At 57.6% G+C, this 55,972-nt stretch carries 57 protein-coding genes and 2 tRNA genes (1 of these 59 cut by a window edge); 39 read left to right on the forward strand and 20 right to left on the reverse strand.

Going from position 1 to position 55,972, the window contains the following annotated elements; genetic code table 11:
* Positions 1-245 precede the first annotated feature (245 nt).
* On the forward strand, positions 246-983 hold the full coding sequence (locus HMPREF3158_RS07855; RefSeq protein ID WP_062037365.1) for an ABC transporter ATP-binding protein: 738 nt from the start codon (positions 246-248) through the stop codon (positions 981-983).
* Positions 983-3,526 (forward strand): ABC transporter permease, encoded by a 2,544-nt coding sequence (locus HMPREF3158_RS07860; protein ID WP_062037369.1) that lies wholly within the window; start codon positions 983-985, stop codon positions 3,524-3,526. The genes HMPREF3158_RS07855 and HMPREF3158_RS07860 overlap by 1 nt, the downstream gene beginning before the upstream one ends.
* Here HMPREF3158_RS07860 and HMPREF3158_RS07865 read toward each other — a convergent pair.
* From HMPREF3158_RS07865 to HMPREF3158_RS12970, 3 genes are read right to left on the reverse strand one after another with little or no spacing between them, the layout of a single operon-like run.
* Positions 3,523-3,891 carry a fluoride efflux transporter FluC gene (locus HMPREF3158_RS07865; RefSeq protein ID WP_082787668.1) on the reverse strand — a complete coding sequence of 123 codons (369 nt, stop codon included), beginning with the start codon at positions 3,889-3,891 and terminating at the stop codon, positions 3,523-3,525. The two genes, HMPREF3158_RS07860 and HMPREF3158_RS07865, sit on opposite strands and share 4 nt — an antisense overlap.
* On the reverse strand, positions 3,888-4,196 hold the full coding sequence (locus HMPREF3158_RS07870; RefSeq protein WP_062037374.1) for a fluoride efflux transporter family protein: 309 nt from the start codon (positions 4,194-4,196) through the stop codon (positions 3,888-3,890). The genes HMPREF3158_RS07865 and HMPREF3158_RS07870 overlap by 4 nt, the downstream gene beginning before the upstream one ends.
* Before the next feature lie 10 nt (positions 4,197-4,206).
* Positions 4,207-4,365: a hypothetical protein gene (locus tag HMPREF3158_RS12970; protein ID WP_158510270.1), complete on the reverse strand. Its 159-nt coding sequence runs from the start codon at positions 4,363-4,365 to the stop codon at positions 4,207-4,209.
* Between the two features lie 172 nt (positions 4,366-4,537).
* Here HMPREF3158_RS12970 and pgm point away from each other — a divergent pair, with 172 nt between their 5' ends.
* From pgm to HMPREF3158_RS07895, 5 genes are all read left to right on the forward strand, one after another.
* Positions 4,538-6,154, forward strand: coding sequence for a phosphoglucomutase (alpha-D-glucose-1,6-bisphosphate-dependent) (gene pgm, locus HMPREF3158_RS07875; RefSeq protein WP_062037377.1), 1,617 nt, complete (start codon positions 4,538-4,540; stop codon positions 6,152-6,154).
* A 16-nt stretch (positions 6,155-6,170) separates the two neighbouring features.
* Positions 6,171-6,635, forward strand: a complete 465-nt coding sequence (locus tag HMPREF3158_RS07880) for a MauE/DoxX family redox-associated membrane protein (RefSeq protein ID WP_062037380.1) — start codon at positions 6,171-6,173, stop codon at positions 6,633-6,635.
* 29 nt (positions 6,636-6,664) lie between these two features.
* Entirely contained in the window at positions 6,665-7,441 is a 777-nt protein-coding gene (locus HMPREF3158_RS07885) for a DsbA family protein (protein WP_070497994.1), read from the forward strand.
* Positions 7,442-7,582: 141 nt separating this feature from the next.
* Positions 7,583-7,655, forward strand: a tRNA-Ala gene (locus HMPREF3158_RS07890).
* A 74-nt stretch (positions 7,656-7,729) separates the two neighbouring features.
* Positions 7,730-8,464, forward strand: coding sequence for a fructosamine kinase family protein (locus HMPREF3158_RS07895; RefSeq protein ID WP_062037387.1), 735 nt, complete (start codon positions 7,730-7,732; stop codon positions 8,462-8,464).
* A gap of 27 nt (positions 8,465-8,491) precedes the next feature.
* Here the strand turns inward: HMPREF3158_RS07895 and nadE are convergent, their stop codons facing one another.
* The gene (gene nadE / locus HMPREF3158_RS07900; RefSeq protein WP_062037391.1) at positions 8,492-9,316 is read right to left on the reverse strand and encodes an ammonia-dependent NAD(+) synthetase; all 825 of its coding nucleotides are present in this window, start codon (positions 9,314-9,316) and stop codon (positions 8,492-8,494) included.
* On the opposite strand from nadE, the gene HMPREF3158_RS07905 reads away from it, so the two are divergent.
* The 5 genes from HMPREF3158_RS07905 to nrdE all read left to right on the forward strand — a co-directional run bounded on the left by HMPREF3158_RS07905 (position 9,315) and on the right by nrdE (position 14,346).
* Positions 9,315-10,685, forward strand: coding sequence for a sugar porter family MFS transporter (locus tag HMPREF3158_RS07905; protein ID WP_062039351.1), 1,371 nt, complete (start codon positions 9,315-9,317; stop codon positions 10,683-10,685). The genes nadE and HMPREF3158_RS07905 overlap by 2 nt on opposite strands.
* Positions 10,686-10,811: 126 nt before the next feature.
* On the forward strand, positions 10,812-10,934 hold the full coding sequence (gene ykgO / locus HMPREF3158_RS07910) for a type B 50S ribosomal protein L36 (RefSeq protein WP_003847162.1): 123 nt from the start codon (positions 10,812-10,814) through the stop codon (positions 10,932-10,934).
* A gap of 443 nt (positions 10,935-11,377) precedes the next feature.
* Complete coding sequence (nrdH, locus tag HMPREF3158_RS07915) at positions 11,378-11,617, forward strand: glutaredoxin-like protein NrdH (RefSeq protein WP_061924430.1); 240 nt, start codon at positions 11,378-11,380, stop codon at positions 11,615-11,617.
* 20 nt (positions 11,618-11,637) lie between these two features.
* Positions 11,638-12,069 carry a class Ib ribonucleoside-diphosphate reductase assembly flavoprotein NrdI gene (gene nrdI, locus HMPREF3158_RS07920; RefSeq protein ID WP_062037394.1) on the forward strand — a complete coding sequence of 144 codons (432 nt, stop codon included), beginning with the start codon at positions 11,638-11,640 and terminating at the stop codon, positions 12,067-12,069.
* Between the two features lie 114 nt (positions 12,070-12,183).
* Complete coding sequence (nrdE, locus tag HMPREF3158_RS07925) at positions 12,184-14,346, forward strand: class 1b ribonucleoside-diphosphate reductase subunit alpha (protein WP_070497998.1); 2,163 nt, start codon at positions 12,184-12,186, stop codon at positions 14,344-14,346.
* A gap of 115 nt (positions 14,347-14,461) precedes the next feature.
* Here the strand turns inward: nrdE and HMPREF3158_RS07930 are convergent, their stop codons facing one another.
* On the reverse strand, positions 14,462-15,178 hold the full coding sequence (locus tag HMPREF3158_RS07930) for a FadR/GntR family transcriptional regulator (RefSeq protein WP_062037402.1): 717 nt from the start codon (positions 15,176-15,178) through the stop codon (positions 14,462-14,464).
* 412 nt (positions 15,179-15,590) lie between these two features.
* On the opposite strand from HMPREF3158_RS07930, the gene nrdF reads away from it, so the two are divergent.
* The 4 genes from nrdF to HMPREF3158_RS07950 all read left to right on the forward strand — a co-directional run bounded on the left by nrdF (position 15,591) and on the right by HMPREF3158_RS07950 (position 20,777).
* Complete coding sequence (gene nrdF, locus HMPREF3158_RS07935; RefSeq protein ID WP_061924418.1) at positions 15,591-16,580, forward strand: class 1b ribonucleoside-diphosphate reductase subunit beta; 990 nt, start codon at positions 15,591-15,593, stop codon at positions 16,578-16,580.
* A 404-nt stretch (positions 16,581-16,984) separates the two neighbouring features.
* Positions 16,985-18,679, forward strand: coding sequence for an aa3-type cytochrome oxidase subunit I (gene ctaD, locus HMPREF3158_RS07940; protein WP_062037405.1), 1,695 nt, complete (start codon positions 16,985-16,987; stop codon positions 18,677-18,679).
* A 171-nt stretch (positions 18,680-18,850) separates the two neighbouring features.
* Entirely contained in the window at positions 18,851-20,056 is a 1,206-nt protein-coding gene (gene serB, locus HMPREF3158_RS07945; RefSeq protein ID WP_062039360.1) for a phosphoserine phosphatase SerB, read from the forward strand.
* Positions 20,057-20,090: 34 nt separating this feature from the next.
* On the forward strand, positions 20,091-20,777 hold the full coding sequence (locus HMPREF3158_RS07950) for a peptidyl-tRNA hydrolase (RefSeq protein WP_062039357.1): 687 nt from the start codon (positions 20,091-20,093) through the stop codon (positions 20,775-20,777).
* Here HMPREF3158_RS07950 and HMPREF3158_RS07955 read toward each other — a convergent pair.
* From HMPREF3158_RS07955 to HMPREF3158_RS07965, 4 genes are all read right to left on the reverse strand, one after another.
* Positions 20,746-22,728, reverse strand: coding sequence for an ATP-dependent DNA helicase (locus HMPREF3158_RS07955; RefSeq protein WP_371326203.1), 1,983 nt, complete (start codon positions 22,726-22,728; stop codon positions 20,746-20,748). The two genes, HMPREF3158_RS07950 and HMPREF3158_RS07955, sit on opposite strands and share 32 nt — an antisense overlap.
* Before the next feature lie 145 nt (positions 22,729-22,873).
* Positions 22,874-23,038, reverse strand: a complete 165-nt coding sequence (locus HMPREF3158_RS13395; protein WP_371326205.1) for an HNH endonuclease signature motif containing protein — start codon at positions 23,036-23,038, stop codon at positions 22,874-22,876.
* Complete coding sequence (locus tag HMPREF3158_RS13190; protein WP_070498000.1) at positions 22,963-23,892, reverse strand: hypothetical protein; 930 nt, start codon at positions 23,890-23,892, stop codon at positions 22,963-22,965. Before HMPREF3158_RS13190 ends, HMPREF3158_RS13395 begins: the two co-directional genes overlap by 76 nt.
* Before the next feature lie 188 nt (positions 23,893-24,080).
* Positions 24,081-25,421, reverse strand: a complete 1,341-nt coding sequence (locus HMPREF3158_RS07965) for a nicotinate phosphoribosyltransferase (protein WP_141741031.1) — start codon at positions 25,419-25,421, stop codon at positions 24,081-24,083.
* A 101-nt stretch (positions 25,422-25,522) separates the two neighbouring features.
* Here HMPREF3158_RS07965 and clpS point away from each other — a divergent pair, with 101 nt between their 5' ends.
* The 8 genes from clpS (at position 25,523) to rdgB (ending at position 30,969) form a co-directional block, all read left to right on the forward strand.
* The gene (gene clpS, locus HMPREF3158_RS07970) at positions 25,523-25,861 is read left to right on the forward strand and encodes an ATP-dependent Clp protease adapter ClpS (protein WP_201057369.1); all 339 of its coding nucleotides are present in this window, start codon (positions 25,523-25,525) and stop codon (positions 25,859-25,861) included.
* A gap of 14 nt (positions 25,862-25,875) precedes the next feature.
* Positions 25,876-26,412, forward strand: coding sequence for a DUF2017 domain-containing protein (locus HMPREF3158_RS07975; protein ID WP_070498003.1), 537 nt, complete (start codon positions 25,876-25,878; stop codon positions 26,410-26,412).
* Between the two features lie 3 nt (positions 26,413-26,415).
* Complete coding sequence (locus tag HMPREF3158_RS07980; RefSeq protein ID WP_201057371.1) at positions 26,416-27,351, forward strand: P1 family peptidase; 936 nt, start codon at positions 26,416-26,418, stop codon at positions 27,349-27,351.
* A gap of 13 nt (positions 27,352-27,364) precedes the next feature.
* A complete protein-coding gene (locus HMPREF3158_RS07985; protein ID WP_062037420.1) occupies positions 27,365-28,006 on the forward strand; it encodes a rhomboid family intramembrane serine protease in 642 nt (213 codons plus the stop codon).
* Complete coding sequence (gene murI, locus HMPREF3158_RS07990; protein WP_062037423.1) at positions 28,007-28,783, forward strand: glutamate racemase; 777 nt, start codon at positions 28,007-28,009, stop codon at positions 28,781-28,783.
* A gap of 80 nt (positions 28,784-28,863) precedes the next feature.
* Positions 28,864-29,631, forward strand: a complete 768-nt coding sequence (locus HMPREF3158_RS07995) for an MBL fold metallo-hydrolase (RefSeq protein WP_070498005.1) — start codon at positions 28,864-28,866, stop codon at positions 29,629-29,631.
* 13 nt (positions 29,632-29,644) lie between these two features.
* A complete protein-coding gene (rph, locus tag HMPREF3158_RS08000; protein WP_061924392.1) occupies positions 29,645-30,373 on the forward strand; it encodes a ribonuclease PH in 729 nt (242 codons plus the stop codon).
* Positions 30,367-30,969, forward strand: a complete 603-nt coding sequence (rdgB, locus tag HMPREF3158_RS08005) for an RdgB/HAM1 family non-canonical purine NTP pyrophosphatase (RefSeq protein ID WP_062037428.1) — start codon at positions 30,367-30,369, stop codon at positions 30,967-30,969. Before rph ends, rdgB begins: the two co-directional genes overlap by 7 nt.
* 50 nt (positions 30,970-31,019) lie before the next feature.
* Here rdgB and HMPREF3158_RS08010 read toward each other — a convergent pair whose 3' ends face one another.
* Together HMPREF3158_RS08010 and HMPREF3158_RS08015 are read right to left on the reverse strand one after the other, a co-directional pair.
* Positions 31,020-31,364 (reverse strand): DUF3817 domain-containing protein, encoded by a 345-nt coding sequence (locus HMPREF3158_RS08010; RefSeq protein ID WP_062037431.1) that lies wholly within the window; start codon positions 31,362-31,364, stop codon positions 31,020-31,022.
* Positions 31,365-31,375: 11 nt separating this feature from the next.
* On the reverse strand, positions 31,376-31,789 hold the full coding sequence (locus HMPREF3158_RS08015) for a hypothetical protein (RefSeq protein ID WP_061924384.1): 414 nt from the start codon (positions 31,787-31,789) through the stop codon (positions 31,376-31,378).
* 94 nt (positions 31,790-31,883) lie between these two features.
* Between HMPREF3158_RS08015 and HMPREF3158_RS08020 the strand changes: the two genes are divergently transcribed.
* The 7 genes from HMPREF3158_RS08020 to HMPREF3158_RS08050 all read left to right on the forward strand — a co-directional run bounded on the left by HMPREF3158_RS08020 (position 31,884) and on the right by HMPREF3158_RS08050 (position 40,726).
* Positions 31,884-31,965 (forward strand) — tRNA-Leu (locus HMPREF3158_RS08020).
* A gap of 147 nt (positions 31,966-32,112) precedes the next feature.
* The gene (locus HMPREF3158_RS08025) at positions 32,113-34,263 is read left to right on the forward strand and encodes a LamG-like jellyroll fold domain-containing protein (protein ID WP_062037434.1); all 2,151 of its coding nucleotides are present in this window, start codon (positions 32,113-32,115) and stop codon (positions 34,261-34,263) included.
* Between the two features lie 501 nt (positions 34,264-34,764).
* The gene (gene pflB, locus HMPREF3158_RS08030; protein ID WP_062037437.1) at positions 34,765-36,855 is read left to right on the forward strand and encodes a formate C-acetyltransferase; all 2,091 of its coding nucleotides are present in this window, start codon (positions 34,765-34,767) and stop codon (positions 36,853-36,855) included.
* A gap of 59 nt (positions 36,856-36,914) precedes the next feature.
* Positions 36,915-37,166: an autonomous glycyl radical cofactor GrcA2 gene (grcA2, locus tag HMPREF3158_RS13275; RefSeq protein WP_061924374.1), complete on the forward strand. Its 252-nt coding sequence runs from the start codon at positions 36,915-36,917 to the stop codon at positions 37,164-37,166.
* A 3-nt stretch (positions 37,167-37,169) separates the two neighbouring features.
* The gene (gene pflA / locus HMPREF3158_RS08040) at positions 37,170-38,039 is read left to right on the forward strand and encodes a pyruvate formate-lyase-activating protein (RefSeq protein ID WP_061924371.1); all 870 of its coding nucleotides are present in this window, start codon (positions 37,170-37,172) and stop codon (positions 38,037-38,039) included.
* 68 nt (positions 38,040-38,107) lie between these two features.
* Entirely contained in the window at positions 38,108-39,352 is a 1,245-nt protein-coding gene (locus tag HMPREF3158_RS08045) for an alpha/beta fold hydrolase (protein ID WP_061924368.1), read from the forward strand.
* 252 nt (positions 39,353-39,604) lie between these two features.
* Positions 39,605-40,726 carry an SPFH domain-containing protein gene (locus HMPREF3158_RS08050; protein WP_061924365.1) on the forward strand — a complete coding sequence of 374 codons (1,122 nt, stop codon included), beginning with the start codon at positions 39,605-39,607 and terminating at the stop codon, positions 40,724-40,726.
* A gap of 82 nt (positions 40,727-40,808) precedes the next feature.
* On the opposite strand, the gene HMPREF3158_RS08055 is transcribed toward HMPREF3158_RS08050, so the two are convergent.
* From HMPREF3158_RS08055 to HMPREF3158_RS08075, 5 genes are all read right to left on the reverse strand, one after another.
* On the reverse strand, positions 40,809-42,482 hold the full coding sequence (locus HMPREF3158_RS08055; RefSeq protein WP_061924361.1) for an ABC transporter family substrate-binding protein: 1,674 nt from the start codon (positions 42,480-42,482) through the stop codon (positions 40,809-40,811).
* Positions 42,483-42,559: 77 nt separating this feature from the next.
* Positions 42,560-44,464, reverse strand: a complete 1,905-nt coding sequence (locus HMPREF3158_RS08060; protein WP_070498006.1) for an ABC transporter ATP-binding protein — start codon at positions 44,462-44,464, stop codon at positions 42,560-42,562.
* Entirely contained in the window at positions 44,461-45,567 is a 1,107-nt protein-coding gene (locus HMPREF3158_RS08065) for an ABC transporter permease (RefSeq protein WP_061924355.1), read from the reverse strand. Before HMPREF3158_RS08065 ends, HMPREF3158_RS08060 begins: the two co-directional genes overlap by 4 nt.
* Positions 45,568-46,551 (reverse strand): ABC transporter permease, encoded by a 984-nt coding sequence (locus tag HMPREF3158_RS08070; protein WP_061924351.1) that lies wholly within the window; start codon positions 46,549-46,551, stop codon positions 45,568-45,570.
* A 339-nt stretch (positions 46,552-46,890) separates the two neighbouring features.
* Positions 46,891-47,703 (reverse strand): HNH endonuclease family protein, encoded by an 813-nt coding sequence (locus HMPREF3158_RS08075; RefSeq protein ID WP_061924348.1) that lies wholly within the window; start codon positions 47,701-47,703, stop codon positions 46,891-46,893.
* A gap of 37 nt (positions 47,704-47,740) precedes the next feature.
* Here HMPREF3158_RS08075 and HMPREF3158_RS08080 point away from each other — a divergent pair, with 37 nt between their 5' ends.
* The 6 genes from HMPREF3158_RS08080 to HMPREF3158_RS08100 all read left to right on the forward strand — a co-directional run bounded on the left by HMPREF3158_RS08080 (position 47,741) and on the right by HMPREF3158_RS08100 (position 51,607).
* The gene (locus HMPREF3158_RS08080; protein ID WP_141741026.1) at positions 47,741-47,944 is read left to right on the forward strand and encodes a hypothetical protein; all 204 of its coding nucleotides are present in this window, start codon (positions 47,741-47,743) and stop codon (positions 47,942-47,944) included.
* 21 nt (positions 47,945-47,965) lie between these two features.
* Positions 47,966-48,121, forward strand: a complete 156-nt coding sequence (locus HMPREF3158_RS12975) for a hypothetical protein (RefSeq protein ID WP_158510293.1) — start codon at positions 47,966-47,968, stop codon at positions 48,119-48,121.
* 210 nt (positions 48,122-48,331) lie between these two features.
* Positions 48,332-49,297, forward strand: coding sequence for a substrate-binding domain-containing protein (locus HMPREF3158_RS08085; protein ID WP_371326206.1), 966 nt, complete (start codon positions 48,332-48,334; stop codon positions 49,295-49,297).
* Entirely contained in the window at positions 49,294-50,388 is a 1,095-nt protein-coding gene (locus HMPREF3158_RS08090) for an ABC transporter permease (protein ID WP_070498007.1), read from the forward strand. The genes HMPREF3158_RS08085 and HMPREF3158_RS08090 overlap by 4 nt, the downstream gene beginning before the upstream one ends.
* Positions 50,389-50,399: 11 nt before the next feature.
* Positions 50,400-51,164 carry an ATP-binding cassette domain-containing protein gene (locus tag HMPREF3158_RS08095; RefSeq protein ID WP_062037462.1) on the forward strand — a complete coding sequence of 255 codons (765 nt, stop codon included), beginning with the start codon at positions 50,400-50,402 and terminating at the stop codon, positions 51,162-51,164.
* A gap of 11 nt (positions 51,165-51,175) precedes the next feature.
* On the forward strand, positions 51,176-51,607 hold the full coding sequence (locus HMPREF3158_RS08100; RefSeq protein ID WP_062037465.1) for a holo-ACP synthase AcpS: 432 nt from the start codon (positions 51,176-51,178) through the stop codon (positions 51,605-51,607).
* Here the strand turns inward: HMPREF3158_RS08100 and HMPREF3158_RS08105 are convergent.
* Positions 51,604-52,236, reverse strand: a complete 633-nt coding sequence (locus tag HMPREF3158_RS08105; RefSeq protein ID WP_070498009.1) for a TetR/AcrR family transcriptional regulator — start codon at positions 52,234-52,236, stop codon at positions 51,604-51,606. The genes HMPREF3158_RS08100 and HMPREF3158_RS08105 overlap by 4 nt on opposite strands.
* Positions 52,237-52,244: 8 nt before the next feature.
* Complete coding sequence (gene bcp / locus HMPREF3158_RS08110; RefSeq protein WP_062039372.1) at positions 52,245-52,715, reverse strand: thioredoxin-dependent thiol peroxidase; 471 nt, start codon at positions 52,713-52,715, stop codon at positions 52,245-52,247.
* A 118-nt stretch (positions 52,716-52,833) separates the two neighbouring features.
* On the opposite strand from bcp, the gene HMPREF3158_RS08115 reads away from it, so the two are divergent.
* Entirely contained in the window at positions 52,834-53,112 is a 279-nt protein-coding gene (locus HMPREF3158_RS08115; protein ID WP_062037472.1) for a DUF3618 domain-containing protein, read from the forward strand.
* Between the two features lie 22 nt (positions 53,113-53,134).
* On the opposite strand, the gene HMPREF3158_RS08120 is transcribed toward HMPREF3158_RS08115, so the two are convergent.
* Entirely contained in the window at positions 53,135-53,698 is a 564-nt protein-coding gene (locus tag HMPREF3158_RS08120; protein WP_062039375.1) for an isochorismatase family protein, read from the reverse strand.
* A gap of 35 nt (positions 53,699-53,733) precedes the next feature.
* On the opposite strand from HMPREF3158_RS08120, the gene HMPREF3158_RS08125 reads away from it, so the two are divergent.
* Positions 53,734-55,011 carry a glutaminase gene (locus HMPREF3158_RS08125; protein WP_070498010.1) on the forward strand — a complete coding sequence of 426 codons (1,278 nt, stop codon included), beginning with the start codon at positions 53,734-53,736 and terminating at the stop codon, positions 55,009-55,011.
* A 248-nt stretch (positions 55,012-55,259) separates the two neighbouring features.
* Here HMPREF3158_RS08125 and HMPREF3158_RS08130 read toward each other — a convergent pair whose 3' ends face one another.
* On the reverse strand, positions 55,260-55,972 hold the 3' portion of the coding sequence (locus HMPREF3158_RS08130) for an IS1249 family transposase (RefSeq protein ID WP_070498012.1). 466 nt of this gene lie beyond the right edge of the window; 713 of the gene's 1,179 nt are visible here — the last part of the coding sequence; the start codon falls outside the window, past its right edge; it ends in the stop codon at positions 55,260-55,262.

The following is a 55,972-nucleotide window of genomic DNA, read 5'->3' on the forward strand; positions in this document are numbered from 1 at the left end:
CAACCCGCCCACAACGCCCGGTTACAGCGGCTTCAATGGGTCGAATGCAGCTTAATTCAGCACGGAAACTATTAACCGGCATCTCCGGTCTGCGCGCAGCGGGGAAAGCGGAGTAGTTCAACGTAGCGTTGATGAACCTTGGAGAAGAATAGGAATCTTCTTAGCAGTCATACGTCGGTCGAATGTGGCAGCTAGACTAGGACGGATAGCTTTAAAATCACCATTAACCAGAGGAGATTTCCTGCATGTGTCCACCGGAGAGGGCAGCGGCGCGCGCCGTCGAACTGTTTAAGCAATACGGACAAGGCGATACCGCTGTTACCGCATTGGACCATGTCAACGTGGTCTTCGAGCGCAATAAATTTACTGCCATCATGGGACCGTCGGGCTCAGGTAAGTCCACGCTGATGCACACCATGGCCGGTCTTGATTCAGCTACTAGTGGCTCAGCCTTCATCGGTGACACGGATATGTCGCAGCTAAATGACAAGTCCATCACCGCACTGCGCCGTGACCGCCTAGGGTTCATCTTCCAGTCTTTCAACTTGGTACCAACCCTAACTGCGGCGGAGAACATTACCTTGCCAATGAACATCGCTGGCAAAGAAGTAGATAAGTCCTGGTTCGATGAGGTGACTACCCGCCTGGGATTGGCACAGCGCCTGAGCCACCGTCCAGCAGAGCTTTCCGGCGGCCAGCAGCAGCGCGTGGCGTGTGCGCGTGCGCTTGTATCCCGCCCAGAGATCATCTTCGGCGATGAGCCCACCGGCAACCTTGATTCCAATTCTTCCGCGGAGGTTTTGGCTATTCTGCGCACCGCAGTAGATCAAGATGACCAGACCGTCGTCATTGTCACCCACGATGCCAAGGCTGCTTCCTATGCGGATCGCGTCGTATTCTTGGCCGACGGCAAGCTTGTCAACGAGCTACAGAACCCAACCATGGAATCCATCCATAAGGTCATGGCGGAGATCGAAAGCTAATGGCAAGGAATACCACCATGCGCAAGGTTTCCTTGCGCAACATCGTCGCCCATAAGCTCCGCCTTGCGTTGACGCTGCTCGCAGTGGTCCTTGGCACCGCCTTCATCGCGGGCTCTTTCATGTTCACCAATTCCCTGTCGAATACTTTCGATGCGGCGGTTACCAATGCTTTTACTGGCGTTGACGCCGCCGTCAGTAAGAAGGATTCTGGCCCGGACCTGGATGAGAAGATGCGCCAGGACCTAGCCAACGATGACAAGGTTGGCAAGGTCAACATCGAGAGTGCCCAAAATGTCGTCGTAGCCAACGACAAGGCCGAGGCATTCCAGACCACCGGCGGTGGGGCGAGCGTTAGGCCCTACTACAAGGCCGAAGAGTCGGTAGGTGAGCCCGGCGAGATTATAGAGGGCGAGGCGCCCCAAGGCACTGGCGAGGTCACCATCAACGATGCCGCAGCAGAAAAGTACGGCGTCACCGTTGGCCAAAAGCTGCTCGTTGTCCACCCCGACAAACGTGATGAGGTCACTGTCGCCGGCATCGAGAAGCCAGCCGTGGATGCAGGTCCAAGTATTACCCTGCAGATGGATAACAAGGCCTTCGTTGAACGTTACGGAAACTCTCAGCAGCTGAAGGTCTCTGCCGCTGAGGGTGTAAGCCCAGAGCAGCTCGTCGATCATCTCAACGCCACCTACGACGTTGAGGCGGAGTCCGGCGAAAAGCTTGCAGAGGAAATGTCGGATGCTATTTCTTCGGCGCTGAAGTTCGTCAATTACTTCCTCATTGCCTTCGGCCTTATCGCGCTGTTGGTAGGCACCTTCATCATTGCGAACACCTTCTCCATGATCGTCGCACAGCGCACCAAAGAGTTCGCGCTGTTGCGTGCGCTGGGCGCATCGCGCCGACAAATTACCCGCTCGGTCGTCGTTGAGTCCTTCATCGTGGGCTTTTTGGGCTCCGCGGTGGGCGTCGTCGCCGGCATGGGCCTGGTGGCGATCATCAAGGCTGTGCTTGCATCCCGTGGCATGCCTGCAGATAGCGGCCTCGGATTGAGCCCGCTTGCGGTCATCGTGCCCATCATTCTGGGCACCGTGGTTACGGTGGTTTCCGCATGGGCACCAGCCCGCCGTGCGGGTGCAGTCGAGCCGGTTGAGGCCATGCGCACCACGGAGTCCGCAGCGGCGAGCTCGCTGAAGGTGCGCACGATCGTCGGCGGCTTGCTCATGGGCTTGGGCGTCATCTTCGTCATCGCCGGCGTGCTTGTCGACGCCGCGACTGGCATCCGCGCCGGCCTCGTCGGCCTGGGCGCGCTTAACTTGCTCGTCGGCTTCAGCCTCGCAGGCCCCGCACTTTCACTACCCATCGTTCCTACCTTGGGCCGAGTTATCGGAGCGCCTTTCGGGGCCATCGGCAAGCTGGCGTCTACCAACTCCAAGCGCAACCCGCGCCGTACCGCTGCAACCGCCTTCGCGCTTACCCTTGGCGTTGCCCTCGTGACTGCCATCGGCATGCTGGGCGCCACTATGAAGTCCTCCGTTGCGGAGACGATGGAGAAGGACATCAGTGCCGATTACCTGCTCTCCGGGCCTTCTCAGGGCAGTTTCCCCACTCCGGTAGAGACTGGCGAGCGCGCCGCCAAGGCCGAGGGCGCTGGCGAAGTCGTTACCGTTGGCACCGCGCCGGTGAAGGTCGAAGACCAAGCCTCGTTGAACTATGGCCCTGAATACACCATGTCGGAGACGGTTGATTCCAACCCACAAAACATCTTCATGCTCAATATGGTGGAAGGCGATAGCGACATCGCCGAGGGCGGTTTCATCGCCGATGCCACCACCGCAGGCGAGCAAGGCTGGAAGGTCGGCGAGAGCTACGAGCTTTCTGGCATGGTTCCGGGTAAGACTACAAAGGTCGAGCTGAAGGGCATTTACGAGGACTTCCAGATGCTGCCCAAGCTGGCGGTTTCCCAAAAGGACGTCGAGAAGCTACTGCCTGGCGACGCCCTGACCGTAGCGATGGTTGGAGTCAATGCGGCAGAGGGCGTCGACTTGGAGCAACTGCGCACCAACCTGGAGGAATCTGTCAAGGACCTCGTGGTGGTGCAGGTGGCTTCCGGTGAAGAATACGCCGGCGAGGCCGCAAGCATGATTAACCAGATGCTGACCATTCTCTACGCGCTGTTGGCGCTTGCGGTCATCATCGCGGTGCTTGGCATCGTCAATACGCTGACCCTGGGCGTTATCGAACGCCGTCAGGAAATTGGCATGCTGCGCGCCGTTGGTACCCAGCGCCGTCAGATCCGCACGATGATCACCCTGGAGTCCGTCCAGATTGCAGTATTCGGCGCAGTGGTGGGCATGATTCTGGGCCTGGGCCTGGGCTGGGCCTTTATCAAGGTACTGTCCGAAGAGGGGCTTGGTGGCGCCGTTATTCCGTGGGGCATGCTGACCATCTTGCTGGCAGGCTCTGCCGTGGTTGGCGTGCTGGCCGCGCTATGGCCAGCACATGGTGCATCCAAGACTCCGCCTTTGGATGCAATCGCGGACTAGAAGTTCTGATAGATAATCGGAGCCCACATCGCCCCGCGCCAAGCTAGAACGATGCCCAGCGCGAGGGTGAAGAAGAGGTACTGGATACACTTCCAGTACCTCTTTTCTTTAAGCATTTCTCCGAGCTCCTTGGCAAGGGTCGACCACGTGGAAAGCCCGCCGGCGAATCCGACGATGGCTAGGGGATAGAGGACCTCGCTAAGCGCGCCGCTTACTTGCTCAATAAAGCCGTAGGCCAAACCGATAGCGAGCGCGCCACACATATTTGCGGCGAAGGTGCTAACCGGAGAGGGCAGTACCTTGGTGAAACCGTAGCGGGCCATGCCGCCGAGGAAGGCGCCGGAGAGGATGTAGAGAACAATCACTTGGCGCCTACCTTGTCACCCAGGAGATAGGCCATAACGCAACCAACCACTGTTGCCAGCACGTAGCAGCCAGCCTGCGTGGCAGTAACGGAGGCGGTTAGGAAAGCGAACGTGGCGAAGCTGGTAAAGCCGCCGAGTACGCCCGTGCCCCAGAAGGGTCCCGGCTTGAAATAACCCATCAGGGCGCTGCCCAAGATATTTATTAAAAGCAGCGGAATCAGTCCTCCGCCCAGCAGGGATGACAAAAAATAGCGGGCCACGGCGCCTAACGCGGCACCGGACCCGACTACTAGTGCTTGAGGCATGGCCTACATATTACTTCCACTCCATCTGCTGGGAACGGACGAACGCCTCAACTTCCTCAACTGGCTTGTTGAGCTTGGGATCAAACTTCAAATAGGCCTTGGTCTCGCGGGCGATGAGAACGAATGGACCCCAAATCACCCCGGCGATGCTTTCGAGAATATTTGTCACTGATTCCATGCTGAAAAACTACTACGTGACAGAAAATAAACGAGGGGATTTGTGGATCTGGTTCACATTTTCCCCCTTGTGGGGGTTAAAAGTCCTGCAAAACTCCACGTGGCTTGGCAAGCTTAGGCCACACCTTTATCACGCTTTTATATCCCCCTATAAGGAGCAGTCCATGGCACATGAACGAGCTGGCCAGCTTGCGCAACCAAGTGACCTCATCGATATCGCGGAACTTGTCACCGCCTACTACACCCGTGTTCCCGATGTAGAAAACCCGGATCAGCAGGTGGTCTTCGGTACCTCTGGTCACCGCGGTTCGGCCTTGGACGCTGCTTTCAATGAACAGCACATTCTGGCGATTACCCAGGCCATCGTGGATTACCGTAAAGAGCAGGGCACCCGGGGCGCAATCTTTGTCGGCCGCGATACCCATGCGCTTTCGGAGCCAGCCATGGTCTCTGCACTGGAGGTCCTGCTTGCAAATGAGGTTGAGGTGCGTGTCGACGACCGTGGCCGCTACACCCCGACCCCTGCTATCTCGCATGCCATCCTGACGCACCCGGGTACTGACGGCATCGTCATTACGCCTTCGCATAACCCGCCACGCGATGGCGGCTTCAAGTACAACCCACCAACGGGCGGGCCCGCCGATACTGTTGCCACGGATTGGATTGCGGCGCGCGCCAATGACTATCTGCGAGAAGGTCTTGCCGGTGTTGCCCGTGTAAACGTTTCCGGCGTGTTGGACGAGCGCTGCGTAAAGCACAATTACGTCGATTCTTACGTGGCCGATCTGCGAAACGTCGTGGACATGGATGCCATCAAGAAGGCCGGCCTGCGCATCGGCGCTGACCCGATGGGCGGTGCCTCGGTGGACTATTGGGCGGCCATTGCCGAGCATTACGATCTGGACCTTACGGTGGTAAATCCGGCGGTGGATGGAACCTTCCGCTTCATGACGCTCGATACCGATGGCTTGATTCGCATGGATTGCTCCTCGCCGAACGCTATGGCCTCGCTCATCGCAAACCGCGAAAAGTTCGACCTGGCCACCGGCAACGACGCGGATGCGGACCGCCATGGCATCGTCACCCCGGATGCCGGGCTGATGAATCCAAACCACTACCTCGCAGTGGCCATTGACTACCTGTTTAGTCACCGCCCACAGTGGGGCAATGCTGGCGTGGGCAAGACGTTGGTTTCTTCCTCCATGGTGGACCGTGTCGTCGCCAAGCTCGGGCGCGAGCTGGTTGAGGTGCCTGTCGGCTTCAAGTGGTTTGTGCCTGGCCTTCTAGATGGCAGCATCGGCTTCGGCGGGGAGGAATCTGCTGGTGCTTCCTTCCTGCGTTTCGATGGCTCCGTGTGGTCTACCGATAAAGATGGCATCATCATGGATTTGCTCGCTGCTGAAATCACTGCGGTAACCGGCAAGAGCCCGTCGCAGCGCTACGCGGAGCTGGCTGAAGAATTCGGCGCCCCAGCTTATGCGCGCACCGATGCACCCGCTGACCGCGCGCAAAAAGCCATCCTGAAAAAGCTTTCCCCGCAGCAGGTAGAGGCCACAGAGCTAGCCGGCGAGGAAATCACCGCTAAGCTCACCGAGGCGCCCGGAAATGGGGCTGCCATCGGTGGCCTTAAGGTGACAACCCGCAATGCTTGGTTTGCCGCGCGCCCATCCGGCACGGAAGATAAATACAAGATTTACGCGGAGTCTTTCCTGGGTGAGGGACATCTCAGGAAAGTGCAAGAAGAAGCACAGGCACTTGTTACCCAAGTACTAGAAGTTTAGGGCTAAACTATCTCGGGTGACTAAGAAAATCGACAAGAAGCTGATCCTGGACGTCATCAGTGCGTTCGCTCGCTTCTACATGGCTTATATCTGGATTAAAGCCGGTTACGCCAAGTTGGGTGAAAATCTTTCAGTAACCCAATCTATTAGTGCTTATGAAATCTTCACACCCGAGTGGTCTGAATATCTTGCGCATCTAATCGCCCCATTGGAAATCTGTGGTGGCGTCCTGCTGCTTCTAGGTCTTTTCTTGCGTCCGTCCTCTAAGGTTGCCACTTTTGTTCTTTTGCTGTTCATGATCGGCATCGGGCAAGCTTGGGGCCGCGGTTTGGGAATTGATTGCGGATGCTTCACAGTCAATCCTGACGAAGATGCGCAAGTGATGAACTATATGCAGACTCTTGCTCGTGATACGTTCTACCTCATCTTGACGGTGTGGACGATTAAGCGTCCGTTCAACAAATTTGCGTTGCACCCTTAGACTCTTAGAACAAGCCATTTAAAAGGAGAATGCCAGTGGCAAAAGTAACTAACCCGAATAGCAAGGGTAACTCGGGCTTTATCTGGGCAGTTGGAGTTCTGCTCGTTATCGCGGCCGTCGTTATTGGATACATCGTTATCAGCGGCAAGGACGCAAAGTCCGACAAGATTGCAGAAAACGCAGTCGACGTCACCATGGAAACCTCTGTTGATGACAACGGAGTTGTGACGTTGAAGAGCGCAAAGACCAAGGAAAGCACCCCAGAAGTAGACCTCTACGAGGACTTTTCTTGCCCTCACTGCGCTGAGCTCGCTGAAGGTAGCGACAAGCCGATGAAGGAAGCCGTAGAAAACGGCGAGCTCGTGGTCAACATTCATACGTTGAACTTCTTGGATCTGCGCGGTGTCGACCTTGAGAAGTTCATGTCTGATGAAAGCATCAAGCTCGAGGGACATTCCTCGAAGGCTGCATCCGTGATGGACATTATTGCTCGCTCCGGTGATGCGAAAACCTACTGGAATATGCGCGCCTACCTTCTTGAGAACCAGCAGTCTGTCGGCTCCTGGGACTTTGACGACTTTGCAGAAGCGGCAAAGGGCTTTGGTGCGGACGACGATGTTACCAAGAAGGTCAAGAACACCAACGTGGATGCCGGCAACGAAAATGGTCGCGCTAACGCCAAGAAGCTGAAGGATACGACTGGTTCTGTGTCTTCGCCGCGTGTACTGAAGAACGGCAAGGATATCGATCCTCCTAAGGGTACGCCGGTGTCTCAGTGGAACTTCGTTGAGCAGGTTGTTAAGTAAGACAGCCTGATACTTAACCAGAATTCAATGGGCAGCCCGTTCCGGCTGCCCATTTTGCTGTCCAACAGGCGATTTGGTTTAGCTCGATGGCCTTTGGTACCTTTATCTCAGTTGCTAGCGCGAGTGCTTCGCGTTAGGAATGGGGCTATGGCGCAGCTGGTAGCGCATCACACTGGCAGTGTGGGGGTCACGGGTTCGAATCCCGTTAGCTCCACAGATGAGGGCCGTCACTTTTTGTGGCGGCCCTTCTTGTGTTTTCGCGTGTCAGTAACGCGTACCGTGGTTGGTATGGAGACTTTTAATAAGCGCGTTCGCACTGCCGACCAAGCTGGCGCCGAGGCAGCGGGGCTGCGGTGGCTGGCGCAGGCGCGGTCTGACGTTGTTGTTGAGGTAGTAGGGGTGGGGGAGCGCTCGATTAGCACCCGTCGCGTTGCCGAGGCGCGGCCGACGGCTAATGCCGCGCAGGCTTTCGGGCGGGCGCTGCGGGAGGTGCACGCTTCTGGTGCGGATGCTTTCGGTGCGGCCCCGGAGGGGTGGACGGGCCGCAATTATATTGGCCGTGTTGAGCAGGAATGCCGGCCGGTCGAGCACTGGGGCGATTTTTATGTGCACCAGCGGGTGCTGCCCTTCGTGGAGGCTAATGGTGCGCTGGATGAGGGCTACCGGGACGTCGTCAAGCGCACCTGCGATGCGGTGCTAAAGCGGCATTGGGATGGGTGTCCCGCGCGCATCCATGGCGATTTATGGGCTGGCAACGTGCTTTTTACTGCCGATAGCGCGGTCATGATTGACCCGGCCGCCCACGGCGGGCACCCGCTGACAGATCTGGCCATGCTTGATCTTTTTGGCGTGCCCTACCTGGACGATATCTACCGCGGATATGGGCTGGCGCCCGATGAAAAGCGTTGGTTCCCGCTCCATCAGCTACATCCCCTTGCGGTACACGCGCTGACCCATGGCGTGGCCTATCATCGCGCGCTTGGCGACGCCGCGCATGCCGCCCTGGAGCTTTTAGAAGGGTAGGCAGGCCGAGTTAAACCCAGTGCGCGTTTATAGGGAGTGCGGGCCCGGCGGCATGATGCGCTTGTGCGCGCCGCGATGCCAGAGCTCTTCGATACGGGTACGGGCAGAGTCCGGGACCTCTTTGCCCTCAAGGTAGTCATCGATATGAGCGTAACTTACCCCGAGAGCTTCCTCGTCGGGCAGCTGCGGGCGGTCTTCCTCTAAATCTGCCGTGGGGATTTTCTTCCACGTCGACTCCGGCGCACCCAGGTGGCGCAGCAGCTGGGCACCCTGGCGCTTGTTGAGCCCTTCCAGCGGCACGAGGTCGGCCGCACCATCGCCCCACTTGGTGAAGAAGGCCGCGAGGTTCTCAGCAGCGTGATCGGTGCCGATGACCAGCGCGCCGACCTCACCGGCGATGGCGTACTGTGCTGTCATGCGCAGACGGGCCTTGACGTTTCCGCGGTTGAAATCCCCTAAGCCCGGCTTGTCCAGGCTCTTCGCCACGGCGTCGTCAATGCCCTGCGTGGCTGGGGCAATATCCACCGTTAGACGATGATCCGGCTGGATGAAATCAAGGGCAATCTGTGCGTCCGCTTCATCGACCTGCACGCCGTGCGGCAGACGTACAGCCCAGAACTGCGTGCCTTCCACCTTCTCCACCGCCATTTGTGCCAAGCGGCCGGCGAGGGTGGAATCTTGCCCGCCTGAAATGCCCAGGACGAAACCTTTGGCGCCAGTGTTGCGCAGATAATCCGCAAGGAAGTTAACGCGCGATTCCACTTCTTGTTCTGGATCGATTAAGGGTTTAACACCCAGGGCTTTTATGATGCTTTCTTGCAACGGAAGTCCAGTTTGCGACATGACGCCCATGGTAGCGGGCTGCAAGGATGAACGAGTGAGAATTAAAACCTATGTCAAAGTCGTCGCCGCAGTCGCCGCACTAGGTGGCCTCCTCTTTGGCTACGACACCGGCGTTATGTCCGGTGCGCTGCTATTCATCGGTCCCGAATTCGACATGAATGCCAACCAGGAGGGCTGGGTTACCTCCATGCTCTTAGTTGGCGCCGCCGTCGGCGCGCTCGTTGCCGGCCGCGTCGCGGATGCAATCGGCCGCCGCAAGACCCTGATTCTCGGTGGCGCAGTATTCGTCGCTGGTTCGGTGTGGTGTGCGCTTGCCGGTTCTGTTGTGGCACTAGCTGCCGCCCGCACCTTCCTGGGGGTTGCGGTAGGCGCAGTATCCATTGTTTCGCCGATGTATATCTCCGAAATTTCCCCAGCGCGTGCCCGCGGGCGCCTGGTTTCGCTGAATACCTTGATGATCGTTGTCGGTCAGCTGGTGGCCTACCTGGTCAACTCCGCGCTCGCCGGCACCGGCTCATGGCGGTGGATGCTAGGTCTTGCCGCCGTTCCTGGCGCCATGCTCGCCGTGGGCATGACCTTCCTGCCTGATACACCGGCCTGGCTGCTAAAGAAGCATCGCATCGACGAGGCCTGGAAGCTTGCCGCGCGCGTCGGTATCTCTGGAACCGAGCTCGGAACCGCTGGGGCGGCGGGAGCTTCCGGAGCCGCAAAACGCGGCGAATGGGCGCGCCTAAAGGAAGAACGCTGGCTGCAAGTGACCGTGCTGCTTGCCATGCTGATGGGGCTTACTCAGCAGATAACCGGCGTTAATGCCATCGTGTACTTTGCCCCGACCATGATGAGTCAGGTGGGTATTTCTACAGCGAACGCCGTGTATACCTCCATCCTCATCGGCACCGTCTCCGTAGTCGCCTGCTGGTTGGGCCTGAAAGTCGTCGACCGCATCGGGCGCAAGCGCCTGCTCAGCATCGGCCTGACCGGAAACGTCATTTCCTTGGTCGTTCTTTCCATCGCGTACCGCTTTGCCGAGGGCTCAACACCTATGGCGTTGTTGTCGCTGGCGTTTATGGCCCTTTTCATTGCTTTCCAGCAGGCCGCTGTATCGCCGACCACCTGGCTGCTCATCTCCGAGCTCGTTCCCCCTGAGGTCCGCGGCATCGGCATGGGTATCGCCGGGCTTTCCCTGTGGGTAACCAACTGGGCGGTCGCGCAGTTCTTCCTGCCAATGGTCGAGTGGTTGACTGGTCCCGTTGCCTTTATGATCTTTGCTTTCTTAGGCTTTGCGGCGATCGCTTATACCAAGCTGTTGGTGCCGGAGACGATGGGCCGTAGTCTGGAAGAAGTAGGCGATGAGATGCAGGAGCGCTACGCTAATTAATCAGTGTTTTGGTTATGGCGCGCGCGTGGGGTAAGATTTTTCCTCGTGTCATGGCCGTAACTTTGATGGCTGTGCTTTAAAAGTATTCAACCGCATGAAGTTTGCGCATAACGAAAGGAGCGCCCGATGAAGGTTCGTAAGTCTCTTCGGTCGCTGAAGAAGAAGCCGGGCGCCCAGGTTATTCGCCGCCACGGTAAGGTCTTCGTGATCAACAAGAAGGATCCGCGCTTCAAGGCTCGCCAGGGCTAGAAGCATCGGCTTTCTTGATTAGAAGCACCCTCCTAGGACTTCGGTTCTAGGCGGGTGCTTTTCTTTTACGCTTGCCGACGTCGCCTTGGCTGCCCGATCCGCATCTCCTGTTGCGGGTGTTTTTAAAACGATCGGTGGGCAAAGAATTGGTGACAATAGTGTTCTTTGTCACAACTTTAGGTTGCCGGCAGGTAAACTTGCAGGAGTCTCATCGGTGTAATTTCATGGCCGAGCGTCGGGCGGGTCAACATGTGGGGTCTGGGTAGATAACATGCTGGGAATATCACGAATGTAACTACTATATGTAGTATGGGTTGCAGCTTTTTGCCACAAAGTATAGTGTCGTTCGTGTCGTTCCGGTGGGCTGGATAAAGCGCTAAAGGCGCACCTAGTTAGGCCGGATAACCCTTAAAAACTTGAACTAGCGTCAAAGGACTTTCATCATGAGCATCACTCTCTACACCAAGCCAGCTTGCGTCCAGTGCAACGCTACTAAGAAGGCCCTCGACCGTGCTGGCCTTGAATACACCTCTGTAGACGTCACCCTTGATGATGATGCTCGTGACTACGTCATGGCACTGGGGTATGTGCAGGCGCCGGTCGTTGAGGCTAATGGTGAGCACTGGTCTGGCTTCCGCCCAGAGCGCATCAAGGAGCTGGCCGCTCTAAGCGCCACCGCTTAAACGGGGCAGGGCTTATAGCAATGTTGGTTGTGTATTTTTCCTCCGCAACGGAAAATACCCGCCGTTTCGTTGACAAGCTGGGCCTGCCAAGCGCCCGCATCCCGCTGCGCAAGAATGATGAACCGCTCATTGTGAGTGAGCCTTATGTTCTTGTCTGCCCCACCTACGGGGGAGGGGCCTCTATTAGCCGCGAGAACTCTCGCCCTGTTCCGGGGCAAGTCATTCGCTTTCTCAACAATGAGCACAACCGCGGCCTCATCCGCGCGGTTATCTCCGGCGGAAACAGTAACTTCGGCGCAGACTTTGGCAAGGCCGGAGACGTAATCTCCGCCAAGTGCAAGGTGCCCTACGTTTATCGCTTCGAGTTACTTGGTACCGATGAAGACGTTAAGATTTGTAGGGAAGGCCTGCTGGCGAACGCAACGGCCCTAGGGCTGGAAGCCGCTGCCTAAACTTATAAAAAATAGGTAACTGTGCAATGCGCAGTTACCTTACATATTTTTCTAAACCGTTTCTCACCGCGGCGTAAGACATGCGCTGCCAAGCAAAGGAAGGCTCCAAAAGCCGTGACAACGCAATTGGGCAAGACCGTAGCCGAACCCGTGAAGCCAGAAGAACAGCTTGATTACCACGCTCTGAATGCCCTGCTGAACCTTTACGACGAAGAGGGCAAGATTCAGTTCGATAAGGACCACGAGGCTGCCAACCAGTTCTTCCTGCAGCATGTCAACCAGAACACGGTCTACTTCCACGACTTGGAAGAAAAGATGCGTTACTTGGTGGAAAACAAGTACTACGAGCCAGCTCTGCTCGAGCAGTACGACTTTGACTTCATCAAGTCCCTTTTCAAGCGCGCTTATTCCTATAAATTCCGCTTCAAGTCCTTCTTGGGTGCGTACAAGTATTACACCTCTTATACGCTCAAGACTTTTGACGGCCGCCGTTACCTCGAGCGCTTCGAGGACCGCGTTTCTATGACTGCTCTGTTCTTGGCAGACGGTGACACCACCATCGCTGAGCACCTAGTCGACGAAATCATGACCGGCCGCTTCCAGCCGGCAACCCCGACCTTCCTCAACGCTGGCAAGGCGCAGCGCGGCGAGCTCGTTTCCTGCTTCCTCCTGCGTATCGAGGACAACATGGAGTCCATCGGCCGTTCCATTAACTCTGCGCTGCAGCTTTCCAAGCGCGGCGGCGGCGTGGCACTCTTACTGTCCAACATCCGCGAGGCCGGCGCTCCGATCAAGCACATCGAGAGCCAGTCCTCCGGCGTTATCCCAGTCATGAAGCTGTTGGAGGATTCCTTCTCCTACGCAAACCAGTTGGGTGCGCGTCAGGGCGCAGGTGCTGTTTACCTCAACGCACACCACCCGGACATCATGAACTTCCTCGACACTAAGCGTGAGAATGCTGACGAGAAGATTCGTATCAAGACTCTCTCTCTGGGCGTTGTCATCCCTGATATCACCTTCGAGCTGGCCAAGAATAATGACGACATGTACCTGTTCTCGCCATACGACGTTGAGCGCGTCTACGGCAAGGCCTTCGGTGACATCTCCATCACCGAGCACTACGAAGAGATGGTCGAGGACCCACGCATCCGCAAGAAGAAGGTCAATGCTCGTCACTTCTTCCAGACCATCGCCGAGCTGCAGTTCGAATCCGGTTACCCGTACATCATGTTCGAGGACACCGTGAATAACGCGAACCCGGTCAAGACCGGTCGCATCAACATGTCCAACCTCTGCTCGGAAATCCTGCAGGTCAACTCTCCGTCCGTATTTGCCGACGATCTCAGCTACGAGACCATGGGCTCCGATATCTCCTGCAACCTCGGTTCGCTGAATATCGCCACCACCATGGATTCCCCAGACTTCGCTCTGACCGTCGAGACCGCCATCCGTGGTCTAACCGCAGTGGCTGATAAGACCGCTATCAACTCCGTACCTTCCGTGCGCAAGGGCAACGATGATTCTCACGCCATCGGCCTTGGCCAGATGAACCTCCACGGTTTCCTAGGGCGCGAGCACATCGAGTACGGCTCCGAGGAAGCACTGGACTTCACCAACGCCTACTTCGCCGCGGTTCTCTACGCTGCTCTGCGCGCTTCCAACAAGATTGCCCGCGAGCGCGGCGAGTACTTCTCCGAGTTCCCGCAGTCTGAGTACGCCTCCGGTGAGTTCTTCGATCGTTATGACCCAGCCGAGTTTGCCCCACGTACTGCACGTGTGCAGGAGCTTTTCGACGCCTCGTCTATCCACACCCCAACTGCGGAAGACTGGGCTGCGCTGAAGGCGGACGTCGCCAAGCATGGCCTCTACAACCGCAACCTACAGGCAGTGCCGCCGACAGGCTCCATTTCTTACATCAACAACTCGACCTCTTCGATTCACCCAATTGCGTCGAAGATCGAAATCCGTAAGGAAGGCAAGATCGGCCGCGTCTACTACCCGGCGCCGCACATGGACAACGACAATCTGGAGTACTTCAAGGACTCCTACGAGATTGGCTACGAAAAGATCATCGATACCTACGCTGCCGCCACCAAGTACGTGGATCAGGGCTTGTCGCTGACCTTGTTCTTCAAGGACACTGCCACCACCCGCGATATCAACAGGGCGCAGATTTACGCATGGCGCAAGGGCATCAAGACCTTGTATTACATCCGCCTGCGTCAGATGGCGCTTGAAGGAACCGAAGTCGAAGGCTGCGTTTCCTGCATGCTCTAACGGTAAAGAGTCCTCACCTTAACGGGTGAGGACTCTACTTTAGTTCTTTTGCTTGTTTCGCTCTTTTCGCTTTGCTTGTTTGCTTCTTTCCCCTTGCTTGTCGCAAAGGAGCCTTTTAAGCCTTCGCTCCGGCGCTTGCGCGGGCCTCGTCCAGGATGGAGCGCGCGATAGTCTCCGCCTCGTCTGGGCGTTGCTCCGCGATGGCGCGTGCCAACTCTTGATGCAAGTGCGCGGTGCCGGCGATGGGGTTGCGCTTTTCCGAACCGAAAACTGACTTTCCTTTGAGCATTGAGAGTAGGGAAGGGGTAAGTGCCGCGAACATCTCGTTGCCCGAAGCGTGCAGCACCATACTGTGGAAGCGCAGATCCGTAGCTAGCTCTTCGCCAACTCGGCGGGAAGGCTTCATCTCCAACTCGTGGAGACGCTCTGCGAGCTCCAGGATCTCTTCTCTTTCCTCTTCTGTTGATTCCGTGGCGGCCATCCTTGCGGCGATCGGTTCGATGGCAAGGCGGAGCTGATTGAGAGAATTGAGCTGCTTTTTCTGGGAAGCCTCGCAAGCTAGGCGCCAGTTAATAATCGATTGATCGAATACGGACCACTCGCTCAACGGCAGAACCGTAATACCGACGCGCCGTGAGGAAGAAACCATGCCTAGCTGCTCCAGAGCGCGCATAGCCTCGCGGGCAACGGTGCGCGAAATGTCGAAACGAACGCAGATATCCTGCAAGGTGAAGCGCTGGCCGGTTTCAATGGCGCCGCTTACTATTTCTGCGCCGATTTCGTCTAGAACCGTATTGAGCAGGGGAGTAGGAGACTCGCTGGTGCTGGTCACTGTAGGGGATCCTCCTTTTGTGAGACCGCAGTTTGAGAGTGCACGAGGCAAAGCGGAAAGAGAATAATTTCCGGCATTCATAAGCCAATCTTGAAACGTAAATACATCTTAAGCGATTGCCGAATCGATCGCTTTCAATGCGTGCAATAGTTTTTGAATTGCGTTCAACCTCTAAACTTTCGGGGTGCGCTCCAAAGTTGTATTTCCCGGCTTTTCTAAGGCCCAGATTAGGCAGCCTTTGATTCCGCCCTTGAGACCACGTTTAGGCCGCATTTGAGACCGCCGTTTAGACCGCTTTCTAAAGCTGCAGCGCTCATTGTTGGCAGGGCCTAGGATGGTATGCTCGTCGGAGAATGGTTAACCGCAGTTAGCCCAAGATGAATTCCGTTTAAGAAGAAGGTGGAGTCTGACCGTGTCGCACGAGTATGACGAGTACATCGCTAGCCACGCAGAGCCTGTGAAGGCTATTAACTGGAACACCGTTCCAGACGATAAAGATTCCGAGGTCTGGGACCGCCTTACCGGCAACTTCTGGTTGCCAGAGAAGGTGCCTGTTTCCAACGACTTGCAGTCTTGGAAGACCTTGACCGAGCACGAGCAGCAGACCACCATGCGTGTCTTCGCGGGTCTTACCCTCCTCGACACCATTCAGGGCACCGTTGGTGCTGTCTCTTTGCTGCCGGATGCAAAGACTCCGCACGAGGAAGCCGTCTACACCAACATCGCTTTCATGGAGTCCGTTCACGCGAAGTCCTACTCAAACATCTTTATGACGCTGGCTTCTACTCCGATGATCAACGATGCATTCCGCTGGTCGGAGGAAAACGAGAATCTTCAGCGCAAGGCAAAGATCGTCATGTCCTACTACAAGGGCGCCGATCCGCTGAAGAAGAAGGTCGCCTCCACTTTGCTTGAGTCCTTCCTCTTCTACTCCGGCTTCTATCTGCCGATGTACTTCTCTTCCCGCGCTAAGCTCACCAACACCGCGGACATCATCCGCCTGATTATCCGCGATGAAGCAGTTCACGGCTACTACATCGGCTACAAGTTCCAGAATGGCTACAACGAGCTTTCTGAAGCGGAGCAGGCAGAAATTAAGGAATACACTTTCGATCTTCTCTACGATCTCTACGACAACGAGATTGACTACACCGAAGATCTTTACGACGAGCTCGGTTGGACCGAAGACGTCAAGCGCTTCCTGCGATACAACGCCAACAAGGCGCTGAACAACCTTGGCTTTGAGGGGCTGTTCCCGGCAGACGAGACCCGGGTTTCCCCGGCCATCTTGTCTTCGTTGTCTCCGAACGCGGACGAGAACCATGACTTCTTCTCTGGCTCTGGTTCCTCTTACGTCATTGGTAAGGCAGAAGACACCACCGATGAGGACTGGGACTTCTAACTCGCCCCGCCTTTTTACCTGGCTCCCTTGAGTCGCATGTTTAACAGTGTCTCTTGAGCGTTGGGAGCCACGCGCACTTCCAAGGATTAATCAATCTTCCGGTTGATTACCTTAGGGGGTGCGTTTCGTCGTTTTAACGCCAGGCAACCGCAAAAACTTGTGGCGAGAATCACGCGGAAGCGCAATGGTTTTGGGGCAGGTTTTCGGCCGGCGGCCGTCGTGCTGGGAATTTTCGAAAAATACTGCCTAAAAACGGGGTTAACTAGCTTCTATGGCCATTGGGGAAAGCTGGAAATTTCACAGCGAAGTCCCCTAATATAAGTCGAGTAAACCTAGGTGTTGTGGCGCTAGGTCCTATTTTTGGGCTTTGGCGTGAACGACACTTGTTCTTCAGGAGGAAATTAATGACCGCTGTGGCGCCAAGGCTCGACGATTACGTCGCGCCAACTCGTCCGGAGCCTACTGGCAATGCCAAGACCGGCTCTAAGGCTTGGGTAATGCTCACCACCACCGACCACAAGCAGCTGGGCATCATGTACTTGATTATGTCCTTCAGCTTCTTCTTCCTCGGTGGCTTCATGGCCCTGTTGATTCGTGCTGAGCTTTTCAGCCCGGGTCTGCAGTTCCTGTCCAACGAGCAGTTCAACCAGCTGTTCACCATGCACGGCACTGTGATGCTGCTGCTGTTCGCAACTCCCGTTGTGTGGGGTTTCGGTAACTACATCCTGCCGCTGCAGATTGGCGCGCCGGACGTTGCCTTCCCACGTCTGAACGCATTTGGCTTCTGGATCACCCTGACTGGCGGCATCGTTATGCTGCTGGGCTTTGTCACCCCGGGCGGTGCAGCTGACTTCGGCTGGACCATGTACGTCCCGCTTGCCGACGCCGTCCACACCCCAGGCATCGGTGCCGACATGTGGATTGTCGGTGTTGGCGCTACCGGTGTTGGCACCATTGCTTCCGCAGTCAACATGATCACCACCATCCTCACCCTGCGTGCGCCTGGCATGACCATGTTCCGCCTGCCGGTATTCACCTGGTGTATCTTCACTGCTTCCGTCATCGTTCTGATGATCTTCCCGCTGCTGACCTCTGCAGCACTGGGCATCCTGTATGACCGCAAGCTCGGCGGCCACATCTACGACTCCGCTAACGGCGGCGCCATCCTGTGGCAGCACCTCTTCTGGTTCTTCGGCCACCCTGAGGTTTACGTCCTGGCACTTCCGTTCTTCGGCGTTATCTCCGAGGTCGTTCCGGTCTTCTCCCGTAAGCCAGTCTTTGGCTACATCGGCCTGGTGTTCGCGGTTCTGGCCATCGGCTCCCTGTCCATGGCTGTGTGGGCGCACCACATGTTCGTTACCGGCGCTATCCTGCTGCCGTTCTTCTCCTTCATGACCTTCCTCATCGCGGTTCCGACCGGCGTTAAGTTCTTCAACTGGGTAGGCACCATGTGGAAGGGCCACATCACCTGGGATACCCCGATGATCTTCGCTATGGGCTTCATGTCCACCTTCCTCTTCGGCGGTATGACCGGCGTTATGCTCGCTTCCCCGGCACTGGACTTCCACCTTGCTGAGTCCTACTTCCTGATTGCGCACTTCCACTACACCCTGTTCGGTACGGTTGTGTTCTCCGCGTTCGCAGGTCTGTACTTCTGGTTCCCGAAGATGACCGGCCGCATGCTCGACGAGCGCCTCGGCAAGATTCACTTCTGGCTGACCTTCATCGGCTTCCACGGCACCTTCCTTATCCAGCACTGGGTGGGCAACATGGGTATGCCACGTCGTTACGCTGACTACCTCGAGTCTGATGGCTTCACCGTCTACAACCAGATCTCCACGATCTTCTCCTTCGTTCTCGGCGCATCCGTTATCCCGCTGGTTTGGAACGTCTTCAAGTCCTGGCGCTACGGCGAGATCGTTACCGTTGATGACCCTTGGGGCTACGGTAACTCCCTCGAGTGGGCTACCTCCTGCCCGCCGCCGCGCCACAACTTCGTTTCCCTGCCGCGTATCCGCTCTGAGCGTCCTGCCTTCGAGCTGCACTACCCGCACATGGTTAAGCGCATGCGCGAGGAAGCACACGTCGGCCACCACTAGAGCTTTTAGCACCGACTGTTAAGCACTAGAGCTAGCCGCTTTACTCCTGACAACCGCCTCCCCAACTGCACTGGCAATGGGGGAGGCGGTTTTGTGCGTTCAAGGCACTATCCAAGTCGAATGTTTGGCGATTACTCCCATTTCCATCGATTCGCGTGGGATACTAACCGAGTGGATTATCAAGCTGACAACGTAAAGGATCCCGCGTGTGATACCTTCGCGGTGATTACGACTTCCGGTCCCGATAAGCCTGGCGTATCGGCGGCATTCTTCCGAGTGCTCTCTTCGCATAGCGCGGAGCTTGTCGATGTCGAGCAAGCCATCTTTTCGGGCCGCATCTCGCTTTCGGCCTATGTCCGTCTTGCTGGCGAAAGATTGCCGCAACTGGAACACGGCCTGCGCAATACGTTGAGTATCTATAGCCAACAGGTGACTCTATCTGTAGAAGAGGCAGAGTCCGGCTCCCGCCCGCGTTCGACTCACTCGGTGGTGATTCTGGGGGAGCAGCTATCAGCCCAGACTATGTCATCACTTGCTCAGTGCCTGGCAAACTTCGATGCGAATATCGATCGTATTCGCGGGTTGTCGACTTCCCCGCTTTTAGGATTCGAACTATTCATTACCTTGGAAGGCTCTGCCGATCCAGTCCGTGCAGCTTTGGCGCAGTTGTCGAAGGAGCTTGGCGTTGACATCGCGATCGAGAGAGCAGGCCTGCAGCGTAGGGCAAAGCGCCTCGTGTGCTTCGATTGCGATTCCACGCTTATCACAGGAGAGGTCATCGAAATGTTGGCCGCTCACGCAGGCAAAGAAGCAGAAGTCGCTGCAGTAACCGAAAGGGCAATGCGGGGCGAGCTCGATTTTGAGCAGTCTCTTCGTGAGCGTGTAGCTACTTTGGCTGGCTTGGACGTGGAAGTAGTCGACGAAGTTGCTCAGCAGTTGGAGCTTACCCCAGGAGCGCGGACAACCGTGCGAACCCTAAAGCGGATGGGATATCGCACTGCTGTAGTCTCCGGCGGATTTATCCAAGTGCTGGAAACCCTCGCCAAGGAACTGGAGCTTGACTATGTGCGCGCTAATACCCTGGAGATCGTCGACGGGAAGCTCACCGGCCGTGTTATCGGCAAGGTCGTTGACCGAAAGGCGAAGGAAGAGTTCCTTCGCGAGTTCGCCGCGGACTCGGGTCTCCTGATGAGCCAAACAGTCGCAGTTGGGGATGGCGCTAATGACATCGATATGATCACTGCTGCGGGCCTTGGAATCGCGTTCAATGCGAAACCTGCGCTTAAAGAAGTCGCTGATGCTTCCGTCAATCATCCGTATATGGACGAAATTCTCCAGATTCTTGGGGTGCCCGCAGAGGAGATTGCAATTGACTAGCTTTGATGTTGCGCATGCACGTCTGGTGAGCGCCATGGACTCGCGCAACTGGCGTGACGACCCAGAAGATCCTGCAAAGCCAGAAACCGTTCAAGCAATGCAGATTGCGTTGCATATCCCGAAGCAGCCCGTTCCGAGCCGTACTGAGGTGCTGGAAGCCGCCGCCCAGGCAGTGGTAGCGGTTTGCCTCGATGAGCGCGCCGGCGAGGATGGTGCCTTTTCAGCAGCGCTCGCGCAATGGTACGGACACCGCATCCGCAAGGTCGCACGCCGCGCGCGGAACAAAGCATGGAGCGATGTCCAACAGCTACCTGGCGTTACCGTTAGCGATCGTGCTCGTGCTTTTGTGCCTTCTGCGGTCGCTGATGTTGAACCGGCCATCCGGAAACTACAGATCGGTCACACCGACTTAGAGCGGGACGAACCAGGCCCAGCATTACCGGATACGCCGGTTATTTACGTCGATGGTTCGCTAGGAATGTCGGTCGGTAAAGCAGCGGCCCAGGTGGGGCATGGGTCGATGATGCTTGCGGCGACAATGAGCCTCGACGAGGCGCAGGCGTGGGCTGAGCGCGACTTCGCGCTTTCAGTACGCGAGGTAAGCCACGCCGACTTCCAAGAAGCCTGCGCGCACCCTAATGCCGTTGTCATTCGCGACGCCGGCTTTACTGAGGTCGCCCCTGACTCTGCTACTGTGTGCGCGCTGCCACGAGCCGTTTAAGGGCTTCTTTTACAGTCCCGGAATTGGTTGTTGTCCAAAAACGCGGCATGGATGCTTTCAGGAATCCGCCGTAGCGTTTGGTTTCGAGGCGGTTATCCAAGACTGCGACGACGCCGCGGTCATTGATCGAGCGCAATAACCGCCCAGCTCCCTGTGCCATGAGCAGTGCCGCATGAGTTGCAGATACCTCCATGAACCCACTGCGCCCTGCTGCCTGCGCGGCCTCGGTACGCGCTTGCATGAGGGGATTATCGGGGCGGGGGAAGGGGATGCGGTCAATCAGCACGAGCGAGCAGGAAGGCCCCGGCACGTCGACGCCCTGCCAGAGCGTGAGCGTACCGAAGAGGCAAGAATTTTCGTTCTTGCTGAATTTATCGACAAGCGCTCCAATTGAGTCTTCACCTTGGACATAAATATCGAAAGGGAGCTTGGCTTTGAGTTCCTGTGCCGCCTGCTCTGCAGCGCGTCGCGAGGAGAATAACCCGAGGGTCCGGCCGCCTGCGGCCATGATGAGCTCACGCATTTCCTCGAGTGTCTCTGGAGCAAGCCCATCGCGGCCAGGCTGCGGCAAGTGCTTGGCCACGTAAAGGATTCCCTTCTTCGCAGGATCAAAAGGCGTGCCCGCATCGAGGGAATCCCACGTTCCCTTCGGCATGCCCCATTGCGCGGCCATGGCATCGAAGCGGCCACCTAGCGCGAGGGTCGCCGAGGTAAGCACAACAGTTTGCTCACCGAAGAGTTTCTCGTGCAGCATTCCGGCGATGGATAAGGGAGCTACAGCCAACGCATCGATCATCGAACGCTCATCGCGCTCTACCCACACCACGTCCTCCTGCGCGGAAGGATCACCGGTGGCGAAGACATCCAGAATACGGGCAACTGCCTCAGACATAGTGACCAAGTGATTGGCCAAGTTCTGGCGTTCGGCGAAGGTTTCTGGATCATTCGCCTGCTCACCTTCAGGCGCGCGAGCGATGGCTTCTTTGCAATCACGCAGGGTATCGCCCAAAGAGGTCAACTGTTGCTTGGCATTGTCCGGCATATCGATCCAGCGGCCGGGCGGAAACTCGCCCAGAAGCATCACGAATTCATCGGCCATCTGCGAAAGCCTTTGGTCTTTGCCTTGCGCACCAAGTGATTTGGCGCGGTTAGCCGCCATCTTGATTGCACGACCGGTGATTTCCGCAGTAGACACCGAGGTGATACGCCCATCGAGTTCGTGGGCCTCATCGATGATTACAACTTCGTGCTCGGGGAGAATATTGATATCCGATACCGCATCGATGGCAAGCAGGGCGTGGTTCGTCACCACGATGTTGACATCCGCTGCTTTTCGCCGCGCCGCCTCAGCAAAGCATTCCTCACCGTGCGGGCAACGCGATGCGCCGAGGCATTCGGCAGAAGTGACAGAAACTTGGCGCCAAGCTAAGTCGGGGACGCCAGGGTCAAGATCGTCGCGGTCACCCGATTCGGTCTCATCCGCCCACTCATAGATGCGCTGAATATGCCGACCCATTCGGGAGACTTCTTGTTCTTCCATCAGGGCTTCTTCCGCCGCCAATTCCTCGGCTCGCGCCACCTTGTTCATACAGAGGTAGTTGGAACGGCCCTTCATGATTGCGAATGTGGGCTCAACTTCCATTACTGCTTTCAGAGCGTCGACCAATCGCGGAAGGTCACGCTCAACAAGCTGACGCTGCAGCGCCAAGGTAGCAGTTGAGACGATGACGGTGTGCCCGGAGTTCTGCGCATGTCTGATCGCCGGAACTAGATAAGCCAGCGACTTGCCCGTACCTGTGCCAGCCTGTACGGCAAGATGGCGCTCTGACTCGAGCGCGCGCGTGACTGCATTTGCCATCTTCATCTGGCCATCACGCCGCGCGCCGCCGAGCGCTTCGACGGCAGTATCGAGGAGCAGTTCCGTGGTTTGATTCAAAGGCTGGTCGCTCACTCGACACAGTCTAGCTACTTGCCACACTAAGTAAGAACCATGAGGCTTAGCCAACGGCAGCAATGCCGGAGCAATGCTGAAGGCATGCCGAATTGGCCTTTCGAGCTGTGCTTGAAAGGCTAGGGCTAAGCTCGAAAGGCTAGGGCTAATCAACTCGGCACGCGATGGGTTCAGCGAAAGGCGGGATGAACATAACGCCTTGTTTAGTTCGCCGATAAGTAGCATGTTCTGCTTTCAGGCCGTTGTGGTAACGACACAAGGGCAATAGGTTTCCGGCATTTGTTTCGCCTCCCGACTTCCAAGGGGTGATGTGGTCAACCTGGCAGTCTGTGCCGGGAATCGTACATCCGGGATGCGCGCATTGTGGAAATGTCGAAAGCACCATGTCCCTTGTTTCGCATTGGCAAAACGCTGCATACGGTACTGATTAACTGGCCCGTGCCGCGGATGAACGAGGGTTGCAAGCCCATGCTGGGCTAAGCGTTCAGCGACAAAATCGGTGCCGTTGCGCACCGTACCGTCGGTTGCTCTCAGCTGTATTTCTTCGCCAGCGCCTTGTGCGATTTGGGTGAGTTCGTCGAGCGTAATGATGACGTTGGCTACACGCGCTGGGGCAGGAGCGACGTCGTTAAGCGAGGCCTCACCCCGTCCTAATTTTTCGAAGCCTCTTAGGATTGCCGACTCACTAGGGGTAACGGAATCGCTAAGGCCGGTGATCCGCTGGAGAGCATCCTTCAGCCAAGGTTTGTCGGTGGTAATGGCCAGCCGCATCCATCCGTTCGCGCCGTGGGAAAAGCTGGCGCGTGGTTTCCGCGGTGGCTTCTTGATGAGTTTGCGGGCGGTGGCGTCGATAAGGTGCTCCGGTGTGGCACAAAGGCGAGCGCGTATCTGCCAGGAGTTGCGTACCTTCGCTAGTTTGCCCTCGATCTTCTCTAGAACGCGCAGGCTATGGCCTTGGGACTGAGCATTTGCGCGGGCTGCGGCCTGGAGGCGTGTGGCATGAGTCTTTCCGTAATAAACCTCGGCGAGGCGCACGGCCATGGTTGCATCGACACGGCTTACACCCATGCGCGTGAGAGCGCGGACGTCTAGACCAGCGATGGGCTCAAGGCTGGTGACGTCGAGCCGCAACGCTGCGATAAGCGGTGGGTGCGTGGTTGTCATAGCCCTGACAGTAGGGGCTGCCAGGAAGACAAAACAAGAGGCATTTTTCTGCCTGTGGATAACTCGCGGCTGGTCTAGTCTGGTGCCTAGCCGCCCGGTCAGCTTCGTTTATTCGTCAACAAAGTTATCCACAGCTGTGCTACGTTCATTGCAGTTTTCGCAACTCAGCTGTGGCTTTGCCAGCGGTATTAGGAGTGCTCGGGAAATCCCACCAGGCGGGTTGGAACTGCCGGCTCATCACGAGTAAGCGCAAGGCCTTCCCACGGCAGGGTGGTAATCGCTTGGGCACGATATTCGCGGGCCTGGTGCAGGTTGGGCAGTCCCTCGACAATCTCTCCGTCACGCATTAGCGGGACTGTCATCTCGCGGGTGGAAAGAGTGCCAGTGTCAGGATCCGCGGCGTCGAAAGGCAGCACAATCTCCTCGACCGCGACACCTGTGGAGCGGTAGGTGCGCAAAGCACGCTTGGCGCCGCCTTGCGATTGCTTCGAAGAAGAACGCTTTGCCACCGGATGGCCCTCTACCTCAACGACCTTGTAGACCATGCCGGCAGTTGGCGCGCCGGAGCCGGTAACGACGGAGGTGCCCACGCCGTAGACGTCAACCGGATCGCCACGTAGGCCCGCGATGGCGAACTCGTCGAGGTCGGAGGAGACCACAATCTTGGTGTTGTGGTTGCCTAGGTCGTCGAGTTGTTTGCGCACGCGGCGGGTAACTGGGCCGAGATCGCCGGAATCGATACGTACTCCGCCCAACTGCGGACCAGCTACTTTCACTGCGGTTTCGACACCCTTGGTGATGTCATAGGTATCGACCAAGAGGGTGGTATCGACTCCGAGCGTTTCAATCTGGGAGCGAAACGCTGCTTCCTCATTGTGTGAGCCATCCTTGTTGACGTGCGCTAGTGTCCAAGCGTGGGCAGCGGTGCCAGAGACGGGTATGTCGTAGCGGTATCCGGCCTCCAGATTCGAGGTGGCGTTGAAGCCCGCCAGGTAGGCGGCGCGGGCAGCGGTGACTGCGGCATATTCGTGGGTGCGGCGGGAGCCCATTTCAATGATGGGGCGCCCATCTGCAGCGGTAACCATTCGCGAGGCTGCCGACGCCACTGCCGAGTCGGAGTTCATGATTGACAGGATGACGGTCTCTAGGATTAGGCACTCGCCGAAGGTACCCCGAACGGTAAGCAGGGGAGTGTTAGGGAAATAAATCTCGCCCTCGCGGTAGCCGTCGATGTGACCGGAAAAGCGGTAGTTGCGCAGGTACTCTTTGGTCTGCTCATCGAGAAAGTCCATCTGCGCCAGCTGCTGTGCGGTGAACTGGAAATCTCGAACCGCACGTAGCACACGCTCAGTGCCGGCGACCACGCCATAACGCCGCTCATTGGGCAGCCGACGGGCAAAAACTTCGCAGGTCACTTGGCGGTGCGCGGAACCGTCTTTGAGCGCTGCTTGGAGCATAGTCAGCTCGTACTTATCGGTCAGCAGCGCTGTGGAGCGGTCAGGGTCGGAGGGAAAAGTATGTTCGGCGATGTTAGTCACATCGGAAATGGTACCTAGCGGCCAACTTCTTAGCAGCGATTACTCCTTTAATCTTTTAATGCATGTGTAGAAATTTCGATAGGGTAGAAGGCATGAATGCGCACTTTGCTCTACCTGGTGGTTCTGTCCGCCTGGGGTCGCCCATGGCCACTCCGGAATTAGATGAGGCCATCGAGGTCGATGTTGCAACCAGCGAAAACCTCCCTTGGATGTGCATTGTTTGGGACGACCCAGTCAATCTGATGAGCTACGTTTCCTACGTCTTCCAGACGGTTTTGGGCTACGACAAAATGCGCGCAAACGAGCTGATGATGCAGGTCCATACTGAGGGCAAGGCTGCGGTATCGACGGGCGAGCGCGACAAAGTCGAGGCAGACGTAAAGAAGCTGCAGATTGCTGGTCTGTGGGCCACTATGCAGCAGGCAGGCTAGGAAGGCACAGTCAGATGCAGGCTTGGAAAAAGAAGAAGTCGCTGATGCGCGCGGTGCGTTACACCACCATTTTGGAGCCGATGGAGCGCGAGGTTTTAGGTGACCTCACCTCTACCGTCTCTGAGGTGATTATTGCCCGTGCTCAGTCTGCCCCGCAGGATGAGCTTGCGCAGATGCTGGATATGCCAACCGGGCATACGGAGGCGCCGGAAGACCCTTCCTTGGCTCGTCTTTTCCCTGACTTTGAGAAGCCAGGAGATGAGGAATACGAAGGCGATAACTCTCTTCTGCGTTCTTTGCATGAAAACGACATCGCACGCGCAAAGCTGAAGAACCTGCAGGTTATCAACACCGCGCTGGGTCCTACGGGCGGCGTGGAGGTCACTATCAGCGAGGAAGAAGCACATGCCTTCCTTGCGGGTTTGAACGATCTGCGTTTGTTTGTGGCTGCAGGCGATGTCCCGGAGGAATCGATGAGCGAGGACCGCGACATGCTCGTGGAATGGTTGGCTTATTGCCAAGATTCCCTGCTGCAGGTGTTGATGGACTAGATCATGGCGCTTATCTCCATTGGCCATGTCAGCAGGCATGACACTGGCGTCACGGTTTTATATTGCGGCGCCGAAGGTGCGCTCGCGAGCGTCGACGTTCGTGGCGGCGGCCCAGGCACGCGGGAGACGGATCTCCTCGAGCCACACAACACCGTTGAGCGCGTGCATGCCATCACTTTGGCTGGCGGTTCTGCTTTTGGGCTCGCGGCTGCCGACGGCGTGATGAACGAGCTAGCTTCCCAAGGCATCGGTTTCCCTGTGCTGGGTGAGGACAAGCCTGGTCCGCGGGTGCCGATTGTGCCGGCGGCGGTGATTTTCGATCTCCTTGTTGGTGCTGAGCGCCCCACAGCAGCTGATGGAGCGGAGGCGGTGCGGCGCGCTATTGCGGAACATGATGATTCGACGGGCAGCGTAGGCGCTGGTGTGGGCGCTACTGCTGGCAAGCTTCGCGGCGGTTTGGGCTTGACGGAGCAGCAGGTACGCACGCCGATGGGGCAGTTTACGGTTGGTGCCGTGGTGGTAGCGAACCCAGTGGGCAACGTTGTGGACGCAGAGACTGGGCGCCTATTTGGTGCGCCGCATGCCGCGCCTATCGACGTCGCGCGTTTCGGCCAGCTGCAGCACCCCGCGGAGTCCAAGCTCAACACCACGATTGGAGCAGTGTTTTGCGACGCCCCGGTAACCAAGGCTCAAGCCAAGCGCTTGGCCATGGTGGGCCATGACGGTATCGCTCGGGCAGTGCGTCCGGCGCATTCGCCGTTGGACGGGGACACGCTTTTCGCGCTGTCGACTGCCACGGAAAACGGTGGGGTTGATACCGCGACGCAAGCGGCGCTATGCGATGCTGCGGCGGGGGTTGTCGAACAAGCGATAGTCGAGGCAATCGTGAAAGCGGCTCCTGGCCTGGGCTTAGAGGCCTATAGCTCCATGCTGGACTAAAGTTATTGCCATTATGACTTCAGGTGATTCCTCGCGTTCTACCGCTTTGAAAAATCGTGGCGATTCAAAAAATTACACACGCGGCGGACGCATCCGCACAGGCCTGGGGATTGCCGTGGCCTTTTTGGTTGTGGAATGGGCCGTGCAGTTGGTCAACTACGTGCTTTTTAATGGCAACTTGGCCAACTACGGCATCCACCCGCTGGATTTCAACGGTATCTGGGGCATCTTTACGGCGCCGTTGCTGCATGCGAACTTTGAGCATCTCATCGGCAATTCGGTGCCGGGCGCTATCTTTTGCTTCCTCATTGGTCTTTCTGGCCGGAAAGCCTGGTGGGAGGTCACGATCATCACGGTGCTGATTGCCGGCATTGGCACTTGGCTCCTCGGCGGGCCTGGTACCTCGCACATCGGTGCTTCTTCTTTGGTTTATGGCTGGCTGAGCTATCTCATCGTACGTGGCCTGTTTAACCGTTCTTTCGCCCAAACGGCATTGGGCGTATTCCTCGGTTTTGCTTATTCGGGCTTGGTGTGGGGCGTGCTGCCGGTCTATGAGGGAGTCTCGTGGCAAGGGCACCTCTTCGGCGCGATCGGTGGTATCGCTGCGGGTATGATTATCACTTCCGACGACCCAGTGAAGGTGGCGAAGAAGTAAATGGCATCCGCTGCATCCCCGATCGGTATTTTCGATTCCGGCGTGGGCGGACTCACGGTTGCGCGAACGATCATTGAGCAGCTGCCCAACGAGTCCATCATCTACATTGGAGATACTGCGCATTCGCCGTACGGCCCGCGTCCCATCGCTGAGGTGCGCGAGCTATCTACCGCCATTGCAGATGAACTCGTAGAACGCGGCTGCAAGATGATCGTCATCGCTTGCAATACCGCCACGGCGGCCTTCTTGCACGATGCCCGCGAGCGCTATGACATCCCAGTTGTTGAGGTCATCCGCCCGGCAGTCCGACGCGCCATCGCGACTACACGCAATGGCAAAATCGGCGTTATCGGTACTGAGGGCACCGTGAACTCTGGTGCCTATCAAGACCTTTTCGCTGTCAACCCACACATCGAGGCGCATGCGGTGGCGTGTCCGGACTTTGTAGGTTTTGTCGAGCGGGGGATTACTGCCGGCCGCCAGATTCTCGGCGTCGCTGAGGGCTACCTCGCACCGCTGCAGTCCGCGGGTGTCGACACCCTGGTGCTCGGCTGCACGCATTACCCACTGCTGACTGGCGTCATCCAGCTGGCCATGGGCGAATCCGTCACCCTCGTTTCTTCTGCAGAAGAAACAGCCAAGGACGTCATGCGTATCCTTACTGAAACCGACATGCTGGCGCCGGAAGACGCCACTCCGATCCGTAAATTTGAATCGACCGGTGACCCAGAGACCTTTTCACGTTTGGCTTCCCGCTTCTTAGGCCCGCAATTGTGACCTACCGCGCGTGACACGGTTTCACGTCTTTTTCACCCCAATCCCAGCAATCGGGAAGGTTTCGTGGAACTATTGGACACATGAAGCTGACGATTCTTGGCTGTTCCGGCTCCGTCCCAGTCCCGGGAAACGCCGCCTCTGGGTATCTGGTGTCCTTTCCTGATGCGCCATCAATCGTGATGGATATGGGGCCTGGAACTTTGGCGCGCCTGCAAGAAGTCCAAGACCCCTGCGATGCGCATGTCGCATTTAGCCATCTTCACGCCGACCACTGCATGGACTTTCCCTCGTTGATGGTATGGCGTCGCTTCCATCCCACGGCACCTGCGCCTTCGCGTAATTTTTGCCTTGGGCCGTCTTATACGCCACAGCACCTGGGTCGTCTTTCCTCTGACGAAGTCGACGGTGTCGACGATATGTCGGATACCTTCGCCTTTTCCCCGTGGGTAGACCGCGAGCGTCAGCTCATCGATGACGTTTATATGACTCCTTTTAAGGTCATTCACCCAGTAGAGACGTATTCGTTGCGCATGGAGCATGCGAAGACCGGTAAGACCATTACTTACTCCGGCGATACCTGCCCAACCCCCGCGCTTGTCGATGCTGCCCGCGACGTCGACCTCTTCCTCTGCGAGGCCGCATGGGGCGCGACGTCGGAAGGCAAGGCTCCCAACATGCATATGTCGGGCGCGGAGGCTGGCCGCGTGGCGCGGGAGGCGGGCGTTGCTAAACTGGTGCTCGTCCACCTCCAGCCATGGGGCGATAGCTCGGAAACCCTGCGTGCAGCGCAGGCGGAGTTCGACGGCGAGATCGTCTTGGGCGCGCCGGGCATGGAGTTTGAGCTCTAGTACCCTTGGGTGCATGACTGATTTTTCTCGTGCTGATGGTCGCGCGCTAGACCAAATGCGAAGCGTGCGTATTACCCGTAACTTCACCACCAACCCGGCAGGTTCCGTGCTCGTCGAGTTTGGCAACACCCGCGTGATGTGCACCGCCTCCGTGGAGTTTGGCGTGCCGCGCTTTAAGAAGGACTCCGGCGAGGGCTGGTTGACCGCTGAGTACTCGATGTTGCCGGCAGCAACGCACGACCGAATGCCTCGCGAGTCCATGAAGGGCAAAGTCAAGGGCCGTACCCACGAGATTTCCCGCTTGGTCGGGCGCTCTCTGCGTGCTGCCGTGGACCTTTCCGAGCTGGGCGAGAACACCATCCAGCTCGACTGCGACGTTCTGCAGGCAGACGGCGGTACCCGCACGGCTTCGATTACCGGTGCGTACGTGGCCTTGGCAGATGCTATCGAGTACCTGAAGTCCGAGGGCGTCGTGCCGGGCGAGCCGCTGCTGGACCCAATCGCCGCGGTATCCGTGGGCATCATCGATGGCGAGATTTGCCTCGACCTGCCTTATGAAGAAGATTCCCGCGCGGAGGTCGACCTGAACGTGGTGATGCAGGAAGGCGGCGACTTCGTGGAGATTCAGGGCACCGGCGAACACGGCTTGTTCGGCCGCGCTGAGCTGAACTCCATGCTGGATGTGGCACAGAAGGGCTGCACCGAGCTGATTGCTGCGCAGAAGGCTGCTTTGGGATGGTAAAGCTTCTCGTCGCATCGAATAATAAGAAGAAACTTGGCGAGCTCGAACGCATCCTCGCAGACGCGGGAATCGAAGGCGTCGAGCTGCTACCACTTTCCGCTGTGCCGGCGTATGACGAACCGGTGGAGGACGGACGCACGTTTGCCGATAACGCACTGATTAAAGCCCGTGCTGGCGTTGCCAATACTGGTATCGCCACGATTGCGGATGACTCGGGTATCGCCGTCGAAGAGCTCAATGGAATGCCGGGCGTGCTCTCCGCGCGCTGGTCTGGCCAGCACGGCGATGACCAAGCCAACAACGAGCTGCTTCTCGCACAGATGGCTGATGTTCCCGACGAACGCCGCCAAGCCGCCTTTGTCTCCGTGTGCGCATTGGTCACGCCAGACGGCGCGGAACACGTGGCTGAGGGCCGGTGGCCAGGAATGCTGCTGCGCGCACCAAAGGGCGAGAATGGCTTCGGCTATGACCCGCTTTTCCAGCCGGAGGGCGAGCAGCGCTCCTCGGCGCAAATGAGCCCGGAGGAAAAGAACGCGGTTTCCCACCGCGGGCGTGCGCTGGCGCAGCTTACTAGCGCCATCGCCAAGCTGGCGTAGCTTTACCCCGGATACACTTAAGGCCCAGCAGATGCTGGGCCTTTTCTAGCTTAAAGCTGGAATTGCTCGGTGACTTCGCGGCGTCGCTTGTATTCCATCCAGAAGGATAGGAAAGGCACAACGCCGGCTAGGGCAGTAGTGATGAGCTTGCCTGCCGGCCACAGCGCACGCGGGCCGAGGATGAGAATCGAAAGCAAGTAAATCATGTAAGCCACGCCGTGGGCCTGGGCAATGTAGAGGCCCCAGTGCGGAATCTCCACGCCGACGATGTACTCGAGAACCATGCGCGCAACCAAGAGAAGTAGGAAGATACCGGTCACGGTTGCGGCGATGGAAAAGAACTTGAGTGGGCCGCGGATGCGGGCCTTACGGTCTGGGTGGATTTGGTTAGTCATGGCCCTACTTTCTAATTCTGGTCGTCGCCACGCCTGCGGCGCTGTTGGTTTAAGGCGTTAAAGGTTTCTACGTCCATCTGTGGGCGCTGCGGCAAGAAGTCCTCATCGATCTTAGTGACTTCGCCTTGCTCGGACTTTGCTTGGTGCTGGTAGTCCGTGACACCCATTTCGGCGGCTTCGTTCTCTGCCTCGATGCGCTCATTTTCATAACCTAGGGCGGTCTTATACGCATAAACCACAAAGACAGCGAAGAGTGGCCATTGGAAGGCATAGCCTAAATTTTGGAAGGTGCCGGAGCCGGAGCGGAAGCGCGTCCACTGCCAGTAGGCGAGCAATAAAAAGAGCACCACGAAAAACGCGATGAGGACGATATGCCACCATCGCACTTTCAGCTTCTGCCGCTTTGGCGCTTTGTTATTACTCACCCGTAACAGCCTACTCAACACAAACAAAAAACTGGATTCGGGTGCGCCAGTTTTAGCGTGGGCGTAGAAAACATGTAAACTACTTTCGTTGCAAGCGCCCGTGGCGGAATTGGCAGACGCGCTAGATTTAGGTTCTAGTGTCTTATGACGTGAGAGTTCAAGTCTCTCCGGGCGCACGCTTAGCCTCCGTGTCACACGGAGGCTTTTTGCCGTTCAGGGCTTATTTCTTGGCGCCATGAACATTTCACGTGAAGGTAATACTTTCGCAACCTAAGTTTCTTAGGCTCTTGAGGTCCCCTCGGAATCTCATACGGAGAAAATTCATGGTCCTCTCGCATCGTAAAATCGGCATTCTTGTTATCTCTTCGCTGTGCGCAAGCAGCCTCGTTGCCCCACATGCGCTGGCGCAGTCTGCTTCGGAAGGCTCACGCTTTACACTCGGCGTGCTTCCCGATACGCAGTTCTACTCTCGCTATTCCACCCCTGAGACTGGCAACCTCGCGCAGGAGCGCTACGGAAGTGAGCCTTATCGGGCGCAAACCGAATGGCTTGCGGAAAACAAAGACGCCCTAAATATGCAGTTTGCTACTCACTTGGGCGATGTCGTGGACCAGTCTGATGTGGAAGGGGAGTGGAAGGTCGCCGACGAGGCGATGCGTACGCTCGACCAGTCGGATCTTAACTACTCCATCCTTCCTGGCAATCACGACCTGACCGGCGATGCTTCCTACCAGCCTTTCAACCAGTGGTTTGGGGCTGACCGCGCCAAGGAGGCCAACTCGACGTTCCAGGAACGCTTCACTGGGGTCGATTCTGATTCCGAGTACCACATTTTTGAAGCCGAAGGCCAAGAGTATTTGGTCTTGGCCCTTGCATGGCGCGCCAACAACGAGGTGCTGGATTGGGCGCAGCAGGCTATCGATGAACACCCTGACCTTCCGGTAATCCTGACTACCCATGAGGTCTTGAACATTGATGGCTCCGGTGAGGTTTTCTATTCAGACGATTATGGCAAGCACTTGTGGGACGATTTCATCAGTAAAAACGACCAGATTTTCCTCACCATGGGTGGTCATCACCATGGCGCAGGCTACCGAGTGGACAAGAACGACTACGGACACGATGTTGTAGCTATCTTGCAGGATTATCAGATGGCCTATCAGGGCGGAAACGGCCTTTTGGGCGTCCTTGAGTTTGATCTCACCGGCAACGAACTCGAGATGGCAGCGCTTTCGCCATGGGTCGCGCAGAAGCCCCAGGAAGAACTCACGCAATTCGATGAGCTGATTTTGGAGGGCAAGGGCGATAGTTACAAGATTCCGTTCAATTTCGCGGAACGCTTCGCTGATTTTGACCCGCAGTTCCAGGTCGGTGATGAAAACAATGGCGATTTGGCGCAGGAGGCGCGCGATATCGTGTCTGCCGGTTATCGGCCATACGAAATTAAGGCCGATGAGCTTCCGCAGGGTCCGGATGACTTTGTGAAAAATGACAACACTGTCTTCCATTGGCGTCCAGGTGAGGCAAAGGACAAGGAAGGTGCAGCGCTTAACGACGGCGCACCTGCCGGCGCTGGCACCATCATTCCGGATATTGCGGGTGAGGGTGACTTGCATCGTGAAGGCGGCGTCGTTGGCGCAGACCGGGTGACGTATAGCTCGGACCATCACCCATTGTCGTCGGATAGCGGCTCGCTTTATTGGGCTGACCCGGCCGGCAAACCTACGACTGCGGAGTTTAAGTCGGCCAAGGATGCAGCTATTAATCGCTTTGATTCCGATTCGGGCTATACCTTTGAGTCTTTTGTGAAGCTGCCGGAGGACTTTGATGGCGAAAAGCATGGCTGGGGCAGTGCGATTTCGCGGGATTCGCAGATTTCCAAGTTAGTACCGGGCTCGACGGATACTGATCCCACCGTGATGTTCGGTGTGTCGAACTTGCGGGAGTTGCGCTGGTGGGCAGAGCCGGAAGAAGGAAGCGGCTCGACTGTGTGGTCGCACGAGGTGCCGAAGGACGAGTGGATGCACATTGCTGTGGTCAACGACCCAGAAAAGGACACCGTGGAGATGTTCATCAACGGTGCGCCGATTTTGCGTAATGCCAAGGGAGCGGAGGGGCTGTTGCCGCGTGACCTGCAGTGGGTAATGGGCGCAGGCCGCGGAGAAGGCCACCCACAAGACCCGTGGTACGGCTGGATCGGCGAGACCCGTCTGAGCAGCGGCGTGCTGGATAAGGAACAGTGGCTAACTGCTCGGGATCATGATGCTGATGCATCTGCCAACGGATCGGCTTCGGGATCGGCATCTGGGTCTTCCACTGGCTCTGCGGCGGGCCTGTCGAGCGGGGCGTCGAGTAGCGGCGGCGTCCTAGCCGCGGTGGTGGTGGGCCTTTTGGCGGTAGTCGGTGGAGGCTTTGCGCTGGCGAATTTCTTGAGCCGAACATTGGGAATTCCGCTGCCACGGTTGCCTTTCTAAAGCTTGCGAAAATCGCGATCGGAAGTGGAAACAATCGGGCGCAGAATGTGATTTTGTGCCCGATTTATCCTGTTGCTGAAGTAAATAAACACAATGTGCATTAAGAATCTGAGCTGGTGTTTAGCTATAGAAATTCGCAACAATGGTTTTCTTCCGATCGGCAGGTAATTCGGAAATCGCTGATAAAAAAGCTATCAATGCGATGTGGGGAAGCTTACGATCGGGGGCAATTTACCCCCGATCTAAACGGTATGTCCGTCTTTTATGAAATTGATGACCTGCGCGGGCATCGAATAAACACGGATGTGCTCTGTTACACAATTGCTCAAGTAGGAGGGTGTAGTCACGGCTCCTAAAATTGGAGACAAGAGGCGCTCGTCGCTTAGAAGGTGAGACCAAAGTTTCCGGCAGGAAACGCGTGGAACACAGTGACAGGAAACAGCGGCAAGGCGCCCCGAATCACTTGAATGAAATGTGTCAAACAAGAAGGGAGTCACAATCGTGACCACCGCAACGCAACCGCTGCAGTTTGAAGCCTGGAAAGGATTCGAGCCTGGTCCATGGACTGAAGGCATCAACGTCCGGGACTTCATCCAGCGCAACTACACTCCGTACGATGGAGACGCTTCCTTCCTCGCGGGCCCAACCGAAAAGACCCAGCGCACGTGGGACACCCTCGAAAAGGACTACCTGTCAGTAGAGCGCCAAAAGCGCATTTTCGATGTGGATACCCACACCCCAACTGACATCGATGCTTTCCCGGCCGGCTACATCTCTGAGGATGACGACGTCATCGTCGGCCTGCAGACCGACACTCCGCTCAAGCGTGCCATGATGCCAAACGGCGGCTGGCGCATGGTTGAGCAGGCCATCCGTGAGGCAGGCAAGGAGCCGGAGGAAGACATCAAGAAGATCTTCACCCGCTACCGCAAGACCCACAACGACGCTGTCTTCGATATCTACACCCCACGTATTCGTGCGGCTCGATCATCACACATCATCACCGGTCTGCCTGACGCATACGGTCGCGGCCGCATCATCGGTGACTACCGCCGCGTGGCTCTCTACGGTGTCGACTACCTGATTGCCGAGAAGGACGCCAAGAAGCACGAGGTCGGCGAGCTCGGTTTCAGCGAGCACTGGGCACGCTACCGCGAGGAGCACGCAGAGCAGATCAAGGCTCTGAAGAAGCTCAAGGTCATGGCACAGTCCTACGGCTTCGACATCTCCGGTCCTGCAAAGACTGCTCACGAAGCTGTTCAGTGGACCTACTTCGGCTACTTGGCTTCCATCAAGTCCCAGGACGGCGCCGCAATGTCCATCGGCCGCCTGTCTGCATTCTTCGACTGCTACTTCGAGCGCGACCTCGCAGCCGGCATCATCACCGAAGAGGACGCACAGGAAATCATCGACCAGCTCGTTCTGAAGCTGCGCATCGTTCGCTTCCTGCGCACCGAGGACTACGACCAGATCTTCTCCGGCGACCCATACTGGGCAACTTGGTCTGACGCTGGTTTCGGCAATGACGGCCGCCACATGGTTACCAAGACCTCCTTCCGTCTGCTGCAGACCCTGGTCAACCTTGGCCCGTCACCAGAGCCAAACATCACCATTTTCTGGGACCCAGCACTGCCAGAGGGCTACAAGAAGTTCTGTGCTCACATCTCGATCACCACTTCTTCCATCCAGTACGAGTCTGACAAGCAGATTCGTGAGCAGTGGGGCGACGACGCAGCGATTGCTTGCTGTGTTTCCCCGATGGAAGTTGGCAAGCAGATGCAGTTCTTCGGCGCTCGCGTTAACGCTGCAAAGGCCCTGCTCTACGCCATCAACGGCGGCCGCGACGAGGTCACCGGCAAGCAGGTTGTCGAGGGCTACGACGCTATCCAGGGCGACGGCCCGCTCGACTTCGACGAGGTTTGGAAGAAGTACGAGGAGATGCTCGACTGGGTAGTCGGCACCTACGTCGAGGCTCTGAACATCATCCACTTCTGCCACGATAAGTACGCTTACGAGGCAATCGAGATGGCGCTGCACGATTCCAACATCGTCCGCTCCATGGGCTGCGGCATCGCTGGTCTGTCCATCGTGGCTGACTCGCTGTCCGCCATCAAGTACGCTAAGGTTTACCCGGTCCGTGACGAGTCCGGCCTCATCGTTGACTACAAGACCGAGGGCGACTTCCCGTTCTACGGCAACGATGATGACCGCGCCGACGACATCGCTGCAACCATCGTCCACACCGTGATGGATAAGATTAAGGCCATCCCGATGTACCGCAACGCAATTCCAACCCAGTCCGTTCTGACCATTACCTCCAACGTGGTCTACGGCAAGGCAACCGGTGCTTTCCCATCCGGCCACAAGGCAGGTACCCCGTTCGCACCGGGCGCAAACCCAGAGAACGGCGCCGACAGCCACGGCATGGTCGCTTCCATGCTGTCGGTGGGCAAGCTGGACTACAAGGATGCGTTGGATGGCATCTCGCTGACCAACACCATTACCCCGTCTGGTCTCGGCCGCACTCCGGAGGAGCGCATCGACAACCTGGTGGGCGTGCTGGACGCAGGCTTCATCATGGAGTCCGAGTAAGCCACCCCGGCAATCAAGTTTCCCCCATTCAACCTCAACTCACTTCAAGGAGTATCACCATGGCAACCCCAACTTTCGACGAGCGCTTGGCAGACATGAAGGCTAACCGCGACGAGCACCAGATGAACGCGGGCCTGTACCACGCAAACATCAACGTTCTGGACAAGGCAACCCTCGAGGACGCTGTCGAGCACCCAGAGAAGTACCCGAACCTGACCGTCCGTGTTTCTGGCTACGCAGTTAACTTCGTCAAGCTGACCAAGGAGCAGCAGCTCGACGTTATCTCCCGTACCTTCCACCAGGGTTCATAAAAAATGGCTGATGGCATTACTGGAGTCGTGCACCTCGACCCCCAAGCGGGCGAGAAGGTGCGCGGTGCGGCCGCCGGCCTAGGTACCGATAACTCCCTCGACGAGATCAAGCGCCCGGAGCTCATGGAGGCACGCCGTACTGGCGATATCGCCTTGGTGCACTCCTGGGAGCTGGTGACCTCCGTCGATGGTCCAGGTACCCGCATGACGATGTTCATGTCCGGTTGCCCACTGCGCTGTCAGTATTGCCACAACCCAGACACCATGGAGATGAAGGTGGGCACCCTCGAGCGCATCGAGGACGTCGTCAAGCGCATCAAGCGCTACAAGCCCATCTTCAAGACTTCCGGTGGCGGTCTGACCATCTCAGGTGGCGAGCCGTTGTTCCAGATTGCGTTCACGCGCCGCGTGCTCAAGGAAGTCCACGATGCGGGTATCCATACCACCATCGATACCTCGGGCTTTTTGGGTACGCGCCTGCGGGACGAAGACCTGGAAAACATCGATCTTGTGCTTCTCGACGTCAAGTCTGGCGACGAAGAAACCTACAAAAAGGTCACTCGCCGCGAGCTGCAGCCAACCATCGATTTCGGTGACCGACTGTCGGCGATGGGTAAGCCGGTGTGGATCCGCTTCGTGGTGGTTCCAGGCCTGACGGATTCCCCGGAAAATGTGCGAAACGTCGCCAAGATCGTGGGGCGTTGGAGCAACAACGTCGAGCGTATCGAGGTGCTTCCGTTCCACAACATGGGTGCTGATAAGTGGCATGAACTGGGCTATCCGTACACCCTTGAGGATACGAAGCCGCCAAAGCCGGAGGATATCGAAGCAATTCGTGACGTCTTCCGCGACAAGGGCTTCACCGTTTACTAAACGAGTGTTCCCTGAATAAGAAAAGTTTTTAGCGCTGTGCCGTTTGGTACAGCGCTAAACTTTTATCCATGACTCGCCGTTTCGGATATCCAGTAAAAGAGCACACACTTTCCGTCCCTTGGGACTACAACGACCCGCAACAGGGCACGTTTGAGCTCTATGCCCGCGAAATCGGTGACCCGGATAAGCCCGCCATTCTCTATAACCAGGGCGGGCCAGGCTTCCCAGCCCCGCGTCCACTGGGGCCGACGGGCGTTATTGGGAAGGGCTTGGAGCGGTTTCGCTGGATCTTGATGGACCAGCGTGGCACGGGGCGCAGCTATCGCATTGATGAGCTTTCCGACGCCGCCGACTTAAGCGTCGATCGCCTTAAACTACTGCGCCAGGACAACATCGTGCGCGATGCGGAGCGGCTGCGTGAGTACCTTGGCATCGACAAGTGGTCTTTGTTCGGCCAGTCCTTTGGCGGATTCTGCATCACGAGCTATGTCTCCTTGTTCCCCGAGTCAGTGGACAAGGCCTTCCTGACCGGCGGCCTACCGACCTTGGACAAGGGCGCAGACGATCTTTACCGTTCCACGTTCACCAAGCTCAAAGTGCGCCAACAGCGCTTCTTCGACTACGTACCTTTCGCGCAGCAGCGCATCGCGGAAATCATCGATCACCTGGACAACTCGCAGGAGGTTTTGCCTACTGGGGAGCGCTTGAGCTCGCTTCGCTTCCGCACCATCGGCATCGAGCTGGGCCGCGGCTCCGGATTCGATTCCCTGGGCTACCTGCTTGAGGAGCCTTTCCGCACCGTGGGTGGGGAGAAGCACTTGCGCTCCGATTTCCTCCACGAGGTTGGTGCTCGCGTGAGCTTCCAGGGTGGGCCATTGTATGCGGCCATCCACGAATCCATTTATGGCAGTGTGGGCGGCCAGCACGTCACGGGCTGGGCGGCGCACCGCGTGCGCGAGGAGTTCCCGGAGTTTGCCGAGTCAGGCACGTGGCTGACAGGCGAGCACATCTTCCCGTGGCAGTTCGATGAGGATCCGGCGCTGCATGCGTTCAAGGATTCGGCAGAAGCGTTGGCGCAGTTTGAGTGGGATGCTGCGCCTTACGACGCCGCGGTATTGGGCAACGCTGAGGTGCAGGCCGCCGCAGCTGTCTATCTGGATGACATCTTCGTGCCCTTCGAAGAGGCGATGCAGACCGCTAGCGCCTACCGTGACCTGCGCCCAATGGTGACTAACAAGTTCCAACACAACGGAATCAGCCACGACGGCGAGGGCATTCTGGGCGACCTTTTCCACTTGGTTGATGACCACTAGAACGTCCGTTTGCGTCGGCCGGCCCCGGTCGGTCGTCGATCAGTTCCTGCGCCTGGCGGTGTCGGCACGACGCTGCATAGAGTGGAAGACGGAAAGCAGACGGCGGACTTGGCGCTCGCTGCATAGCCCCTTGTCTTATTCGGTAGCAGTTTCATTAAGTTTCTTCTTTTCTACTCGCGCACTTATTCAAGGTGTGGAAAGGTGAGGAGTAAATCAAGAATTGAATGAGGAATTGAACGAGAGGAAGAACCAATGATCGGAATGATTGTTGTTGGCGTTGTTCTGCTGGCGATTGTTTTGACCATTTTTGATGGTTATTTCATTGTCCGCACGCGAGAGGCGGCCATCGTGGAGCGCCTAGGCAAGTTCGTCACCGTGGCGCACGCTGGCCTGCACTTCAAGCTGCCGTGGGTTGATCGCGTGCGCGACAAGATCAGCCTGCAGGTGCGCCAGCTCGATGTCATGGTGGAGACCAAGACCAAGGACAACGTCTTCGTTCAGATTCCGGTCGCCGTTCAATACGAGGTTGTTCAAGGCCGCGAGCGCGAGGCCTACTACATGCTCTCCAACCACGAACAGCAGATCGTGGCCTACGTGCAGGATAACGTTCGTTCCTCGGTTGCCAATATGGACTTGGATGATTCCTTCTCATCCAAGGACACCATCGCGCAGAACGTCGCAATTTCTTTGCGCGATAACATGGCTGCATATGGCTGGCACTTCGTAAACACCCTGGTTACCGATATTCGTCCGGATACCCGCGTGCGCGAGTCGATGAATTCCATTAACGCTGCGCAGCGTGAGCGCGAGGCGGCTATCGCACAGGCTGAGGCGGAGAAGATTCGCGTGGTTAAAGAAGCCGAGGGCGCCGCTGAGGCAAAGAAGCTGCAGGGTCGCGGTGTGGCTGAGCAGCGTAAGGAAATTGTCGAGGGTATCGCGCAGCAGTACGAGATGCTGCGTGCGGCTGGCGTTCAGGAAAACCCAGAGACCCTGATGCTGGTTTCCCAGTACCTGGACGCGATGGTCGACGTCGCCGACCGTTCTCACACTAACGTCCTTTACATGCCGTCCAACCCAGGCGGCATGCAGGATCTCTTCGGCGGCATGCGCGACGTACTGCTGTCGACTCAGGCTATTAACAACGAAGCCTCTGGTGGGCTCGACCGCGAGCAGCGCGAGCGCTTGGAGCAGCTGCGTGCGCAGAAGGCGCAGCGCGCGCAGCAGGCGGCGCGCGAGGCGCAGCAGCAAGCCCAACAGAGCGCGCAAGCTATTGAGCAGCCGCCGTACTCCGGCGGTGCACCACAGAGCAATACACCGCAGACGGCACGCCAGTATTTCGACGAGCTGCGTGACCAGCTCAAGGGCGATAACTAGGGCGATTACTAAAACAAAAAGCTGGCTCCACTCAATGACTCATTGTCAACGAGTGGAGCCAGCTTTGTTTGCGGCTGAGGCTTTACTCGGTGTAGCCGATGTCTTCGACCTCGAGTACAGCGAAGGAAGCAGCACCGAAGTTAGCTAGCTTCGGGCTGGTAGCGACCATGGCCGGGCCGTTGTAGATAGGCATGATGCCATAGGTGGACAGAGCCTCACGCTCCAGCTCGTTGCCCTTCTTGATCTGCTCGTCAGGATCTGCGATCTTGGCCAGCTCTTCGATCTTCTTATCCATCTCCGGGGTACCGGTGCCGGACTTGTTCAGCTCGGAGTCGGAGCGGTAGACCTGACCAAAGTACGCGATGCCGAATGGATCGCCGGCGGTGAACCCCATCGGGAAGATATCGAAATCCTTCTTGGTGGCGATCTCCGAGAAGTCGGAGGAAGGACGCTCTTCGACCTTCAGATCGATTCCGATGTCCTTGAGCATCTTCTGCGTTGCGGTGGCCATTGCTTTGCTAATGACGCTGTCACCTAGCAGGGTATAGCGCAGCGAGAGCTTCTTGCCGCTCTTCTCGCGGATTCCGTCGGCTCCTTCCTTCCAGCCGGCTTCTTCCAGCAGCGACTTGGCCTTTTCGGCGTCGAACTTCACGACGGCACCAACGTTGTCCTCGTAGCCCTTCTGGGTCTGATAGAGGTTGAGGGAGCCCGGCAGCTCTTCCTTGTAACCGTTGAGACCGTTGAAGCGAATGGCTGCCAACTGGGAGCGATCGATGCCGGTCAACACTGCCTCGCGGACCTTGATGTCCTTCAGCATCTCGTTGCCAGAGTTCAAAACAATCAGGGAGTTAGAAGGCATCATTGCGGTGCGGATCTCAATGTCATTCATGTCCTTAACCGCAGCTAGGCGATCCTTATTGCCCACGCCGGTGGCGTCGATTTCGCCTGCCTTGAAGGCATTGATGGAAGCTTGGTCTTCCATCTGGCGGTAGGTGACTTTGTCCAGGAATGGCTTGTCACCCCACCACTTTTCGTTTGGCACGAAGGAAACCGTGCCACCGACGAAGTCGACGTTGTCGACCTTGAACGGGCCAGCACCCCACTCTGGGCGCAGCTTGCCCAGGTATGCCTTGTTGAACTTCTCTGCGGAGTCGACCTGCGGAGGAAGCAAGAAGTTGAACAGGCCCTGCCACCATGGGTATGCATGCTTGTAGGTGACCACAGCTTGCTTGTCGGTCTTGCCCTTGGTCACAGATTCGATGAGCTCGTAACCTTCGGTGCTGGAGACATTGAGGGACTCGTCCTCGCCGTTGTTGTACTTCCAGGTGTGCTCGAAGGACTTCCAGTCAATCGGCGTGCCGTCGTTGTACTGGGCCTTGTCATGGATGGTGTAGGTGATGACGGTCTTGCCGTCCTTCTCCTCTTCTTTGATGTCGGTGATGTAGTCGTTGTTGGGGTGGAACTCACCGGAGCCGTCGAAAAGCCCGATTTGCGGGTTGTAGTACTTCCACACATCGCTGGTATACCGGGTGCCGTCAGCCTGGAATGGGTTTTCCTGCTGGGAAATCTCATCCAGTGCCAGGCGAAGTTCGCCGCCTTCCTTCAGCTCGGAGCGGTCCTTTGGGTTGTAGGAACCGTTGAGCTTGACGTCGATGGCTTCGCCCGAGGAGCCTGAATCGCTGCTAGAGCAGCCGGAGATGACGAGAGCGGAGGCAGTGATGACCGCCAAAGTAGCATTACGGAGCTTAAGGTTCATGGTTCGAATCTTCCTTGTGAGAGGGGGAGGAATTACAAAGAGATGAAATATTAAGTTTTAGGTCGAGCGTGGGGTTTCTAGGAGGCATGTTCCTCGTAGATCACCCGCTTGCGGTTGCGTTCCACGGCAGGATCCGGGATAGGGATAGCGGACAGCAGCGCCTTGGTATATGCGTGCTGCGGGTTATCGAAGACCTCGTCGGTGGCGCCGTATTCCACGAAGTCGCCCTTGTACATGACGGCGACTTTGTCGGAAAGATTGCGCACCACGGATAGGTCGTGAGCTACGAAGACCAGGGAGATGCCCAGGCGGTTCTTCAGGTCATGCAGCAGATTGATGATGCCGGCCTGGATGGACACGTCCAGAGCAGAAACAGGCTCGTCGAGGACGATGATTGACGGGCTTGTAGCCAGTGCGCGGGCCAGGCCGATGCGCTGACGCTGACCGCCAGAGAAGTGCCCCGGGAAGCGGTCTACTTGATGAGATTCCAAGCCGACGAGCTTCATTAGCTCGCTCACACGCTTGCCGACGTCGCCTTCGTAACCCAACGATTCCAGTGGTTCCGCGATGATCTCGCGGATTGTCATGCGCGGGTTCAGCGAGCTCATTGGGTCCTGGAAGACGATCTGGATGTCTTTACGCAGGCTGCGGCGAGCTGAGCTGCTAAGACCGGAGGTGTCGGTGCCGTTAACAACGATGGTGGAACCCTTAGGTGGGTTAAGATCCATGATTTCCAGCAGGGTGGTGGTCTTGCCGGAACCGGATTCGCCCACGATGGCGAAGCACTCGCCCTGGTGCACTGTGAAGCTGATGTTGTTGACCGCATGCACGGTGCCCACGCGACGCTTGAGGATGGCGCCCTTGATGAGCGGGAATTCCTTGACGAGGTTTTCTACCTCTAGGGTCACGGGGCGCTCGTCATACGGGGTATCGCCTAGGGCATCGGGGGAAATCTGTGGCAGCGGGTACATTCGCTCGCCACCGATGCTGCCCTGATTGATCTCATCGGAACACAGGCAAGCAGCGGCGTGCTGCGGGGCGTCGTCAAGCGCGCGCAATTCAGGCTCCTGCTTCCAGCAGCCTTCCTGTGCCACGGGGCAGCGGGCAGCAAACGAGCATTCCGGCACAATCTCGATTAGGCGCGGCGGGGTGCCGTTGATGGGCACCAGCGGCTCGTCGCTTGACTTGTCCACGCGCGGGGTAGAACCGAGTAGTCCCACTGTGTAAGGCATCTTGGGGTTGGTAAAGATGGTGTCTACGTCGCCATATTCGACGGCGCGGCCAGCGTACATTACGAGGACATCGTCAGCAGTGCCCGCCACAACGCCCATGTCGTGGGTAATCATGATGACCGCTGCTCCGGTTTCGCGTTGGGCGACCTTGAGCACCTCAAGAATCTGCGCTTGGATGGTGACGTCGAGAGCGGTGGTTGGCTCGTCGGCGATGATGACTTTGGGGTTGTTGGCCATCGCGATAGCGATGACCACGCGCTGGCGCATACCGCCGGAGAATTCATGCGGGAAGGACTTGATGCGCTTTTCAGGCTCAGGGATACCCACCAAATCCAGAAGGCGGATGGCCTCTTGCTCGGCTTCCTTATCCGATAGTGAGCGGTGAATCTGGATGGCTTCCTTGAGCTGGTCACCGATGGAAAAGACGGGAGTCAGCGAAGAGAGTGGATCCTGGAAAATCATGGCGATGTCTTGGCCACGGATTTCGGACATCTTTTTGTCGGACATTCCGATGAGCTCAGTACCCTTGAATTTTACGGAGCCTTCCACCTTGGCGTATTCAGGCAGCAAGCCCATCACCGCCATGGAGGTCACAGATTTGCCGGAGCCGGACTCACCGACAATGGCGAGGGTGCGGCCAGGCAGAAGATCGAAGTTGACGCCACGCACGGCGTGGACCGAACCTGCCTCAGAAGGGAAGGTGACGGCGAGGTCGCGGACTTGCAGCAATGGGGTAGTAGGCGTTGTCATGCTCGGCCTCCGGAGTTCGAGTTGGGGTCAATGGCATCGCGCAGGCCATCCGCGATGAATGCCATGGACACAGTGAGTAGGGTCAGCACGCCCGCTGGGAAGTAGAACTGCCAAGGCGAAGATTCGACGGCGTTGGCGCCGACGGAAAGCAGCGTGCCCAAAGAGACGTCGGGAAGCTTCACGCCCAAACCCAAGAAGGACAGTGCTGTTTCTGACATGACGGTGCTCACGACGCCCAGTGCGAACTGGATGATGAGCAGCGATCCGATGTTGGGCACGATGTGGCGAACGATGGTGCGAAAGCGCGATACGCCCATGTAGTCGGCCGCTCGCACGTAGTCGTTTTCGCGCACGGACAGCGCCATCGCCCAAATAACACGGGCGGGGTACATCCAGCCAAAGGCGATGAGGACCACGATGAGCAGCTTCCAGTCGCCGCCGGAGTCTGCCACCACGAGGGCGATGAGCAGGAAGGTCGGGATGGCGAGCAAGAAGTGGATAATAGCCAGAATCGCCTTTTCGATGTGTCCGCCGTACATGGCTGCGGCCGCGCCGATGAGTGCCGAAAGGACGGTCGTGGCAATGGAGACGACCAACGCGATGATGAGCGATCGGCCCAGACCGTGCACGGTTTGGGCGAAGAGGTCGTTGCCGGAATCGGTGGTGCCAAACCAGTGCTCCGGCGAAGGCCCTGTGGCGAGGTTCAAGAAGTCAGGCTCGTCGAAAGGCCACTTGGCAACAAGGCCGCCGAAAAGAGACAGCAAGGTTAGAAGCAGGAAGATGATTGCGCCGATTAAAGCGAACTTGTTGCGGAAGAAGCGCCGCGTGTACAGCTTCAGCTTCGACGTGCCGCGGAATACCTCTTCCTTTTCGTCTCCGTCGTTGCCTGTGAATTGGCGGCGTTGGGCGTCATCGACGTCAACACCGGAAGCCAGTGCAGATTGGGCGCTTGGCTCCGAGGCCATGCTGAAGTCGGCCGTGGCGGTGTGTGGGCGAACACCGAGGTTATCCGCCGCGGAGTCGATAGCGAGGTCGTTGCGGCGATGGCGTTCTGGGTGGCGTGCCGAAGCGCGAGGAGTCGTGGACTTTTTCTCTGGGGACATTTAGCTCACCCTCACTCGTGGGTCGAGTGCTACAACGACGAGGTCAGCAAGAATTGCAGAGAATGCAATCATCACTGCGCCGAAGGCGGCGACCGCGGTGGTGCCGTTGACGTCGTTGCGGCTGATGGTTTCGATGAAGTACTGGCCCATGCCTTTCCACGCGAAGATCTGCTCGGTCATGATCGCGCCAGTGAAGATTCCAGGCACAGAGAAAGCAACTGACGTTGCCACCGGGATGATCGAGGTTCTTAGTGCGTGCTTGCGGATGGCTTGAGCACGGGTTAGCCCTTTCGCGCGGGCAGTGCGAACGTAGTCGGCATTGAGGTTGTCCAGCAGGAGAGTGCGCTGCATCATGTGGTAGCCGGCGTAGCTGATGACGACCAGGGCGATGGTGGGCAGGATGAGGTGCTGGGCGTAGTCGATCAGCTTGGGGATAAAACCAGTGGTGTCCGGAATAGCAGAGCCAGTGACGTAGACGATGCGGTGCCCAGTCACACGGTTTAGCCACAGGCCACCTGCGACCACCAAGATAGAAGCGACAACGACGTGGGTGTTCATCGTGATGATGGATATGCCCTGCCATACGCGGTCGGCAGCCTTGTACTGGCGCGCAGCGGTGTAGACGCCCAAAGCAACACCGATGACAACAGAAAGCACGGTTGCTAGGAGGAGAAGCTGGGCAGACACGAGCGCACGGTGGCCGATTTGGGCGCTGACTGGGTCTCCCAAAGGGGAGCTGCCCCAGTCCCAGTGGAACAAAATCCCACTAAACCAGTTCCACCAGCGCTCGAGGAGGGGTGTTTCTGGGTCGAGGCCCAATGGCTGGAGGATATTGGAGATTTCTTCTGGCCGAAGAGGCGGGTTACGGCCAATGTAATTGGAACGCGGATCAAGGAATGTGGCCGCGAGAAGGTAAGCGATGTTGGTCGCGAGGAAGATAACTAGCAACCAGCTAGCGGTCTTCTTCAGGATGTATTTGAACATCGGGTTTTCCGTTCGCAGAGTCGACAGTTGAGAGTTGCGTCTTTGAGTCCCTCGACACACATGGGAGAAAATGTGACTTGGCTATCAATTTCGCTGACGTTGATACTAGGAAATTGGAAAAGGGTTGGCCGCCTATTTGCCCAATTTTTTAAAGTTTGGGGGTAAAACTTATTAGCCCCGGATTGTATTTATTCCAGGGCATGATATCGGCCGTTGCTTTGCTTGGGTGCTCACGTTTCCCGCGGCATACAGGCTTATTGTCTAAAAGGTGTGCCCTATTTTAGGGTCAAACTATGCGCAAAATATGCAGATTCATGGCAGGTAGAATGTGGGGGTAGCTCAAGGGCAGGTAGCTAGCTGGCTAGCTAGGGCGTCATGTTCGGCCTGTGTTACCCACAGTCCGTAGATAGCTTTAACTTCAATGATTTTCTGCGCGTAGGTGCAGCGGTATTCCTTGCTTGGCGGCAGCCAGGTTGCTGCGTCGCCTGCGGATTTCTGCTGATTAAGTGGGCCGTCGACCGCGAGGAGGTTGCGCGGGTCGTTGGCAAAGTCGCGGCGCTTTTCTGGTGACCATTCTTGGGCGCCTTTTTGCCAGGCGTCGGCAAGCGGCACGATGTGATCAATCTGTACCAACTCGGAGGTGCCTTGCCCGCGCTGGAAGCTGATCTCAGTGTCGGAATAGGGATCGTGCAGCGTACCTGTCAGGACCACGCAGTCATGAGTGTTTTCTTTGAGCGTGATATCTACGAGGTCACGGCGCAGAATGTCGTTTCGCGTATCGCAGCCGTTGTGGCCAAATTCCACTGTGACATCGTCAGACCACGCCTGCCCGAACTGCTCACGTTCGTAGTCAGTCTTTGGCGCGCGGCCCTTAACCGGCAGAGCGTTGAGCTGTTCTGATGCTGGATTTGGTGCAGGTGTCGCAGGGGGTTCGGGTGCTGCCGAAGCTGCGTCTGAAGCTGTTGCTGGAGCCGGTGCCGTGGGGTTGTTGGGTATATTGTCCAGACTATCGTTTGCAGTGGTTGTGGGCGCAGTCGCTGAGGTGGACGAAGTCGGGGCGTCGAGAGTTGCGCCAAAGATGACGAGAGCTACGACGATGAGGTTGAGGATGCCGACTATGTAGTACGGGCGAAAAGGGGAGCGGGCTGCCATGATGGGGATGATTTTAGCGGCTAGACTGGCGCCGGTAATGAGTATCGATAGGTTCTTTGATGAATACACGCAACAGCGCGGGATTGTCCGCAGTGCGCTTGTGGTTCCGGCGAGTGCATGCGAGATTTATGCAGAGGTAGAGCCCGAAGGTCCTGCCGGGGAAGGCGTGCGCCGGGGCCAATCGCGCGTGGAACTAAAGCGTGCTGAAGAGCTAGTTTCCCAGTTCTTGGGTGATTTCTAGCCGCATTTCACAGGCGAACGCTTGGTCAACCACCTAGACGGCGAACCCTTCGCGCTGTCATTTTCAGGCCAGGGCTATGCCTGGCTTCCCAATCTGCAGGCGGAAGAGGTCCTCGAGCCACTCGCAGACGATCTCGCCGCCGCCCAGGTTGGTGTGCTTAGCCCTGGGAAAGGATAAAAACCTTTAGGACCGCGGTTTAGGGAGGGCACCCCAGCTTGTGGGGTAGCCCTCTTCTTGTGTGTCGTTCGCGCAAAACGGGGGTGAAATTCGCCGCGAAAGTGCCAGCGTGTTCCGTCTGAAACGATAAAGATGCAGGTCATGGGGTTTGAGTAGCTGCTTGCGGTGGGGCACTATGCAAGGGTGAAGTTCAACGTTAAAGCAAGCAAGATTGTGGGAACTGTGGCTTTGGTAGCCGCACTTGGGGGATGTTCGGCTACAGGCGGTGCCCCGCGTGCTGACGAAGAAGGCGGCCTCGCCGGGGGAGTGGACACCGAGCGCATCGTGGTGTCGATGATCTCCCACGGCGCCCCTGGTGATACCTACTGGGACTTGGTCCGCAAGGGCGCCGAGGACGCTGCCAAGAAGGACAACATCGAGCTGCGCTACTCCTCCGACCCACAGGCGCCGAACCAGGCTAACCTCGTCCAATCCGCCATCGATTCCGGCGTCGACGGCATCGCCGTAACCATGCCGAACGCGGGTGCCATCGGCCCAGTGGCCAAAAAGGCTTCCGAGGCTGGAATTCCCACCGTCGGCCTGAATGCCGGCATGGATGAGTATCAAAAGTACGGCATGAGCGCTTTCTTTGGTCAAGAAGAAAAGGTAGCTGGCAACAAGGCGGGTGAGCGCCTGAAATCCGAGGGCGCGAAGCACACGCTGTGCGTTATCCACGAGCAAGGCAACAAGTCCCAGGAGGACCGCTGCGCTGGTCTCAAGAAGGGGCAGGGCAGCAAGGTGGAACTGCTCTACGTCAACGGTCAGGATCTCACTGCCGCGCAGTCCACGCTGAACGCTAAGCTCGCCCAGGATAAGTCCATCGACTGGGTCATGGCGCTCCAGGCGCCCGTCGCGCTTCGCGCGGTCGACGCTATTGCCGACGCCGGTGCATCCGCCAAGGTCGCCACCTTCGATACCAACGCTGAGCTTGTCGACGCCATCGCCCAAGGCGACGTCGCCTGGGCCGTGGATCAGCAGCCTTATATGCAGGGCTACCTCGCAGTCGATGCGCTGTGGCTTGCGCACCGCAATGGTTCGACCGTCGGCGGTGGCCGCCCGGTCTATACCGGCCCATCCTTCGTTGACGAGAACAACGTTGACGTGATTTCTGAATCTGCGAAGGAAGGCCTGCGATGACAGTTCGGACCACGCAAGTAGCAAACGCTGCGGCTAAAGTTGCGGCAAAGGGCGAGGAAAATACGGCGTCGCCAAGCGCGGATGGAAGGCTGCACAAGCGCAGCCTGAGCACGAGAATCATGCGCCGCCCCGAGCTGGCCAGCGTGCTCGGCGCGCTCGTCATCTTCGCGCTGTTTATGGCAGTCGCGCCCTCGTTCCGCTCGATGGAGGCCTTCTCCACGGTGCTCTATGCCAGCTCCACGCTCGGCATCGTCGCGCTTGCCGTGGGCCTTTTGATGATTGGTAACGAGTTTGACTTATCGTCCGGCGTTGCCGTAACCACTGCGGCGCTGGTGGCCACCATGCTCAACTACAACCTGCACCTAAACTCCTGGGTGGGCGCGGGGCTCTCGCTGCTGGTCGCACTTTCCATCGGCGCCCTAAATGGCCTGCTCGTGGTGCACACGAAGATTGATTCTTTCCTTATCACTCTCGCTGCTTTCCTTATGTTGCAGGGCTTAAACCTCGCAGTAACGAAGCTGATTACCGGCCAAGTGGCCACCCCGTCCATTGCGGATATGGAGGGTTTTCCTACAGCGCAGACCATATTCGCTGGGACCATCCACATCGGTACACTCAGCATTCGCTCCACCGTCTTGTGGTGGATTTTCTTCGTGGCGCTGGCCTCCTTCGTGCTGTACAAGACCCGCTTTGGTAACTGGGTCTTTGCCGTCGGCGGCGATGCAGAAGCAGCGCGCGCAGTGGGCGTTCCGGTGCGCCGTGTGAAGGTGATTTTGTTTATGCTCGTCGGCTTCGCCGCGTGGTTCGTCGGCATGCATACCCTCTTTGCTTTCGATTCAATTCAGGCGGGTCAAGGCATTGGTAACGAATTCCTCTACATCATCGCGGCCGTCATCGGCGGCTGCTCCATGACTGGCGGACGCGGCACCGCAGTGGGCACCGCTATTGGTGCAGTCATCTTCGGCATGACCAACCAAGGCATCGTGTATGCCGGCTGGAACCCGGACTGGTTCAAGTTCTTCCTCGGCGCCATGTTGCTGTTTGCGGTGCTGACCAATAGTTCCGTGGCTAATTTCAACAAGCGAAAGTAGGGCAGACCATCATGACTACTACAGCTATTGAGCTGCGTGAGATTGAGCAATCATTCGGCAACTTTCAGGCGCTGCGCGGGATTTCCATGAAACTGGTCCCTGGCACGGTCACGTGCGTGCTGGGCGATAACGGCGCCGGCAAGTCCACGCTGATCAAAATTTTGTCCGGCCTGAATACTCCAACAGGCGGGCAGCTGCTTGTCGACGACGCGCCCACCACCTTCTCTAACCCCCGCGACGCGTTGGACGCGGGCATTGCCACCGTCTACCAAGACTTGGCACTCGTGCCGCAGCTTTCGGTCTGGCGTAACTTCTTCTTGGGCCAGGAGCTTACGGGCCGTTTCGGCGGGCTGCAGGAGAAGAAAATGCGCGCCATCGCCCGCGAGCAGCTGGCGCAGATGGGCGTGGAGCTGCCCGACATCGACGTCGAGTTGGAGGCGCTTTCCGGCGGGCAGCGCCAGGTGGTCGCGATTGCCCGTGCCATTTATTTCGGCGCGCGCTACATCGTGCTGGACGAGCCGACTGCAGCACTAGGCGTCAAGCAATCCGGCATGGTGCTGCGCTTTATCGCGGCGGCCAAGCAGCGCGGCATGGGCGTGGTCTTTATTACCCACAACCCGCAGCACGCTTACCTGGTGGGAGATCGCTTCGTGGTCTTAAACCTCGGCGAGGTGGCACTGAACGCTGACAAGGCCGACGTGAGCGTCGAAGAGCTGACGAAGTGGATGGCCGGTGGCGCAGAGATGGAAACCCTCAAGGCGGAGTTGGCCAGCTAGAATAAGCGGCCATGAGCCAAGCAACCTTCGCCGTGGGCACGGACCTCGTTTGTATCTCCGAGTTTGCCCGGCAGCTGGAGCTGCCAGGCACTCGCTTCGAGGGCGTCTTTAGCCCCACGGAGTTGCGCGTGGCAGCGACGAAGCCGAGTCCACAGCGCCGCGCTGAGCATTTGGCCGGACGCTGGGCGGCAAAGGAAGCCTTCATCAAAGCGTGGTCCCAGGCCCTCTATGGGCGCCCGCCGGTGCTTCCAGAAGAAGAGGTGCGTTGGGCAGAAATTGAGGTCCAGCCCGACGCCTGGGGCAGGGTAGCTATCTCGCTTAAAGGCGCAATCCGCGAGCATGTCGCAGCCAGCCTGGGCCAGTTTTTCACCTCGCTGAGCATTAGCCACGATGGTGATTACGCCACCGCGACGGTGCTGCTGCGGTTTGTTCCAGCTGGTTAGCTCGTCGCTACAGCAAAGAGATAGGCGATGAGCATGCGCTTGATTTCGCGCACGACGTCATCAAAGTTCTCCGGCTCCCCCGAAGCCGCGTAATTGAGCATGGAGACCACCGTGTGCACCAAGAAACCGGAAAGTTCGATGCGTTCGTCATAGCTCATCTGCTGGGCAAGCGGCTCCAAGATATCTGCCAAGGGCTTGAGCATCTGCAGCTCGGTATCGGCGGCGGTAGCTCGAGTGCCAGGGGTGGACTGCACCGCATGCCAGACTGCCCGGCGCGAAGGATCCTCACGCCACATACGGGCCAGATGGTCGATGAACTCGTCCAAGAAATCCGGCCACTGCAGGGCCGGGACATGCTCGGAGAAGCGGCGGATTTCCTCCAGGTTGCCCGTGGTATCTTGACGGTCTAGTTCGCAGATGAGCACATATTTATTGGCGAAGAACTGATACAGCGTGCCGATGGGAACCTCGGCGCGGCGGGAGACTTCGTCGAAGGTGAAGGACTCAAAGCCGACGTCGACAAGCACGCTTCGCGCAGCCTTGAGGATTCGATTGAACTTCTCGCGGCTGCGTGCTTGGGCGGGGCGCCGGCGGGGAACCAGCAGCTCTGTGTCCTGCTTAGTGCTCATTTGTTTGTTTAGGAAAGCCCCTTCATCACGCGAGCCACGTGGCCGGTGGCCTTGACGTTGTAGAGTGCCTGGCCGATGGTGCCATCGGCCTCGACCAAGAAGGTGGAGCGGATAACGCCCTGGACTACCTTGCCGTAGTTCTTCTTCTCACCAAATGCGCCGTATGCGCTCATGACCTCTTTGTCAGGATCTGAAAGCAGCGGGAAGTTCAGCTCGTGGTCTGCGCGGAACTTGGCCAGGGCCTCCGGCTTATCAGGGGAGATGCCAACAACGGCAATGTCTAGACCATTGAGCTGCTCGAGAGCATCCCGGAAGTCACAAGCCTCCTTGGTACAACCCGGGGTATTGGCGCGCGGGTAGAAGTACACAAGCACGCGCTTTCCTGCGTAATCGCTAAGGCTGACGGAGTTGCCTTCGTCATCGCTCAAAGTAAAGGTGGGGGCGGTATCTCCGATTTCCAAACGCTTTGCTTCAGTCATGCTCTCAACCATACCGTGCACACCGGCGGGCAAACACTGTAGACTTGTTCCTTGATTGACTCGGTGGAAGCTGAGCCATTAACGCCATTAATGCGAAAACAAATTCAGGAGTTACAACGTGGCACGCGACATTAACGACATTCAGCGCGACATCGAGCGCACCCGCCGCCAGCTGGCTAGCACCCTCGACGAGCTCGCGGATCGCAGCAAGCCGCAGAACTTGGTTGATGACGCAAAGGGCGCCGCAACCGAGAAGCTGCAGGACCGCAACGTACAGATGGCACTCGCCGGCGTCGGCGCAGCAGTAGTTGGCCTTATCGCTTTTTCTGTATTCCGTTCCAAGCGTCGCAAGAATGACCTGAAGGAACTGCAGCGCCTGCTCGCTGAGCGCCGCTAACTCGGCGCGGAATTAACCGCTTTTAGCTGACCTTTGCCCCTGCCTCTAGCAGTTCGGCAAAGGTCTTTTTTGCGCGCTCTTCGCTCACCGGCGCGCAGTAATTTTCTAGAACGTTGACGTCAAAGCCCTCTTTTAATGCATCGAGAGCGGTGGCGCGCACGCAGTGATCGGTGGCGATTCCCACGATGTCGAGGCTCTTAACACCACGGTCGCGCAGCCACTGCGCGAGGCTTGCTCCATCGTCGGTGCACTCGGCCTCAAAGCCGGAGTAGGCAGCGGTGTAGGCGCCTTTGTGGAAGTAGGCGTCGATGGGGGCGTCGGCAAGCGCAGCGTGCATGGCCGCACCCTGGCTGCCTGCAACGCAATGCACTGGCCAGGTATCGATGAAATCCGGCTCGGTGGCAAAGTGCCCCTCCGGCTCGATGTGCCAATCCTGGGTAGCCACGACGATGTCATACGGCGTTTCACGCACAAGCTTTGCGATGTCGCGGGCTACCGCATCGCCGCGACTCGTTGCGAGAGCGCCGCCGGGGCAGAAGTCATTTTGTACGTCCACAATCACAAGAACCTGAGGAGTGCTGTTCATGCGGGCTAGCATAGTCATCCGTAAGCTAGAGCGAGATGAAAACACCAATTCCTTTTTACTTACGGGAAATCCTCGACCATGTCCGTGATGATGAACGCGGAAAAGTAGCGGACTATATCCCAGAGCTTGCGGTTGCGAACCCGGACTACCTAGGCGCGGCGATGTGCACCACCACCGGCCACGTCTATTGGGCAGGCGATGCGGATGTCGAGTTCACCATGCAGTCCATCTCTAAGCCTTTTGTGTATGCGCTTGCATTGCAGGAGCTGGGACTGGAAGCGGTGCGCTCGATTGTGGGGATGGAGCCTTCCGGTGAGGCCTTCAACGAGTTGTCTTTAAACCGCGACGACCACCGCCCGGTCAACCCGATGATCAACGCGGGCGCAATTGCGGTCACGCAGCTCATCAACGGCGTGGACTCGGGCGTCGATGAACGTGTTGAGCGTATCCGCAGCTACATGTCGCGTCTGGCGGGCCATGAGCTGCATATTGACGAAAGCGTTTCCGGCTCTGAGCTTGAAAATGCGGAACGCAACCTCGCGCTCGCGCACATGCTGCGCAATTACAACATTATTGAGGACGAAGCCCACGATGCGGTGCTGACTTATACCAGGCAGTGCTCTATCCGCGTGACAGTCAAAGACCTCGCGGTGATGTCTGCGACGCTGGCTAACGGCGGCCGTCAACCGATAACCGATGACAAGATCCTCGATGCCGACGTTTGCCGCCTCACGCTGGCGCTGATGAGCTCGGCAGGTATGTACGACGGCGCGGGTCGCTGGATGGCGGAGGTCGGCATTCCGGCGAAGTCGGGCGTGGCAGGTGGCCTACTGGGTACGCTGCCGGGCCAGCTGGGTGTGGCTACCTTCTCGCCGCGTCTGAATGAGGAGGGCAATTCCGTGCGCGGTGTGGAAGCCTTCAAGCTTTTGTCTAAGGACATGGGGTTGCACCTGATGTCCACTGAGGAGCGCTATGGCGTGCAGCCAATCCGCCGCATCGTGGACGAAGATACCGCGACGGTTATCTACCTGCAGGGCGTGCTCAACTTCAACGCCGCGGAAACCGTCCTGCACGAGTTGGAGCGCTATGACCTGAGCACCGCCAAAGTGGTCTTGGAGCTTTCCAATGTCACCGCGACTAACCGCATGGGGCGCCGCATGTTGAAGGATGGCCTGCGCCGCATCCGCGAGTCGGGCTTCGATATCGAGCTGGTGGACCCAGACCACGAGCTCGAGGACCTCAAGATGTCTGACGGCACCGAGGTTCCAGTTGGCGACCCGGAGGACTATCAGATTGCGGGCGAGCCAATCTAACGCTTTCTGTGGCGTGGTGCTGCCTCCTCCTGCGCCCGCAGTGGCAAATGGTGAGGTCGCCCCGCAGTCAATGGGGCGCGTGTTAACTGGTGGGGCTGGTGACGGCTGACCTCACCATCCTTTCCTCACCATTTGGAAAATCGACCTCACCATCTAGGTTGCCGGCTTTTGGAGTCCAGGCGGGTGGCCGATTCCGGCGAGGGATATACGACAAAAAGTGTGTCTTTTTGTGTTGCCCCGTGTCGGGGTTAGGTGCCTGCCCATCCTTTTTGTATGCCTAGGTTGTGTTCGTATGAGTCTGAGATAGCGTTGTCGTAGAGGGCTGGTCGTCCTGTTTGCTGGTCGGCTTTGTTCTCGTTGTGGGGCGTGGCGTGAACTTTGGCGAGTGCGTCACGTCCCCAGTTTTGTTCTTTGGCTATTTGTGCTGGTGGTATTGGGTCTTCGGTGTGGAGGTAGAGCCACCATTCCAGCATTCTTCGCTGTCGTTCTCCTCCTCGTCCGCGGTGAAGACGTGCCAGTAGTTTGAGCTGGGCGTTGATGGCGCCTTCTAGGTGGTTTGTTGTAGCCGCCCACGTGTAGTTGGGATCGGCTGAGGGTGCTGCAGGTTGTAGGAACGCGAAAAGCCATTGCTGGCGCGATAAATGTGACAGGCTGTTGAAAGCTCGTCTGACGCGGATATGGGTAAATTCTTGTTTGCCGGTGTAGATGTTGAGGCTCTTTTCATCCATCCACAGGCGGTAGACGTCATGGAATTGTTGCAGCTTAGCTGTCCATTGTGCTGCTTTGTCGAGACTATCGACTTGGGTGAGCTCTAAGGCAAGTGCGTAGATTGCTTTGCCTGCCTCGGTGCGTGGCCGGGAGGTGACATGCCTGCGAACAACTCGTTGGGCATGGACAAGGCAGCGCTGGATGGTTGTCTGTGGCCACAGTTGGCGGATCGCACTGTAGGCGCCAGTACCGC

It is taken from the genome of Corynebacterium sp. HMSC06G04, assembly GCF_001807365.1.
Classification (GTDB): Bacteria; Actinomycetota; Actinomycetes; order Mycobacteriales; family Mycobacteriaceae; genus Corynebacterium; species Corynebacterium simulans.

Coding starts and splice junctions, on each gene's coding strand:
- HMPREF3158_RS07855 (WP_062037365.1), top strand. CDS start 246: ATGTGTCCACCGGAGAGGGCAGCGGCGCGCGCCGTCGAACTGTTTAAG.
- HMPREF3158_RS07860 (WP_062037369.1), top strand. CDS start 983: ATGGCAAGGAATACCACCATGCGCAAGGTTTCCTTGCGCAACATCGTC.
- HMPREF3158_RS07870 (WP_062037374.1), bottom strand. CDS start 4,196: ATGCCTCAAGCACTAGTAGTCGGGTCCGGTGCCGCGTTAGGCGCCGTG.
- pgm (WP_062037377.1), top strand. CDS start 4,538: ATGGCACATGAACGAGCTGGCCAGCTTGCGCAACCAAGTGACCTCATC.
- HMPREF3158_RS07885 (WP_070497994.1), top strand. CDS start 6,665: ATGCCAGTGGCAAAAGTAACTAACCCGAATAGCAAGGGTAACTCGGGC.
- HMPREF3158_RS07895 (WP_062037387.1), top strand. CDS start 7,730: ATGGAGACTTTTAATAAGCGCGTTCGCACTGCCGACCAAGCTGGCGCC.
- HMPREF3158_RS07905 (WP_062039351.1), top strand. CDS start 9,315: ATGGTAGCGGGCTGCAAGGATGAACGAGTGAGAATTAAAACCTATGTC.
- nadE (WP_062037391.1), bottom strand. CDS start 9,316: ATGGGCGTCATGTCGCAAACTGGACTTCCGTTGCAAGAAAGCATCATA.
- ykgO (WP_003847162.1), top strand. CDS start 10,812: ATGAAGGTTCGTAAGTCTCTTCGGTCGCTGAAGAAGAAGCCGGGCGCC.
- nrdH (WP_061924430.1), top strand. CDS start 11,378: ATGAGCATCACTCTCTACACCAAGCCAGCTTGCGTCCAGTGCAACGCT.
- nrdI (WP_062037394.1), top strand. CDS start 11,638: ATGTTGGTTGTGTATTTTTCCTCCGCAACGGAAAATACCCGCCGTTTC.
- ctaD (WP_062037405.1), top strand. CDS start 16,985: ATGACCGCTGTGGCGCCAAGGCTCGACGATTACGTCGCGCCAACTCGT.
- HMPREF3158_RS07950 (WP_062039357.1), top strand. CDS start 20,091: ATGGACTCGCGCAACTGGCGTGACGACCCAGAAGATCCTGCAAAGCCA.
- HMPREF3158_RS13190 (WP_070498000.1), bottom strand. CDS start 23,892: ATGACAACCACGCACCCACCGCTTATCGCAGCGTTGCGGCTCGACGTC.
- clpS (WP_201057369.1), top strand. CDS start 25,523: ATGAATGCGCACTTTGCTCTACCTGGTGGTTCTGTCCGCCTGGGGTCG.
- HMPREF3158_RS07975 (WP_070498003.1), top strand. CDS start 25,876: ATGCAGGCTTGGAAAAAGAAGAAGTCGCTGATGCGCGCGGTGCGTTAC.
- HMPREF3158_RS07980 (WP_201057371.1), top strand. CDS start 26,416: ATGGCGCTTATCTCCATTGGCCATGTCAGCAGGCATGACACTGGCGTC.
- HMPREF3158_RS07985 (WP_062037420.1), top strand. CDS start 27,365: ATGACTTCAGGTGATTCCTCGCGTTCTACCGCTTTGAAAAATCGTGGC.
- murI (WP_062037423.1), top strand. CDS start 28,007: ATGGCATCCGCTGCATCCCCGATCGGTATTTTCGATTCCGGCGTGGGC.
- HMPREF3158_RS07995 (WP_070498005.1), top strand. CDS start 28,864: ATGAAGCTGACGATTCTTGGCTGTTCCGGCTCCGTCCCAGTCCCGGGA.
- rph (WP_061924392.1), top strand. CDS start 29,645: ATGACTGATTTTTCTCGTGCTGATGGTCGCGCGCTAGACCAAATGCGA.
- rdgB (WP_062037428.1), top strand. CDS start 30,367: ATGGTAAAGCTTCTCGTCGCATCGAATAATAAGAAGAAACTTGGCGAG.
- HMPREF3158_RS08010 (WP_062037431.1), bottom strand. CDS start 31,364: ATGACTAACCAAATCCACCCAGACCGTAAGGCCCGCATCCGCGGCCCA.
- HMPREF3158_RS08025 (WP_062037434.1), top strand. CDS start 32,113: ATGGTCCTCTCGCATCGTAAAATCGGCATTCTTGTTATCTCTTCGCTG.
- grcA2 (WP_061924374.1), top strand. CDS start 36,915: ATGGCAACCCCAACTTTCGACGAGCGCTTGGCAGACATGAAGGCTAAC.
- pflA (WP_061924371.1), top strand. CDS start 37,170: ATGGCTGATGGCATTACTGGAGTCGTGCACCTCGACCCCCAAGCGGGC.
- HMPREF3158_RS08045 (WP_061924368.1), top strand. CDS start 38,108: ATGACTCGCCGTTTCGGATATCCAGTAAAAGAGCACACACTTTCCGTC.
- HMPREF3158_RS08050 (WP_061924365.1), top strand. CDS start 39,605: ATGATCGGAATGATTGTTGTTGGCGTTGTTCTGCTGGCGATTGTTTTG.
- HMPREF3158_RS08055 (WP_061924361.1), bottom strand. CDS start 42,482: ATGAACCTTAAGCTCCGTAATGCTACTTTGGCGGTCATCACTGCCTCC.
- HMPREF3158_RS08060 (WP_070498006.1), bottom strand. CDS start 44,464: ATGACAACGCCTACTACCCCATTGCTGCAAGTCCGCGACCTCGCCGTC.
- HMPREF3158_RS08065 (WP_061924355.1), bottom strand. CDS start 45,567: ATGTCCCCAGAGAAAAAGTCCACGACTCCTCGCGCTTCGGCACGCCAC.
- HMPREF3158_RS08070 (WP_061924351.1), bottom strand. CDS start 46,551: ATGTTCAAATACATCCTGAAGAAGACCGCTAGCTGGTTGCTAGTTATC.
- HMPREF3158_RS08075 (WP_061924348.1), bottom strand. CDS start 47,703: ATGGCAGCCCGCTCCCCTTTTCGCCCGTACTACATAGTCGGCATCCTC.
- HMPREF3158_RS08080 (WP_141741026.1), top strand. CDS start 47,741: ATGAGTATCGATAGGTTCTTTGATGAATACACGCAACAGCGCGGGATT.
- HMPREF3158_RS08090 (WP_070498007.1), top strand. CDS start 49,294: ATGACAGTTCGGACCACGCAAGTAGCAAACGCTGCGGCTAAAGTTGCG.
- HMPREF3158_RS08095 (WP_062037462.1), top strand. CDS start 50,400: ATGACTACTACAGCTATTGAGCTGCGTGAGATTGAGCAATCATTCGGC.
- HMPREF3158_RS08100 (WP_062037465.1), top strand. CDS start 51,176: ATGAGCCAAGCAACCTTCGCCGTGGGCACGGACCTCGTTTGTATCTCC.
- HMPREF3158_RS08105 (WP_070498009.1), bottom strand. CDS start 52,236: ATGAGCACTAAGCAGGACACAGAGCTGCTGGTTCCCCGCCGGCGCCCC.
- bcp (WP_062039372.1), bottom strand. CDS start 52,715: ATGACTGAAGCAAAGCGTTTGGAAATCGGAGATACCGCCCCCACCTTT.
- HMPREF3158_RS08120 (WP_062039375.1), bottom strand. CDS start 53,698: ATGAACAGCACTCCTCAGGTTCTTGTGATTGTGGACGTACAAAATGAC.
- HMPREF3158_RS08125 (WP_070498010.1), top strand. CDS start 53,734: ATGAAAACACCAATTCCTTTTTACTTACGGGAAATCCTCGACCATGTC.